This window comes from Roseitalea sp. MMSF_3546 (genome assembly GCF_030732865.1).
Classification (GTDB): domain Bacteria; phylum Pseudomonadota; class Alphaproteobacteria; order Rhizobiales; family Rhizobiaceae; genus Roseitalea.
In genome coordinates, this window is the sequence record NZ_JASHKB010000010.1 from 1 (window position 1) to 57,482 (window position 57,482).

Annotated in this window: 51 protein-coding genes (1 of these 51 running past the window's edge); 18 read left to right on the forward strand and 33 right to left on the reverse strand. The window is 67.8% G+C overall.

The features are described 5' to 3' along the window. Window positions 1-160: 160 nt before the first annotated feature. Both RBB34_RS09770 and RBB34_RS09775 read right to left on the reverse strand, forming a co-directional pair. A complete protein-coding gene (locus tag RBB34_RS09770) occupies window positions 161-1,408 on the reverse strand; it encodes a YeeE/YedE family protein (protein ID WP_306119031.1) in 1,248 nt (415 codons plus the stop codon). A 76-nt stretch (window positions 1,409-1,484) separates the two neighbouring features. Beyond that, complete coding sequence (locus RBB34_RS09775; protein ID WP_306119032.1) at window positions 1,485-2,405, reverse strand: sulfurtransferase; 921 nt, start codon at window positions 2,403-2,405, stop codon at window positions 1,485-1,487. Window positions 2,406-2,775: 370 nt separating this feature from the next. Here RBB34_RS09775 and RBB34_RS09780 point away from each other — a divergent pair, with 370 nt between their 5' ends. From RBB34_RS09780 to RBB34_RS09795, 4 genes are all read left to right on the forward strand, one after another. Further along, window positions 2,776-4,155: a cation:proton antiporter gene (locus RBB34_RS09780; protein WP_306119033.1), complete on the forward strand. Its 1,380-nt coding sequence runs from the start codon at window positions 2,776-2,778 to the stop codon at window positions 4,153-4,155. Continuing rightward, window positions 4,056-4,340 (forward strand): NAD-binding protein, encoded by a 285-nt coding sequence (locus tag RBB34_RS09785; protein ID WP_306119158.1) that lies wholly within the window; start codon window positions 4,056-4,058, stop codon window positions 4,338-4,340. Before RBB34_RS09780 ends, RBB34_RS09785 begins: the two co-directional genes overlap by 100 nt. A 188-nt stretch (window positions 4,341-4,528) precedes the next feature. Further along, window positions 4,529-5,707, forward strand: coding sequence for a galactonate dehydratase (gene dgoD, locus RBB34_RS09790; protein WP_306119034.1), 1,179 nt, complete (start codon window positions 4,529-4,531; stop codon window positions 5,705-5,707). 17 nt (window positions 5,708-5,724) lie between these two features. Next, the gene (locus RBB34_RS09795; RefSeq protein ID WP_306119035.1) at window positions 5,725-7,110 is read left to right on the forward strand and encodes a hypothetical protein; all 1,386 of its coding nucleotides are present in this window, start codon (window positions 5,725-5,727) and stop codon (window positions 7,108-7,110) included. 4 nt (window positions 7,111-7,114) lie between these two features. On the opposite strand, the gene RBB34_RS09800 is transcribed toward RBB34_RS09795, so the two are convergent. The 10 genes from RBB34_RS09800 to RBB34_RS09845 all read right to left on the reverse strand — a co-directional run bounded on the left by RBB34_RS09800 (window position 7,115) and on the right by RBB34_RS09845 (window position 17,635). Then, window positions 7,115-8,167: a succinylglutamate desuccinylase/aspartoacylase family protein gene (locus RBB34_RS09800; RefSeq protein WP_306119036.1), complete on the reverse strand. Its 1,053-nt coding sequence runs from the start codon at window positions 8,165-8,167 to the stop codon at window positions 7,115-7,117. Further along, entirely contained in the window at window positions 8,164-9,339 is a 1,176-nt protein-coding gene (locus tag RBB34_RS09805; RefSeq protein WP_306119037.1) for a mandelate racemase/muconate lactonizing enzyme family protein, read from the reverse strand. Before RBB34_RS09805 ends, RBB34_RS09800 begins: the two co-directional genes overlap by 4 nt. Next, window positions 9,326-10,363: an oligopeptide/dipeptide ABC transporter ATP-binding protein gene (locus RBB34_RS09810; protein ID WP_306119038.1), complete on the reverse strand. Its 1,038-nt coding sequence runs from the start codon at window positions 10,361-10,363 to the stop codon at window positions 9,326-9,328. Before RBB34_RS09810 ends, RBB34_RS09805 begins: the two co-directional genes overlap by 14 nt. Beyond that, window positions 10,360-11,352 (reverse strand): ABC transporter ATP-binding protein, encoded by a 993-nt coding sequence (locus tag RBB34_RS09815; RefSeq protein WP_306119039.1) that lies wholly within the window; start codon window positions 11,350-11,352, stop codon window positions 10,360-10,362. The genes RBB34_RS09810 and RBB34_RS09815 overlap by 4 nt, the downstream gene beginning before the upstream one ends. Continuing rightward, window positions 11,349-12,242 carry an ABC transporter permease gene (locus RBB34_RS09820; RefSeq protein WP_306119040.1) on the reverse strand — a complete coding sequence of 298 codons (894 nt, stop codon included), beginning with the start codon at window positions 12,240-12,242 and terminating at the stop codon, window positions 11,349-11,351. The genes RBB34_RS09815 and RBB34_RS09820 overlap by 4 nt, the downstream gene beginning before the upstream one ends. Before the next feature lies 1 nt (window position 12,243). Beyond that, a complete protein-coding gene (locus RBB34_RS09825) occupies window positions 12,244-13,197 on the reverse strand; it encodes an ABC transporter permease (RefSeq protein ID WP_306119041.1) in 954 nt (317 codons plus the stop codon). 57 nt (window positions 13,198-13,254) lie between these two features. Next, a complete protein-coding gene (locus RBB34_RS09830; RefSeq protein WP_306119042.1) occupies window positions 13,255-14,835 on the reverse strand; it encodes an ABC transporter substrate-binding protein in 1,581 nt (526 codons plus the stop codon). A 54-nt stretch (window positions 14,836-14,889) separates the two neighbouring features. Further along, window positions 14,890-15,750: an amidohydrolase family protein gene (locus tag RBB34_RS09835; protein ID WP_306119043.1), complete on the reverse strand. Its 861-nt coding sequence runs from the start codon at window positions 15,748-15,750 to the stop codon at window positions 14,890-14,892. Between the two features lie 22 nt (window positions 15,751-15,772). Then, complete coding sequence (locus RBB34_RS09840; RefSeq protein WP_306119044.1) at window positions 15,773-16,471, reverse strand: RraA family protein; 699 nt, start codon at window positions 16,469-16,471, stop codon at window positions 15,773-15,775. 120 nt (window positions 16,472-16,591) lie between these two features. Then, a complete protein-coding gene (locus RBB34_RS09845) occupies window positions 16,592-17,635 on the reverse strand; it encodes a LacI family DNA-binding transcriptional regulator (protein ID WP_306119045.1) in 1,044 nt (347 codons plus the stop codon). Window positions 17,636-17,964: 329 nt separating this feature from the next. Between RBB34_RS09845 and RBB34_RS09850 the strand changes: the two genes are divergently transcribed. After that, window positions 17,965-18,930 carry an FAD-dependent oxidoreductase gene (locus RBB34_RS09850; protein WP_306119046.1) on the forward strand — a complete coding sequence of 322 codons (966 nt, stop codon included), beginning with the start codon at window positions 17,965-17,967 and terminating at the stop codon, window positions 18,928-18,930. Between the two features lie 34 nt (window positions 18,931-18,964). On the opposite strand, the gene RBB34_RS09855 is transcribed toward RBB34_RS09850, so the two are convergent. The 21 genes from RBB34_RS09855 to RBB34_RS09955 all read right to left on the reverse strand — a co-directional run bounded on the left by RBB34_RS09855 (window position 18,965) and on the right by RBB34_RS09955 (window position 42,398). After that, entirely contained in the window at window positions 18,965-19,540 is a 576-nt protein-coding gene (locus tag RBB34_RS09855) for an NTP transferase domain-containing protein (RefSeq protein WP_306119047.1), read from the reverse strand. A gap of 112 nt (window positions 19,541-19,652) precedes the next feature. Further along, complete coding sequence (locus RBB34_RS09860) at window positions 19,653-21,224, reverse strand: isochorismatase family protein (protein ID WP_306119048.1); 1,572 nt, start codon at window positions 21,222-21,224, stop codon at window positions 19,653-19,655. Between the two features lie 36 nt (window positions 21,225-21,260). Next, window positions 21,261-22,112, reverse strand: a complete 852-nt coding sequence (locus tag RBB34_RS09865; RefSeq protein WP_306119049.1) for an N-acyl homoserine lactonase family protein — start codon at window positions 22,110-22,112, stop codon at window positions 21,261-21,263. An 18-nt stretch (window positions 22,113-22,130) separates the two neighbouring features. After that, window positions 22,131-23,015, reverse strand: coding sequence for an amidohydrolase family protein (locus tag RBB34_RS09870; RefSeq protein WP_306119050.1), 885 nt, complete (start codon window positions 23,013-23,015; stop codon window positions 22,131-22,133). Further along, window positions 23,012-24,121: a VWA domain-containing protein gene (locus RBB34_RS09875; protein WP_306119051.1), complete on the reverse strand. Its 1,110-nt coding sequence runs from the start codon at window positions 24,119-24,121 to the stop codon at window positions 23,012-23,014. Before RBB34_RS09875 ends, RBB34_RS09870 begins: the two co-directional genes overlap by 4 nt. Next, window positions 24,118-24,999: a MoxR family ATPase gene (locus RBB34_RS09880; protein WP_306119052.1), complete on the reverse strand. Its 882-nt coding sequence runs from the start codon at window positions 24,997-24,999 to the stop codon at window positions 24,118-24,120. The genes RBB34_RS09875 and RBB34_RS09880 overlap by 4 nt, the downstream gene beginning before the upstream one ends. Then, window positions 24,999-26,021: a molybdopterin cofactor-binding domain-containing protein gene (locus RBB34_RS09885; RefSeq protein WP_306119053.1), complete on the reverse strand. Its 1,023-nt coding sequence runs from the start codon at window positions 26,019-26,021 to the stop codon at window positions 24,999-25,001. Before RBB34_RS09885 ends, RBB34_RS09880 begins: the two co-directional genes overlap by 1 nt. Beyond that, a complete protein-coding gene (locus RBB34_RS09890; RefSeq protein ID WP_306119054.1) occupies window positions 26,021-27,733 on the reverse strand; it encodes a molybdopterin cofactor-binding domain-containing protein in 1,713 nt (570 codons plus the stop codon). The genes RBB34_RS09885 and RBB34_RS09890 overlap by 1 nt, the downstream gene beginning before the upstream one ends. Continuing rightward, window positions 27,730-28,206 carry a (2Fe-2S)-binding protein gene (locus tag RBB34_RS09895; RefSeq protein ID WP_306119055.1) on the reverse strand — a complete coding sequence of 159 codons (477 nt, stop codon included), beginning with the start codon at window positions 28,204-28,206 and terminating at the stop codon, window positions 27,730-27,732. The genes RBB34_RS09890 and RBB34_RS09895 overlap by 4 nt, the downstream gene beginning before the upstream one ends. After that, entirely contained in the window at window positions 28,206-29,006 is an 801-nt protein-coding gene (locus tag RBB34_RS09900; protein WP_306119056.1) for an FAD binding domain-containing protein, read from the reverse strand. Before RBB34_RS09900 ends, RBB34_RS09895 begins: the two co-directional genes overlap by 1 nt. Further along, entirely contained in the window at window positions 29,003-29,446 is a 444-nt protein-coding gene (locus tag RBB34_RS09905; protein WP_306119057.1) for an SRPBCC family protein, read from the reverse strand. The genes RBB34_RS09900 and RBB34_RS09905 overlap by 4 nt, the downstream gene beginning before the upstream one ends. A gap of 10 nt (window positions 29,447-29,456) precedes the next feature. After that, window positions 29,457-29,894, reverse strand: a complete 438-nt coding sequence (locus RBB34_RS09910) for an SRPBCC family protein (RefSeq protein WP_306119058.1) — start codon at window positions 29,892-29,894, stop codon at window positions 29,457-29,459. Continuing rightward, window positions 29,895-32,933 carry a flotillin family protein gene (locus tag RBB34_RS09915; protein WP_306119059.1) on the reverse strand — a complete coding sequence of 1,013 codons (3,039 nt, stop codon included), beginning with the start codon at window positions 32,931-32,933 and terminating at the stop codon, window positions 29,895-29,897. It abuts the gene before it with no gap. Window positions 32,934-32,954: 21 nt separating this feature from the next. After that, complete coding sequence (locus RBB34_RS09920; protein ID WP_306119060.1) at window positions 32,955-33,782, reverse strand: phosphoenolpyruvate hydrolase family protein; 828 nt, start codon at window positions 33,780-33,782, stop codon at window positions 32,955-32,957. Continuing rightward, complete coding sequence (locus RBB34_RS09925) at window positions 33,779-35,983, reverse strand: ABC transporter permease (protein WP_306119061.1); 2,205 nt, start codon at window positions 35,981-35,983, stop codon at window positions 33,779-33,781. The genes RBB34_RS09920 and RBB34_RS09925 overlap by 4 nt, the downstream gene beginning before the upstream one ends. After that, on the reverse strand, window positions 35,976-36,773 hold the full coding sequence (locus RBB34_RS09930; RefSeq protein WP_306119062.1) for an ABC transporter ATP-binding protein: 798 nt from the start codon (window positions 36,771-36,773) through the stop codon (window positions 35,976-35,978). Before RBB34_RS09930 ends, RBB34_RS09925 begins: the two co-directional genes overlap by 8 nt. After that, complete coding sequence (locus RBB34_RS09935) at window positions 36,770-37,837, reverse strand: branched-chain amino acid ABC transporter permease (protein ID WP_306119063.1); 1,068 nt, start codon at window positions 37,835-37,837, stop codon at window positions 36,770-36,772. Before RBB34_RS09935 ends, RBB34_RS09930 begins: the two co-directional genes overlap by 4 nt. A gap of 3 nt (window positions 37,838-37,840) precedes the next feature. Next, window positions 37,841-38,854: a branched-chain amino acid ABC transporter permease gene (locus RBB34_RS09940; protein WP_306119064.1), complete on the reverse strand. Its 1,014-nt coding sequence runs from the start codon at window positions 38,852-38,854 to the stop codon at window positions 37,841-37,843. Between the two features lie 153 nt (window positions 38,855-39,007). Continuing rightward, window positions 39,008-39,847 carry an AraC family transcriptional regulator gene (locus tag RBB34_RS09945; protein ID WP_306119065.1) on the reverse strand — a complete coding sequence of 280 codons (840 nt, stop codon included), beginning with the start codon at window positions 39,845-39,847 and terminating at the stop codon, window positions 39,008-39,010. 97 nt (window positions 39,848-39,944) lie between these two features. Next, window positions 39,945-41,006, reverse strand: a complete 1,062-nt coding sequence (locus tag RBB34_RS09950; RefSeq protein WP_306119066.1) for an iron-containing alcohol dehydrogenase — start codon at window positions 41,004-41,006, stop codon at window positions 39,945-39,947. Window positions 41,007-41,129: 123 nt separating this feature from the next. Then, complete coding sequence (locus RBB34_RS09955; protein ID WP_306119067.1) at window positions 41,130-42,398, reverse strand: ABC transporter substrate-binding protein; 1,269 nt, start codon at window positions 42,396-42,398, stop codon at window positions 41,130-41,132. 506 nt (window positions 42,399-42,904) lie between these two features. Between RBB34_RS09955 and RBB34_RS09960 the strand changes: the two genes are divergently transcribed. The 13 genes from RBB34_RS09960 to RBB34_RS10020 form a co-directional block, all read left to right on the forward strand. Beyond that, window positions 42,905-43,849, forward strand: a complete 945-nt coding sequence (locus tag RBB34_RS09960) for a tripartite tricarboxylate transporter substrate binding protein (RefSeq protein ID WP_306119068.1) — start codon at window positions 42,905-42,907, stop codon at window positions 43,847-43,849. A gap of 184 nt (window positions 43,850-44,033) precedes the next feature. Further along, window positions 44,034-45,506 carry a tripartite tricarboxylate transporter permease gene (locus RBB34_RS09965; protein ID WP_306119069.1) on the forward strand — a complete coding sequence of 491 codons (1,473 nt, stop codon included), beginning with the start codon at window positions 44,034-44,036 and terminating at the stop codon, window positions 45,504-45,506. Then, window positions 45,499-45,999, forward strand: a complete 501-nt coding sequence (locus tag RBB34_RS09970; RefSeq protein WP_306119070.1) for a tripartite tricarboxylate transporter TctB family protein — start codon at window positions 45,499-45,501, stop codon at window positions 45,997-45,999. Before RBB34_RS09965 ends, RBB34_RS09970 begins: the two co-directional genes overlap by 8 nt. A 112-nt stretch (window positions 46,000-46,111) precedes the next feature. Then, window positions 46,112-47,143, forward strand: coding sequence for a LacI family DNA-binding transcriptional regulator (locus RBB34_RS09975; RefSeq protein WP_306119071.1), 1,032 nt, complete (start codon window positions 46,112-46,114; stop codon window positions 47,141-47,143). A 135-nt stretch (window positions 47,144-47,278) separates the two neighbouring features. After that, entirely contained in the window at window positions 47,279-48,802 is a 1,524-nt protein-coding gene (locus RBB34_RS09980) for a sulfatase-like hydrolase/transferase (protein WP_306119072.1), read from the forward strand. Between the two features lie 34 nt (window positions 48,803-48,836). Then, entirely contained in the window at window positions 48,837-50,324 is a 1,488-nt protein-coding gene (locus RBB34_RS09985) for a sulfatase-like hydrolase/transferase (RefSeq protein WP_306119073.1), read from the forward strand. A gap of 141 nt (window positions 50,325-50,465) precedes the next feature. Further along, on the forward strand, window positions 50,466-51,650 hold the full coding sequence (locus RBB34_RS09990) for an extracellular solute-binding protein (RefSeq protein WP_306119074.1): 1,185 nt from the start codon (window positions 50,466-50,468) through the stop codon (window positions 51,648-51,650). Then, window positions 51,647-52,498 carry an IclR family transcriptional regulator gene (locus RBB34_RS09995; RefSeq protein WP_306119075.1) on the forward strand — a complete coding sequence of 284 codons (852 nt, stop codon included), beginning with the start codon at window positions 51,647-51,649 and terminating at the stop codon, window positions 52,496-52,498. The genes RBB34_RS09990 and RBB34_RS09995 overlap by 4 nt, the downstream gene beginning before the upstream one ends. Window positions 52,499-52,551: 53 nt before the next feature. Then, the gene (locus tag RBB34_RS10000; protein ID WP_306119076.1) at window positions 52,552-53,577 is read left to right on the forward strand and encodes a sugar ABC transporter substrate-binding protein; all 1,026 of its coding nucleotides are present in this window, start codon (window positions 52,552-52,554) and stop codon (window positions 53,575-53,577) included. A gap of 85 nt (window positions 53,578-53,662) precedes the next feature. After that, window positions 53,663-54,655 carry an ABC transporter permease gene (locus tag RBB34_RS10005; RefSeq protein WP_306119077.1) on the forward strand — a complete coding sequence of 331 codons (993 nt, stop codon included), beginning with the start codon at window positions 53,663-53,665 and terminating at the stop codon, window positions 54,653-54,655. Then, window positions 54,648-56,165: a sugar ABC transporter ATP-binding protein gene (locus RBB34_RS10010; RefSeq protein WP_306119078.1), complete on the forward strand. Its 1,518-nt coding sequence runs from the start codon at window positions 54,648-54,650 to the stop codon at window positions 56,163-56,165. Before RBB34_RS10005 ends, RBB34_RS10010 begins: the two co-directional genes overlap by 8 nt. Then, window positions 56,149-57,138, forward strand: coding sequence for an ABC transporter permease (locus RBB34_RS10015; RefSeq protein ID WP_306119079.1), 990 nt, complete (start codon window positions 56,149-56,151; stop codon window positions 57,136-57,138). Before RBB34_RS10010 ends, RBB34_RS10015 begins: the two co-directional genes overlap by 17 nt. 16 nt (window positions 57,139-57,154) lie before the next feature. Continuing rightward, window positions 57,155-57,482, forward strand: partial view of an SDR family NAD(P)-dependent oxidoreductase gene (locus tag RBB34_RS10020; protein ID WP_306119080.1) — the beginning only. The gene runs 473 nt beyond the window's last position; only the first 328 of its 801 coding nucleotides appear in the window; it begins with the start codon at window positions 57,155-57,157; its stop codon lies off the right edge, out of view.

Below are 57,482 nucleotides of genomic sequence, written 5' to 3' on the forward strand. Positions count from 1 at the left end.
GGCGCCCCGGCGGCGCAGGGTGCGCTTGCGGTGGGCGCCGGCGCTGCGTTCGCCGGGGCCGGCGGTGGTGCCGGCACGCCATGGGCGGCGTGGTCATAAGCGACGGCCGCCGTCGCCACCGCGAGCGCGGCGGCAAACAGCGTGGTGTTGCGCTGCTGGCTCATGCCGGCCGCTCCGGGTCGCGCCGGTAGCCATCAAGGCCGAAGAACGGCCGCGCGAACACGCCCGCGGCGGAGCCGGCGAAGGCGGCGGCGAACCACAGCCAGCCATGCAGGCTGCCCGAAGCAATGCCCGAGAACAGCGCGCCGATATTGCAGCCAAAGCTCAGCCGCGCGCCATAGCCCATCAGAAGCCCGCCCATGATCGCCGCGATCAGCGAGCCGAGCGGCAGGGCGGCCCGCGGTGCGAACCTGCCGGCCAGTGCCGCAGCGAGCGCTGCGCCCAGGATCAGGCCGAAATTCATCACCGACACGCTGTCGGCCAGAACCGAGCGGGACAGCGCCTCGCTCTGGGCCGGCCAGGTCCAGAACTCCCAGGTCTGCACCGGCACGCCGATGGCCAAGGCGGCCTTGGCGCCCCAAAGGCCAAAGCCATAGGTGATCGACCACGGATGGCCGGCGACCAGCAGCGTCGCGACGTTGAGCAGCGCCAGGACCAGCCCGGCGCCGACGAGCGGCCACGGGCCCGACACCAGCCATTGCCAGCCGGGTCCGGATGGGCCGGGGTCGGCCTCAAGGCCGCCATGCGCGCGCCGCTCGATGAACGCGGTCAGCAGCGCGACCGCCCCCAGCGCGGCGAGCGAAAGGGCGATGGCCGCCGGCAGGCCGAGCGCGGTACCGAGGCTGACCGGCGCCAGTGCGGGCTGGTCGAGCCAGAACGGCAGATGCGCCGTGCCGATCACCGCGCCGACGATGAAGAAGACCAGCGTGACCAGCATGCGCGCCGAACCGCCGCCAACGGTGAACAGCGTGCCCGAGCCGCAACCGCCGCCAAGCTGCATGCCGAAGCCGAAGATCGCCGCGCCCACGAGCACCGACACCCCGACCGGCGCGATGGCGCCGACGAGCGGCTGGTCACCGAGGCTGCCGGCGGCGAGCAGCGGCATCATGGCCAGGCCCGCAAGCGCGATCATCAGCATCTGCGCGCGCATGCCACGCCCGCGGCGTTCGACCACCATGCGCCGCCAGGCGCCGGTGAATCCGAACGCGCCGTGATAGAGCGCCGCGCCAAGGCCACCGCCGATCACGAACAGGCTCGCCTGGCGCAGATCGACGGCAAGCCAGATCGCGGCGAAGCCGGCGACGAGAAACGCACCCGCCACGGCGGCCGGGCTGCGGTCTGCGGGCACGCCGGGCACGATGCGATCGGCGCCGGCGGGCAAGGGAGCGGCTGCGAGGCGCCTGAGCATTGTCGGATCACCTTCGAATGAAAGGACCGGCGCCGGGCATCACCCTTGCGCCGGCCGGTCGTTGGGCTGCGGTCGGTTACTGGCTGGCGCGCGGCGGTTCGAGCGGGCGCGCCGGATCCTGCGTCCATTCGGCCATGGAGCCGTCATACATCGCCGTCTGCGGGTTGCCGAGCACCTCGCTGATGCCGAACCAGGCAACCGATGCCCAGTGGCCGGTGTTGCAGAAGGTGATGTTGGCCTCATCGGCGCCCAGATCGACGGCGGCGGCGAGCGCCCGGATCGTCTCGGGCTGTGCGAAGCGCGCATATTCGCCGCTGTAGAACTCGTGATGGGGCAGATTGACCGAGCCGGGAATGGTGCCGGGCGCGGCGGCGACGCCGCTCTTGGCCTCGCCCCGGAACTGCTCGACGGGACGGCCGTCGACCAGCGCGGTGCCATTGTCCAGCGCGGCCACCACCTCTTCGGTGGTTGCCAGCAGGTCTTCGTTCAGCGCGACCTCGAAGCGGGAGGTTTCGGCCTTGGCGGGCTCGGCGACATGGGCACCGCCGGCCGCCTGGTACTGGCGCCAGCCGCCGTCGAGAATGGACACATCGTCATGGCCGAGATAGCGGAACGTCCAGTAAACGCGCGTGGCGGAACCGAATTCGCTCGAATCGGTCCCCCAGGGAACGATCACGACATGATCGTCATTGTCGACGCCCAGGCTCTCGATCAGCGCGGCGATCTCGTCCACCGAGGGGATCTTGCCGGGCACGCCATCGATCTGGGTGCGCCAGCCGGCCGTGTTGTAGGGGGCGGAAACGGCGTGGGCGATATAGGGCGTCTCGCCGAGCTCGGTGTTCTCGACATTGGCGCGGATATCGATGACGACGACGTCGTCCTGGCCGGCATGATCGATGACCCACGCCGCATCGACGAGCGGGCCGGCGCCCTCATGGGCGAGCGCGGGCGCGGTGGCGGCGGCGACCGCCGCAAGGGCAAGCGAAAGACGTTTCACGGATCGGCTCCTTCGGGTTGCGGCCGTTGCGCGGCGGCAGCGCTGCCGGTGTGCGACGGCAGGCCGGACCGGGCTTGCGACCGTTGGCGTTGCCTCCGAAACTAGGGCCCGTCGAGCATCGCCGCGAAGCATCGACGCCTCGGCCATATCGGCAATGGAAAACAAATTTCCAACAAGGCCGGCCCGGACAGGATGAACCGCACCCGGACCGATACGGTGGAAATCGCCGCGCATGAGCCTATGGTGTGGGCCAGGGGCGCGTCGAACGGTCCTCGATCCCGGCCCGGGCCGCCGCCGGCCGCCCGGCGGTGCAGCACACCGCGGGGAAGAGCCGACATGCGCACGATGGAAAGATGGGGGTGCGCACGCCATGGTGTTCGAGGTCTTTGCGGTCGGCGCCGCGTTCGTTTTCGGCCTGGCCGTACGCCAGGTCGGGCTGCCGCCGCTGGTGGGTTTTCTTGCGGCTGGGTTCTTCATCCATGCCTTCGGCCCGCGCTTCGGCATGCCCGCCAATACCGGCCCGATCCTGGATTACCTGGCGCATCTGGGCGTGCTGCTGCTGCTGTTCACGGTCGGGCTCAAGCTCAGGCTCCGGCAGATCGGCGAAATCCATGTGGTCGGCGGCACGTTGCTGCATTTCGCCGCCTCGGTGGCGCTGTTCACCCCGGTCACGCGCCTGCTCTTCACCGATGACTGGACGGTGGCGCTGCTCGTGGGCATCGCGCTGGCCTTTTCCTCGACCGTTCTGGCGGCCAAGATGCTGGAGGCCAAGCGTGAACTGGGCAATTTTCACGGGCGAACCGCGATCGGGATCCTGATCGTTCAGGACATCATCGCCCTGGTCGTGCTGGCGGTGTTCTCGGGCGAGGTGCCCGGCCCGTGGGCGCTGCTGATCTTCGCCACGCCGCTGCTGCGGCCGGCCCTTTACAGGCTGCTCGACTATGCGGGCCATGACGAGGTGCTGGTGCTGACCGGCATGGCGCTGAGCCTGGTGATCGGCGGCTACGGGTTCGAACTGATCGGGCTGAAGGGCGAAATCGGCGCGCTGGTGATGGGGCTGCTGCTGTCCAATCATCCGCGCGCCAGCGAGTTGTCGGAGTCGCTGTGGTCGCTCAAGGAGGTGTTCCTGGTCGGCTTCTTCCTGTCGATCGGCATGTCGGGCCTGCCCGATGCCGAAGCGATCGTGTTCGCCCTCGCGCTGGGCGTGTTGCTGCCGGTCAAGGGCATCATCTTCTTCGCCCTGCTGGTCGCCTTTCGGCTGCGGTCGCGCACCGCGTTCCTGGCGGCGCTGTCGCTGACCGCCTATAGCGAGTTCGGCCTCATCGTGGCGGCGGGCATTCCGGCCGCCGAACCGTTTCTGGTGCCGCTGGCGATTGCGGTCTCGGTATCGTTCCTGGTCGCCGCGCCGATCAACCGCCTCGCCCACCCGCTCTATGAGCGCTACGAGGACCGGCTGATGCAATTCGAGCGCCAGACCCGCCATCCCGACGAGCAGCCGACCGATCTGGGCGATGCCGACATGCTCATCTTCGGCATGGGACGCACCGGCTCGGCCGCCTACGAGGCGCTGGCCGCGCAGGGCAGGCGCCCGGTGGGGCTGGATGCCGATACCTACAAGGCCGCCGCCATGCCAGGGCCGGTCGCAACGTCATCTTCGCCGATGCCGAGGACAGCAATTTCTGGAACGGGGTCGATCTTGGCGGGATCGAGGCGGCGGTGCTTGCCATGGACGATATCGAGGCCAAGCTGATCGCCGCGCGGACGCTGCGCATGCGCGGCTTCGATGGGCCCATCGTCAGCCACGCGCTGTATGAAGACCATGTCGAGCAGATCAAGCAGGCCGGCGCGGACGAGACCTACCTGACCATGCAGGAAGCCGGCCGCAGCCTGGCCGACCACGCACTGGAGGCGATCGGTCCCCGGACGGGAGCCTGATCGGCTCGGAGTACACACCCATAAGGTGCGAGGGGTGACTGCCCTGCCGTGGGCGCCGAGGTCAATAAAGCGGGCACTCCGGTCCGGCACTGCGCTTGACAATGCTACTTTAACGATATAGTCAATCACTATTGGCAACTCGCCGAGCCGCCAGGCACAGCGCGGCAAGCCCGATCGAGGATCGCGACTTGAAGATCACCGCCGTTCAGACTTTCGTTTGCAACGCAGTCATGCGCAATTGGGTCTTCGTGCGGGTTCAGACCGACCAGCCCGGCCTTTACGGTTGGGGCGAAGCCACTCTGGAATGGCACACCCGCTCCGTCGTCGGTGCGATCGACGATCTTGCCGACCTTGTGATCGGCGAGGATCCGCTGCGAATCGAACATTTGTGGCAGATGATGTTCCGCCAGCATTTCTGGCATGGCACCGGCATCGTGCGCTCGACAGCCATTTCCGGCATCGATATCGCGCTATGGGACATTGCCGGCAAGCATTTCGGCGTGCCCTGCCATCGCCTATGGGGCGGACCGGTGCGCGACCACATTCGCCTTTATTGCCATCTCGGTGGCGGCCGCATGCGTGATTTCTACGAAACGCCGGTCGACAATGCCGCCCGCTTCGCCGAGCTTGCGCGCGAGGCCGTCGAGAACGGCTATGGGGCGTTCAAGTCGATGGCGATTCCCCCGACCCAGGTGGCCGAGGGCAACCGCGCCGTAGCCGCTGCCGAGCGCGCCGTGGGCGCCATGCGCGAGGCGGTCGGCGATGACATCGACATCATGGTGGACGCCCATGCCCGTCAGTCGCCCTCGATGGGCCGTCGCTTTGCCGAAGCGCTCGAGCCGTTCGGCCTGTTCTTTCTCGAGGAGCCATGCTGGCCGGAAACACTGCAGGGTCTGGCAGACATCAGGGCGCGTGTGGCGACGCCGATCGCCACGGGCGAGCGACTGACGCATCTGAGCCAGTTCCACGCGCTGTTTCAGGCCGGCGGCTGCGACATCGTCCAACCCGACATCAGCCATTGCGGCGGGCTGTCGGCAGCTCGCAAGATCGCAGCGCTCGCCGAGGTGCACCGTATCGGCCTTGCTCCCCACAATCCCCAGGGGCCGGTCAGCACCGCCGCCTCCATCGAATTCGGCCTGTCCCAGCCCGATTACGTCATTTGCGAGACGGTGAGTGCCGACGTGCCCTGGCGGGACGAGGTTATCGCCGCTTCGCACAGCGTCGACAAGGTTCGCCGACTCGCGCTGCCGGGCGACGCACCGGGGCTGGGTATCGAGCTTGATCTCGATGCCATTGCGCGCCATCCGTTCGAACAGGAAGCGCCGCAGCGGGTCCTTTACGCCGACGGATCGGTCGGGGACTGGTGATAGCGGTGGGGGCCGAAATGGACGAGGGCGCGAGAATCCGGCCGCTGATCCAGAACGAGTTCGAAGGCCATATCGGTGTCGTGCGTGCTTGCATCGACCCGCCCGAAGGCATGTATGCCCGCACCTGGGGCAGCGCCACGCACGACATCGCCGAGGGCCGCCACCGGCACCTTTACGTCACCTGCCTCGCCGTCGCCGGCGCCCTATCCGAGCGACCCGCCTACTTGCTCGCCACCGACCTGATGGCCTGGATGTCGAAGGCCGACGAGGAAGGTATCCGGCTGCCGCTCGAGTCCGAGTTCGATCTCGCGCCGGGCGCGCTGATCGTCCACCTTTCCCACTCCCATGGCGCGCCCTTCACCGATCCGGCCCGCGCCGATGCGCCGGGCGGCACTCTGATCGCGCCCTATCGCGAGCAGATACTGACCACGTGCCGAGCAGTCATGACCGAGGCGCGCGATGCCATGCAACCCTCGGTCTTGAGCTGGACGGCCGGCCGGTGCGGGCTTGCCTACAACCGCGACCTGGTCGATTCGCGGACCGGCGAGATCCTGTGCGGGCTCAATCCTGACGGGCCCGCCGACGATACGGTGCTTGTCGGCCGCGTCACCGATGCGGCCGGAACGATTACGGCTAGCCTTGTCAACTATGCCTGTCACCCGACATCGCTTGGCGGCGGCAACCGCTTGATATCGCCTGATTATATCGGCGCGATGCGGGAGATCGTCGAACGCGAGACGGGTGGGGCGATCTGCGTGTTCCTGCACGGAGCCGATGGGGAGTTGACGCCGCGCCGCAGCTTCGAGGACGATACCGAGGCGGCCGACCAGAACGGACGCGAACTGGGGTACGCGGCGATGGCCGCGCTGTCCTCGCTGTTTCCGCCACGCCATCAGCTCAGCTTTGCCGAACGTCAGGAGTCGGGCACCGCGCTCGGTCGCTGGGCATTTGCGCCGCGCGCGCCGGGCAAAGACTTCGCCATTCGCTGCGAGACCGTTGGCCTTGCCGTGCGCGACCTGCCGTCCGTCGAGGAACTGCACAGAACGATCGCCGCGACGACCGGATATGCACGCGAACGGGCACAACGGCGGCTCGCCATGCGCAACAAGATCGGCGATGCCGACGAGGTCGAGGTGCCGCTGATTGCCTGGCGGCTCGGCGAATCGGTACTGATCGGCGCGCCCGTCGAGTTCTACAGCGCCTTCCAAACCGAATTGCGCGCACGCTTTCCCGGGCTCAGCATTGCGGTGATGAACATCTGCAACGGCTATCTGAGCTATCTGCCGCCGAGCGAGGACTTTGACAGGGACGTCTATCCGGTGCGCATTGCCGTGTTCGGGCGGGGCAGCCTCGAAATGGCGCTGGACAAGGCGACCGACATGATCGGTGCGATGACGGGCTGATGCGCTACGCGCCGACCCACGGCCTTTTTCGACCGACCACGACGACCTGCTGGCCCTGCCTGACATGCGCGCCCCAGGCCTGGGCGATGACAACCCCGTCCGTTCCGGCGAGGGCCGGCCATGGCGGCGTGTCGATCCGCTCGAAGTCGTGGACGAGCCCAATCGGGTCCCCTACTGCGACCGTCGCGCCGCATTCGAGCAGCGGCTCATAATGGCCCGAAACCGGCGCCAGCGTGAAACAGGCTGGATCGATCATGGCAACCATCTGCTGGGTTCCGTCGCGTTGGTGGCCGATGGGTTCGACCGTGCCGGACATCTGGCCAAGCGTGATCGCTGCTGCAAGGACACCGTGCTTGCCGTACCGCACGCCTTGAGCGCTCACCGCGCCACCCCAGCCCAGTTCGGTTCCGATCGTGATCTTGCCCAGCCGCTCGGCCTCGCTGGTCAGCAGGCCGGGCGTCTCGTTTTGATAGGCGATCACCAGTGGCGTACCGAACAGCCGGGCGACAGCCTGCATGGCGAGCGCCTGTTCGGTATCAGCGACGTCGTGAAAGCTCGTGCAAAGCGCAAAGCGTGCCACATCGCCGCCGGCATGCAGATCGATCACCGCATGCACATGTGGCCAGATCACGCGGCGCACGAAGTCGGCGACCCGGTAGGTGATGGTGCCCAGCGGCGGCTGACCGGCGGCCGGGACAAAGGCGCGGTTGAGGTTCGCCCCATCATCGCCGATCGAATCGCGTGTTCCGGAACGGAAGGCCGCCGGATTGAGCACGGGCACGAGGATGAGCCGGCCGCGCACCCTTGGCGCGTCGACTTCGGCCAGCAGGTGCCGAATGATGATCGGGCCTTCGTATTCATTGCCGTGATTGGCGCCGAACACGACGAGACCCTTACCGTCCTCGGCCTGCGGCCCGACGATGACCGTCAGCGGGATCAGATGGCTGCCCCAGATCGAATCGTGCTCGAGCGCAACGAAGTAGTCGCGCCGGCCGGGCGAGACGAGGTCGAGTTCGCCGACAGCGACGATGCGGCGGGCAGTCGCCGTTTCTGTCATGTCCTGACCCTGTGTGCCTCGATGAAGTCCCGGTCGACATCGACGCCCGCGCCGGGGCCGCCCGGAATGGCGATCATGCCGTCGTCGTCAAGCGAGAAACCGGCGGGCGCGATGCCGCCGGTGAGCGCGCTCTGGCTTACGTTGAACTCAACGAAGCGCGCCCGTTCCAGCGTGGCGATGAACTGCAGGCTGTAACCGGTCAGAAGATGGGTCAGCCACGAATGGGGCACACAGTCGATGTTGGCGCGTGTGCACATGTCGGCGATCCGGCGCGCCACGGTCAGACCGCCGCAGCGCGACAGGTCCGGCTGGATGACGTCCACACAGCCTGTCTCGATAAAGCGCTCGAACTCCCAGATCGTGGCGAGTTGCTCGCCGGCCGCCACCGGCACCGGGCTTTGCGCCCGCACTGTGGCATATTCGTCGAAGCGCTCGGGATGGATGAAGTCCTCGACCCAGCCCACATCGTAATCGGCCAACCATTGGCACAGCTCGATCGCTTCGCGCCGGCTGCGCGTTGGACCAGGCCGCGTCCAGCCGGCCGGATACCAGCCGGGATCGACGAGCAAGTGGTTGTCCGGCCCCAACGCTTCGCGCGCGGCGGCCACCAACTCGCGGTCGCGGCCTGGGTCTTCGCCGAATACGCCCCAGCCGAACTTGACCGCGCGAAATCCCTGGTCGAGATAGCCGCGCGCGGCGTCTGCCATCGCTTGCGGCGTTGGGCGGAAGAGCGTCGACGCATAGGCGAGCACCCGGTCGCGGCGGCGCCCCCCAAGCATCTGCGCCAGGTTCATGGCCGCCGCCTGTGCGCGGATCGACCACAGGCAGTTGTCGATCGCCGAAATCGCCTGCATGGCAAGGCCGCGCCGGCCGTAATAGGCGCTGCCGATATAGAGCTGGTCCCACAGCCGCTCGACATCGCGCGGATCCTCGCCGATCAGCAGTTCTGACAGCGTGCGAAAGCCGAGCGTGCTCATGCCGGTGCCGGCAATCACGGCGACGGCGGCCGGCGCCAACGTTTCGACATCGGCCCAACCCTCGAACCCCTCGTCGGTCGCAACGCGCACCAGCAATTGCCAGTCGCCATTGTCGGTCGATTCGCTTGCATCGGTACTCGCGCGATAGGTGCTGTCGCCACGCAGGAGTATCGGCTCGACGTCAGTGATGCGCATCGGTCGCCTCCCGCGATGCCGACGCTTCCGTGTTCCGGCCGGCCGCGGCGATCTCCTCGGCGAAATGGCAGGCGACTTCGTGGCCGGCAGCAAGCGTTCGCAGCAGCGGGCTCTCGGACCGGCATTTGTCCTGCGCGAAGGGGCAGCGCGGATGGAAGTGGCAGCCAGGCGGCGGCCTGAGCGGGCTCGGCAATTCGCCGCGCACGCGGCTGCGCTCGCGCCTGAGCCTTGGGTGATGGACCGGCACAGCCGCCATCAGTGCCTGTGTATAGGGGTGCAGCGGCGCGCCGAACAGGCTCTCGGTCCCGGCCATTTCGACGATCCGGCCCAGATACATGACCGCGATGCGGTCGGCGATGTGGCGGACGACGGCGAGATCGTGGCCGATGAACAAATAGCTGATGCCCATTTCGTCCTTGATGTCCTGCAGGAGATTGACAACCTGCGCCTGCACCGACACATCGAGCGCTGACACCGCCTCGTCACAAACGACAAATCGCGGATTGGAGGCAATGGCGCGCGCGATCCCGATCCGCTGGCGCTGGCCACCGGAGAACTGATGCGGGTGGCGATGGCGGTAGCGCGCCGGCAGGCCGACCTTGTCGAGCGTGTCGGCCGCATGTCGGCTCAATTCGGGCGACGGCCGCGCGCCTTGCGAGAGCAGCGGCTCGAGGATGATCTCCTCGACGGTCAGGCGCGGATTGAGCGAGGCATGCGGGTCCTGGAAGATGATCTGCATGTCTTTGCGCATGTGGCGCAGCGGTGCCGGCTTCATCGCCAGCACGTCCTCGCCCGCAAAGCGCACGGAGCCTGCCGTGGGTTCGATCAGGCGCAGGATCAGCCGCCCGACCGTGGATTTCCCACAGCCGCTCTCTCCGACCAGTCCGAGCGTCTCGCCGACGGCGATGTCGAAGGCGATCCCGTTGACGGCGCGAACGACCGGCTTTTGCCGGATGAGGTTATTGGAACTGGCCAGCTTGAAGTGCTTGACCAGCCCGTCGACGCGCAGCAACGGCTCTCTCATGGCTTGTCTCCCATTGCCATCTGCTCGGCGCGAAGGCAGGCCGATTGCTGGCCGCCGACAACCGATCTCAGCTCGGGTCGCTCCCTTGCGCACATGTCGAGCGCAAGCGGACAGCGCGGAGCGAACAGGCAGCCCGGCGGCGGGGCCGCCGGATTCGGCATGGAGCCGACTATTGTCGTCAGGCGTCGCTCGGTCGAGAACAGGTCCGGCGTGCTGGCAAGAAGTCCCTCGGTATAGGGATGGCGGGGCGCATCGAATATCGAAAAGACGTCGGCCTGCTCGGCAATGCGGCCCGAATACATCACGACCACGCGGTCGGCGACCTCGGCCACCACGCCCATATTGTGGGTGATGAGCAGGATCGCGGTGGCGAACGTCTCGCGCAGATCGTTGAGCAGGTCGAGCAACTGGCCCTGGATCGTCACGTCGAGCGCCGTGGTCGGTTCGTCGGCGATCAGCAGGCGCGGCGAGCACGAAAGCGCGATCGCGATCATCACGCGCTGGCGCATGCCGCCCGAAAGCTGGTGCGGGTAGTCGTCGAGCCGCTGACGCGGCGACGGAATGCCGACCTGGTCGAGCAGGTCGGCGGCGCGGTCGCGCGAAGCGCGCAGGCTCATCCGCTCATGGGCGCGAAGGGTCTCGACCAGTTGCCGGCCGATCGGAAAGACCGGGTTGAGCGAGGTCATCGGCTCCTGGAAGATCATGCCGATCTGCTGTCCGCGCACCGAGCGCCATTGTCGGCGGGTGAGCGCGCGCAGATCGCGGCCCTCAAAGCTGATTGCGCCGGAGACGGCGGCAGTCTCCGGCAACAGGCCCATCACCGCGAGCGCCGAAACACTCTTGCCCGAGCCGCTCTCACCGACGACGCACACCAGTTCGCGGGCACCGATGTCGAAGCTCACGCCATCGACGGCCGGCAGCCGGCCGCTGCCGGGCGCAAAGTCAACGACGAGGTCGCGGATGGAAAGCAGTGGCGCGTCAGCCTTCATCCCTGTTCCACCTTCATGCGCGGGTCGAGCACATCGCGCAGGCCGTCGCCCAAAAGGTTCAGTCCGAGCGCGGTGATTGCGATGGCAATGCCCGGCACGATTGTCAGCCAGGGCGCCTCGCGCAGATAGGCGCGGCCTTCCGAGATCAGGATGCCCCAGCTCGGCACGGTCGGCGGAGCGCCAAGGCCCAGAAAGCTGAGCACAGCCTCCGACAGCACCGCATAGGCGAAGACGAAGCTGAGCTGAACGATCAGAGGGGCCAGGCAATTGGGCAGAACGTGCCGGCGCAGGATCCGCAGGTCCGTCGCCCCGCCGGCGCGCGCGGCCTGCACGAAATCGAGTTCGCGGACGACCAGCACCGACGAACGCACGACGCGCGCGGTGCGCGGCACATAGACGACCGACAGCGCGACCACGGCCGTCACGGCAGAGGGGCCGAGCGCGGCGGCGATGCCGATCGCCAGCAGTACTGCGGGGAAGGCCATCAACGCATCGGCGATCCGCATCAGGATGTCGTCCAGCCGCGAGTAGTAGCCAGCGAGCGCACCCAACGCCACGCCGAGCAGCGCGTTGATCAGCACAACGCTCAAGCCGATGCCAAGGCTCAGTCGCGCGCCGTAGAGCACACGCGCCAGCATGTCGCGGCCGAGGTTGTCGGTGCCCAACAGGAACTGCAGCGATGGCGGCTGGAAGCGGTCGCGGATCGACAGTTCGTTCGGCGCCGCATCGGTCAGCAACGGCGTGGCCGCCGTCGCGAACACGATGAACCCGAACAGGACGGCGCCGGTGACGAAGGCGCGGTTGCGCAGGAAGGGCGCGGCGCCGGCGCGCACACGAGCCAGCGCACCGGGCCTTTCGCCAACGGTGTCGAGCATGTCGGGGGCAGCCATTTCAGTCGCCTCCCTTCACGCGGATGCGCGGATCGAGCCAGGTGTAGAGCACGTCGATGACGATATTGAGCAGCAGGAGTGCGGCGGTGATGAAGAACAGCCCGCCCTGCACCATCGGATAGTCGCGGCTCATGATCGCATTGCCCATGAGCGCGCCGATGCCCGGCACGCCGAAAATCGTCTCGATGATGATCGAACCCGACAGCAGCACCGACAGGATTAGGCCCATCACGGTGACAACGGGCATCATGACATTGGCAAGCGCGTGCTGGCCAATGACCTGCCACTCGCTCAACCCCTTGGCGCGCGCGGTGCGGATATAGTCCTGACCCAACACTTCGAGCATGGTCGATCGCGTGATGCGAGTCAGAAGGCCGGCCTGCAACAGGGCTAGCGCGACGGCCGGCATGGTCGTGGTGCGCAGCCAGCCCACCGGATCCTCCGTGAAGGGAACATAGCCACCCGTCGGCAGCCAGCCCAGATAGACCGAGAAGATGACGATCATCACCAGTGCGAGCCAGAAATTCGGCAGGGAAACCCCGACTAGCGCAAACAGCGTGGCCGCCTGGTCAAGCCATTTGTTGTGGTTGAGCGCGGCCACGATGCCGGTGATCAGCCCGAAGACGATGGTGATGGCAAGCGAATAGATGGCGATGCCGACGGTAATCGGCGAGCGCTGGATCAGCGCCTCGGTGACCGGAATGCCCAGCAGCAGCGAGCGGCCGAGATCGCCCTGGAATAGATTGGTGTAGAACGTCAGTATCTGAACGTGAAACGGCTGATCGAGTCCCAGATTTCTGCGGATCTGTTCGAGATCGGCGGCGGTTGCGGTGGGCCCGCCGATCACCGTCGCCGCATCGCCGGGGATCAGATAGATGATGCCGAACGCAAACAGGCTGACCAGAAACAGCACCGGAATGGCCTGCAACAGCCGGTTCAGCGTGTATCCTATCAAACCTGACCTCCCACGTCAGAGGATCGGGGCCGTCGTTCCGGCCCCGATCCGCCAAGTTTACTGTTCAAGCCACACGTTGGAAACGCGGGTGTTGTAGAATGGCTTGTAGTTCTCGACATTGCTGCGAATGCCCTGCGTGCTGGGCAGTATGCCGAAGGGGATGACCATAACCGTCTCCAGCGCTATGCGTTGCGCTTCGGCGAAAGCGGCCTGGCGTTCCTCGAGCGTCTGTCCATTCTCGACAATCTCGAACTGGGCGTTGAAGTCGGGATTGCCGGTATTGTCCTTGGGCTTGTGAACATTGTTGGGGTCGGCCAGATTGCGCAAAGTGGTGGGTCCGCCCTGCGCGACCACGGTGATCCAGCCGGTGTAGAAGAAGTTCCAACCCTCGGTTTCCTGTTCGCTGGTCGCCAGCGCGGTCGGCCAGTCCAGCACCCGCAACTCCGAGTTCATGCCGGCGGCCTTGAGCTGTTCGTTCATGACGACCGAAGTGTTGTACATGAACGGGAACTGCTGGTTGGTCAGAAGGATGATCGGCTCACCGTCATAGCCGCCCTCCTCGAGCAATTGCCGTGCCCGCTCCGGATCGGCCTGGTTGTACCATTCGGTCCCTGCTTCGGAAAAATAGGCCTGTCCCGGGAACTGCAGCGCCCCGTTGAGCTTGTAGGCGCCGTCGGTGGCCGCATCCATGATCTCTTCCATGTCCATGGCGGCAACCATGGCCTGGCGGACCTTCTCGTTGTCCGTGGGCGGGAAGGAGAAATTGGGGTAGCCGATGTTCAGGCCCCAGTTCTCGAGCCGGACGAGTTCGACCCCCTCGGTTTCGGCGAGCCGCTCCTGCGAGATGGTCGGCACGTCTTCGACGATGTGCGCTTCTCCCGTCTCAAGTGCCGCCATGCGCGCGCCGGACTCGGTCAGCATCCGAAAGCGCACCGTGTCGACACAGGCCTGCTTGCGGCCGGCAAAGCCACTCACGCCATCGAGCGTATTGTTGGGCTGATAGTCCTCATAGCGCTCCAGAAGCACGTGGCTGTCGGGCACGAACTCGACGAATGAGAACGGTCCCGTGCCGATGATGTCGACCTGATTGGCCGGCTTGCCGGCCTCCTCTTCGGGCATGATGACGATGGGCACCGTGTAGGATGACAGGTTCTCGATGAAGGTCGGCTGCGGCTCTGACAGGGTGATGACGAAGGTGGAGTCGTCCGGCGTCTCCCAGCCGGCGACGATGTCGAGCACCGAACGATTGAAGCCGATGTCCTTGTAGCGCTGATAGGAAGCGGCGACGTCCGCCGAGGTCATCGGCTCGCCGTTGTGGAATTTGACGCCGTCGCGCAGCCTGAATGTGTAACTCAGTCCGTCCTCGGAGACCTCGATGCTCTCGGCAAGGTCCGGCACCGGGTTCATGTTCTCGTCGCGGATGACCAGGGTCTCGTAGACGTTCATGGCGACATTGCGGGTCGCCGAGGACGTGTTGGTCTGCTGGTCGAGCGAGGGGACACCGGCCTGCAGCCCGACGATCAGTTCGCCGCCGACATTTGGGCATTCGAACGGTTCGGCTAGCGCGGAAGTGGCGACAAGCAGCGCCCCGGCGGCGATCGATGAAGTCAGAATGGTCTTGGTCCGGTCGACTTTCATGGTGTGATCCTCCTCTGGAAAGTCTCGGGTTTCAGGCGGCAGTCTCCTAGGCCGTCACGGCTGCAATCCGCCGTGCCACCAGTGTTCGAACGGGTTGGAGTGGATGATCGCATCGATCGTGGCTTTGCTGACGCGCGGCAATGCGGTGCCTTGAAGCTGATCGTTGATGTTGCGCAGGCCGTCGAGCGACTCCTGAACGCCGGCGAACGGGAAGTCGGTTCCCCAGAAGATCTTTTCGCGCTCGGTGATGCGGTATTCCTGCGCTATAATGAGCGCGTTCCAGTATTGCCAAGGCCGGTAGCACAGCGCCGAAATCTCGCAATAGACGTTCGTGCGCTTGCGCGCGATTACCACGCATTCCGCCATCCACGGATGCGCCATGTGCGCCATGATCATCTTCAGATCGGGATGGCGCGCTGCGATTGTGTCGACGTCGTCGGGGCGGCCGAGCGCGTTCGGCGCGTTCTCGGCGAAGGTCGTGCCCATATGCATGGTGAGCGGCAGGTTTTTGGCGACGCAATAGCGGTAGACCGGCTCCATGCGCTCATCGAGCAGCGACACGCCGCTGTAGATTGGGCCGAACTTGACGCCCTTCAGGCCCAGCCCTTCAATGGCGTGCGTGAGAAGCTCCATCGTGTCGGGCCGGCGCGGGTCGATGGCGGCGAATCCCACGAACTTGTCAGGATATCTGGCGACCGCGGCCGCGGTCACCTCGTCATTGCCGTCGATGCCGGCGCTGTCGGCGTAGCGCGGGCTGAACAGGATCGCCTTGTCGACGCCTTCCATGGCCGAATGGATCGTATCTGCATCGGCTGCGGGATTGACGCTGCCGGGCCGCGAATAGGCGGTACCGCTGGCGAACAGGTCATTGACCTGGTGGCGGTCGTAGACGTTGACGTGGCAGTCGACGATCATCGCGCTTGCTCCACCCTGCCCCTTAGAGCACGCCGAATTCGTCATAGACATCGGCGAGCAGGCGTCCGTCGAGCAGCGCCTTGCGCGTGGAGTTCTCGCGCGCCAGCTTGTCCCGGCCGGCCTCGAGTACCTCGTTCTCGATTTGCCTGGGGATCACCGCGCAGCCATCGGCATCGCCGAATATGATGTCGCCGGGATGGACCAACACGCCGCCGCATTCGACCGGAACGTCGATCTCGATCACCTTGCCCCGGCCGGCGCTGTCGAGCGGCGCTATCCCGGCGGCAAAGACCGGAAACCCCATCTGGCGAATGTCCTTGATGTCGCGGACCATGCCGTCCATCAGCGCGCCGGTTGCTCCGCGCATGGTGGCGGCCGTGCTCAAGAGGCCGCCCCAGGGCGCGATCCGGCCGGTCGCACCGCAGGAAGCCACCGCGACGTCGCCGGGCTTTAGATCGTCGACGAGCCTGATTTCCAGTTCGTAGTGGTTCTCGTCGGGGCGCGGTGGCGCATAGACATCGGCATAGAGCATGGTGCGCGCACGCCCGACCAATATGCGGGTGTCGTCGAGCGGACGAATATGCGGCGGCATGGTCTGCCTGGTCTGGCCGAGATCGTCGAGCACGTCCGAAATCAGGGCGCAAAAGAAGGTCTCGCCGATCTCCGCCACCAGCGGATCGTGTTTGCCGTCGGGGGAGCGCGCCGCCAGTGTTTCGCTCATCGAATCCCCATTTCCAATGACTTTAACCTTAAAGTAAGGTGGCACAGCCTTCCATGTCCGTCAACCGGCAATCCATCTGTATAGCGGAAAGCGTACCGCCGAGCCTCGATGGCCCTGCGATCAGGCCGATTGACCGGGCACGAAGGATACGGGCAAGACGATGTCACGCGTCGAAAAGGCGCCGGTCTCGATGGTCCGCAAAAGTTCAGCGCCGGCACGGTATCCCATCGCGTAGGCGTCCGAACGCACCGTTACCAGGCTAGGGACGGCATAGGCAGCGAAATCGAAGCTGTTGAAACCGGTCACGCGCAGATCGTCGGGCACCTTAATGCCGCGCTGCGCCAGCAGCTTGAGCGCGGCCATGGCCATGCGGTCATTGCCGCCGACAATGGCGTCGGGCAGGCCCTCGGCGTCGATGGCTTCGGCAACGGCGGCCTGGGTGGCGGCAAGGGACTCATCACCACAAGCGACGATCGTCAGGCTGGCGCCATGGCGATCGCAAACATTCTGCGTTCCGCGGATGCGTTCCGACATGGCAGGCCATCGCTCGGCCGGCCGCAGGAACATCATCCTGCGGGCGCCCTGCGCAACAAGGTACTCGGCGATCTGACTGGCACCGCGATGATCGTCTTGGCGGACGGTGCAAACGTCCGCATGGTCGTAGGCCTCCTGAACAAGGACGAGCGGCACGCGAAGATTGATCAGCCGCTCGATCAGTGCACGGCGCCGGTCCCGGGGGCCCGAGAGGATCGCGCACACGCCGTCGGTCCTGAGCTGCGCCAGAAGCGGGGCGTCGAGCATGTTGTCCGAACGCACGCCCTGCAGGACCACGCTGTAGTCGTTTTCGGTGGCGACGTTGGAAAGACCCGCCACGACCTGTGTGGTAAACGGGTCGTTGAGGAACTGTGGCACGTCGTCCAGAACCAACATGCCCAGCGCATTGGTCCGCTGCGACCGCAACTGCCGGGCCGCCGCGTGCGGGCGGTAGCCCAATTGCTCGATGGCGGCGCGCACACGCTCGCGCGTCTTGGCGCCGACCTGGCTGTCCCGGCCATTGAGCACGTTGGAGACGGTCATCGGTGTGACACCGGCGACAAGGGCGACGTCCTTTAGCGTCAACGTGCCGCGCCGTTGTGCTTTGTTAACGGTCTCGGACTTTGTCACGAAAACTCCCGGAGGCTGGGCGGACGGTCCTGCGAACGGCTCGGATTGCGTTCGAGAACCCTCGGGCGCGGTCGAGCCAGCCTGGCCGCGCCGCCAGGTTGAACGTGATTACACCGCGCGCGCGCGCGCAGGCAAGCGGCAACACCTGCGGCCGCGCCGACCGGCCGGCAAGTTGGCGCCCGATCGAGGCGCGGCACGTCCCGGAACTGCTGACGGACGGTGCGCGCGCCCTATGCTATGGCGCCAAGGCCGATGCAAAAAAGGCAAGGCAAGCCAAGGCGGTGAGGAAGGCGGGCGCGCCGCGCGCCAGCGGAAAGGACAGGGTCTTGATGGAGCAGGCAGATCGGCAGCCCCGCGTCGCGGTGATCGGGGCCGGCATGGCCGGGCTTGCCGCGGCCCGGCGGCTGCGCCAGGCGGGCGTGGCCTGCACGGTGTTCGAAAAGAGCCGCGGCGTGTCCGGGCGCATGGCAACGCGGCGCGCCGACGGTTCGACCTTCGATCACGGCGCCCAGTATTTCACCGTGCGCGGACCGCGCTTTGCCGCACTGGTGCGCGAACTGGAAGCTGCGGGCGCGGTCGCGCAATGGTTCGAGGGCGGCTTCGTCGGCCAGCCCACGATGAGCGCGGTCGGCAAGGCGCTCGCCGGGTCCACGCCGGTTGTCACGGAGCGAAGGGTAACGGGCCTGAACCGTCATCCTTCCGGCTGGTCGCTCCGGTTCGACAGCGGGCCGTCGCAACGGCCGGGCGGCGACAGCTTCGACGCGGTCGTGCTGGCGGTCCCGGCGCCGCAGGCAGGCGACCTGCTGCAAGGCGCCGGCATTGGCGTGGCCGGGCTGTCGGAGGTGACCTACGCGCCGTGCTGGGCGCTCATGCTCGCTTTTGACGAGCCGCCCGATCTCGGCGCGGACCGGTTGACATGCGATGACGGACCGATTGCCTGGGTGGCGCGCGAGGCCAGCAAGCCCGGCCGGCGGCCGGACGCTGGGACCTGCATCGTGCACGCCGCGCCGGACTGGTCGCGCGTTCATCTGGAATGGCGCGCCGAAGCGGTCGCCGAGGCGCTTCATGCCGCCTTCAGCGCGCGTTTCGGCGTGAGCAGGCAGCCACGGTTCATCGCCGCCCATCGCTGGCGCCACGCCCGGGTCGAGCGCCCGTTCGGCGCGCCCTGCCATTGGGATCGCGCGGCCGGTATCGGTCTTTGCGGCGACTGGTGCATCGGCGCGCGGGTGGAAGCGGCGTTCGACAGCGGCGAGGCGGTCGCAACCGCATTGATCGGGTCCATGGCGCCGGGGTGAACCTTGCCGGCGACCGCGGCCGCGCGGCAGGTGCTCAGCGGCGCAGGGCGGCCAGGGCACGCTCGAGATCCTGGCGCGTATCGATGTCGACGAGGATCTGCGGCGGCGCGGCGATGACGGCCTCGGCCGGCAGCGCGGCAAGCAGCGCGCGGGCGCCATGATCGCCGCGGAGCGCGGCAAGGGCCGGAAAGACCGGCTGCGGAAAGCAGGCCGGCGGACAGCGGCGCCTGCCGTCCGATGCGGCCGAGGGCCGGTCGGTGGTGCACCTGTCGAGCACCGCGGTCAGCAGATCCGTGGTGACCAGCGGCATGTCGGCGAGCGCGATCAGAAGCCGGTCCGCGCCGAGCGCCCGTGCGCGGTCGACACCCAGGGCGAGGCTCGACGCCTGATCGCGCGGCCCGCCGCGCGGCGACAGGACCTCGAATCCCCCGAACAGGGCCGCAACCGCCGGCTCGGCGGTGACCACCGCACGATGCGCCAGCCGGACACCGCCCATCGCCCGGGCGACATGCGCCGCCACGGGCGGCCCGTCCAGAGGCGCGAGCAGCTTGTTGGCGCCGCCGAAGCGGGTGGAGCGGCCGGCCGCCAGCACCAGGCCGAAGGCGGTCACCGAGCCGTCTTCCCGGGCAGCGCGCCTGGCGTCGCGCCCGGCGCGGGCGGACCGCGGTGGCGCGGCGGGTCCGGCATGGTGCCCGACCTGTCGCGATCGGCCCGGTGCGCCATCACCGAAGCGCGGCGATCACCGCGTCGGTGCCGGTGACCAGCGAGACGTTCTGCAGCGCGTAGTTGATCGAGGCGTTGTGCCAGTCCGCGTTCATGGTCGAACAGCCATCCTCGGGGATGACCATCACATAACCCTTGTCGGCGCCGGTGCGCGCGGTGTGCTCGATCGACATGTTGGTCCAGGCGCCGGTCTGGATGATCATGTCGCGCCCCTCCGCCTTCAGGATCGTCTCCAGCTCGGTGCCCTCCCAGGCCGACATGCGCATCTTCTCGACGACATGATCGCTCTCTCGCGGCTCGAGCCCGGCGACGGCGGCCGCGCCCCAGGAGCCGCGCCTGAGCGCGTTGTTGTCGATCACGCCCTCGAACAGCGGCGCGTTCAGCGTCAGGCCGCGCGCGTCGGGCGGGACGACGAAATGCACATGGATCACGGGTACGCCAAGTTGGCGGCAGCGTTCGGCCAGCCTTGCAATGTTGGCAATCGCGTTCTGCTCGCGGCAATGGACCGGCGAGCCCGAATCGGCGAATGCGCCCCCTTCCATGACGACATCGTTCTGCATGTCCTGGATGATCAGCGCGCAGCGCGATGCGTCGAGCCGCAGGGCCTCGTCCGCCCCGTTCGCGGACACGGTGGCCGGTTGCACGGCCGTTGCGCCGCGCGCGCGCATGAAAGGCTCGTTGCGCGGACCGACCTTGACCTTGACCGAATAGACGCTGGTCGATGCGCACACATAGAGCGTGCGCCAGTCCTCGCCGCCCCAGTGCAGGTTGGCCGGCAGTTCGGGAATGGAGACCTTGCCGATCAGCTTGCCGGACCGGTCGTAGACCCAAAGCCCGCCTGGCGCGGTGCACCAGACATTGCCCTGGGCGTCGCATTTCATCCCGTCGGGCACGCCCGGCAGCAGCGAATCCTTGATGCCCGAGGCGAAGATGCGGCCATTGGCAAGGCGGTCGCCCGCAACGTCGTAGACGCGGATATTCGCCTGCTCGGTGTCGTTGACGTAAAGAAGCGATTCGTCGGGCGAAAAGCATAGGCCGTTGGGCATGGTGAACAGGTAGCGGTCGACCACGAGCTGCGGCTCGTCGCCCGGCCGGTGCCCCGGCGGCAGGCGGAACACGCCCTGCCAGCCCAGTTCGCGCGGGCGCTCGATGCCGAACCCATCCATGCGCCCGTACCAGGGGTCGGTGAACCAGATCGAACCGTCCGACTTGACGCAGATGTCGTTGGGCGAGTTGAGTTCGCGCCCTTCATAGTGACTGGCCAGCACCTCGCGCCGCCCGTCCGGCGAAAAGCGGGTGACCGAAGAGGTCGAATGCTCGCAGACCAGCAGGTTGAGATCGGCGTCATAGGTCATGCCGTTGCCCTTGTGCGAGGGCCGCATCACCTCGCGCACGCCGGCGCGGTCGAGCCGGCGCCTGACATCGCCGGGCATGTCCGAGAACAGCAAGTATTGGTCGACCGGGTGCCAAATCGGCCCCTCGGTGAAGTCAAAGCCCGAGCCCGCCTGGATGACGGGCGCGTGCTCGTCGATCAGCCGGCGGAACGCCGGATCGAGCGCCTCATGCGCCATGGTGGCCTCCTCCCTGAGCTGCCCGCAAGCAATGGCCTATGCGGGGAACCAGTTGCGCCGCGGCACCGACTGGCTGACCGGGCCGGGGATGGCCATGTCGAGCCGGCCGACGACCTGCCCGTTCTCCACGAGCGCCGGCTTGTCGTGGATCGGCAGCAGATATTTCGCGCCCGAATACATCAGCTTGCGCACCGCCCCCTTTTCGGCGCGCTTGGAGCCGCCATGATTGCCCGTGACCTGATATTCCTCCGGGCCGAAGGAGCGTTGCGGCGCGATGATCTGGTCGTTGAAGTCATAGATGACATCGCCGCAGATCGTCGCGCGCCCGTCCGCGGTCTCGACATGGACGTTCATCGAGCCTTCGGTGTGGGCGCCGGCCGCTTCGAGATGCACGCCAGGCATCAGTTCGACCGGCCCGGAGATCTCCAGATCCTCGAGGCGCAGCGCACCGGGCGTGTGCAGCCGTTCGACCAGATGGATGATGTCGGGCTTGGGGTATTGCGGGTGCATCAGCCCGGAGACCGAATATTCGAGCTCGCGCCGATTGATGACCACCGTCGTGTTCATCGGAAAATGGTCGTCCTTGCCGGCATGGTCGATATGCAAATGGGTGTGCAGGACGTAACGCACATCCGAGAGCTTGACCCCGTGATTGGCAAGCTGCCGCTCGATCATGTTCTCGTGGAACTGCAGCCCGCGCATGCCCAGCGTTTCCATGATCGCGTTGTCGCGATAGCCGGTGTCGACGACGATCGGATATTGCCCGCCCAGGATCAGAAAGCCGTAGACGGGCACGCGCCGCGTGCGCCCGCAGTCGCGCCCGAGCACGAGAAAGCTCGATTCGAGCTCGATATCGCCATAATCGAGCAGCCTGATTTCCAGTGCCATGGGTTTCCTCCCTCCCTTTCAATCGAGCCGGTAGACCCGGCAAGCCGTGTCGTGAAAGATCGCATTGCGGGCCCCGGCGTCGAGCGCTTCGACCGCCTTGCGATGCGCGCCGAGCAAGGTCGCATAGTCGGTCCAGAGCTTTTCGATGGGAAAGTTCGAGCCCCACAGGCAGCGCTCGGGCCCGAACAGGGCGACCGTCTGGTCGGTCAGCCAGGCAATGTGCTCGCCATCGCAGCGATGAATGAAGGTGCCGAAGCCGGAGAGCTTGGCGACGACATTGCGCCGCGCGGCCAGGCTTGCCATCCGCGCGCGCCAATGGGCACGGCCGGCCTGGCTCCCATCCTCCAGCATGCCGGCGTGCTGGAGCACGAAAGTCACGTCTGGAACGGCATCGGCGAGTTCGCACGCCCCGTCCATCTGCCCGGCAAAAACCTGCAGGTCGAACGACCAGCCATGATCGGCGAGCGCGGCGATGTTGCGCCGAACCGTGCCGTCGCGGCACAGATCGGGCGATGATGCAAAGCGGTACAGTTCGTTCTCATGCCAGTGAAACTGCTGGCGAATGCCGCGCACCAGCGGCCATTGGGCGAGCGCATCGAGCGCCGGGCGCACATCGTCGACCGTCATGTCGGCATAGGCGACGATGGCGTGCGGCCAGCCCGTCTCCCCGGCCAGCGAACTGACCCAGGCGACCTCGTCCCCGGCGCGCTCGGGCGGCCAGTTGGCCTGCACATAGACGGCGCGGGAGACATCTGTGGCTTCGATGTCGCCCAGATATTCCGATATCGGATAGTCACGCCGGATCGGCTCGTAGGGCCCGAAGATGCGCGGCTGCATCGGCCCTTCAAGCCAGGGCAGATCGGACCGCCGCCAGACGTGGAAATGGGCGTCGACAACGCTCACGGCCGCGCTCCCTTGGAGAAGCTCAGCACTTCACGGGCGATCGCCTGCGCGGTCGAGCCGTCGCCGAGGCGGTCGATCATCGGTATGATGGCGGCCATGGCTTCCGTTTCGGGCCGGTAGTGCGGATCGGTGGCAAGCGGCGACAGCCACAGCACCGACCAGGCCAGCCCGCGCAGCCTGGCCATCGCGGACGCGAGCGCCTCGGGGCCGCCGCGCTCGAGCCCGTCGGAGACGATGACGACCAGCGCGCCGCGCGCGAACGCGGCAAAACGCGGCACCGACAGGAACACCGCGAGCGCCTCGCCGAGCCGTGTACCGCCGTCCCAGTCGGCGACCAGGCCCGAGGCGCGCGTGAGCGCCTGCTCGCGATTGCGGTGGCGCAGGGCGCGCGTCACCCGCGTCAGCCGGGTGCCGAGCGTGAAGGCCTCCACGCGCTCGCCGGCCTGCACCAGCGTATGGGCGAGGCGCAGGCTGCCGTCGGTGCCGGCCTTCATCGAGCCCGACACATCGATCAGGATGAGCACCCGGCGCTGCCGGTCGCGGCGCGTACGGGTGGGCAGGGCGATCACCTCGCCGTCGCGGCGGGCCATGTCGCGGAAGGCGCGGCGCGCGTCCGACAGCCGGCCCGGGCCGCTTTTCGTGCGGCGCGAGGTGCGGCGCGGCAGTGCCTTGGGCGCGGCGCGGGCCAGGGCACGCAGCGCTGCGTCCTCGTCGCCCGCCGCAAGGGTCCGCCGCATCAGCCGCTCGGTCGCCGTCGCCTCGGCGCCGGAGGGTTCGTCCTCGTCGGGCTGGGGCGTCAGGTCGAATTCGCCGGCGTCATAGGCGCCGGGCAGATCCTCCGGCTCGCCGATGGCGGGCGCGGCAAGGCTGCGGCCAAGGAAGACGGCGTCGAACACCGCGTCGAACTGATCGCGCCGCTCGGGGGACGGACCGAACACCGCATGGGCGGCGCGGCGCACATCGTGCAGCGAGCGCGGACCCAGCAGCCCGACCGAGGCCAGGAAGGTCTCGGTCTGCTCTGGCGCGGCGGCGAAGCCGGCCGCCCGCAGGGCGCCCGCGAAATCGAGAAAGGGCGTCGCGGCCCTTGGCAGCGCAGGCGCGCTCACGAGGCGATCCTTTCGAGCATGGCGTCGAGCTGCGGCGCCACATAGGACAGATCGTCCTGGTCCTTGAGCGCGACGCCGATGGCTCGGGCAAAGGCACGCGGCCACGGCACGCCCTGGTCGTGCAGGATCGTCGCGGCCTCGGCCCATTCGACGGTCTCGGCGACGCCCGGCGGCTTGGCGAGCGGCTCGGCCCGCAACTGACCGACCGCCGCGACCACCTTGCCGGCGGTGTCCTGGGCGACCGATGAGGCACGCATCATCACGATCTGGGCTTCCAGCGCTGGATCGGGATAGTCGATCCAGTGATAGACGCAGCGCCGGCGCAGCGCCTCGTGCAGCTCGCGCGTGCGGTTCGAGGTCAGGATGACGACCGGCGGCTCGGCGGCGCGGATCGTGCCGCGCTCGGGGATCGACAGGGTGAAGTCGGACAGGAACTCAAGCAGGAACGCCTCGAATTCGTGGTCGGCGCGGTCGATCTCGTCGATCAGCAGCACGCGCTCGCGCGGGCGCTCGAGCGCCAGCAGCACCGGCCGGGCGATCAGATATTCGTCCGCATAAAGATTGACGTATTCGTCGCCCGCCTGCCGGATGGCCAGCATCTGGCGCGGGAAGTTCCACTCATACATCGCCGCCGCGCTGTCGATGCCCTCATAGCATTGCAGGCGTACCAGTTCACGCCCCAGGATCGAGGCGATGGCCTTGGCCGCCTCGGTCTTGCCGACGCCGGGGGCGCCTTCAAGCAGCAGCGGCTTGCGCAGCGACAGCGCCAGGAAGGCCGCCGTCGCCAGCCCTTCGGAAGCGATGTATTGCGCGTCGCGCAGGGCGCGTGCGAGCGGGTCGGGCCCGTCAAGACCGGCTGGCAGTTGCCGGACGGCCATCAGAGCGCCTGCCGCGGCCTTGCGCCGCCATTGGCCCGGATGCCGCGCAACACCTTTTCGGGCGTGACCGGCAGTTCGTCGATGCGCACGCCGACCGCGTCATAGACCGCGTTGACCACGGCCGGCAGCACCGGATTGGCACACATCTCGCCCGGCCCCTTGCCGCCATAGGGGCCGTCCTCGGCCGGCCGTTCCAGCACCGAGATATGATGCGGGGCGAGATCGCCGGGTCCGGGCATGAGGTAATGATTGAAATCGACCGGACCGTGATCGCGGGCCGGATAGTAGGGCTCGGTCGTCTCCCAGGCGGCATGGCTCATGCCCATCCAGGCGCCGCCGCGCAATTGCTGCTCCACCAGCCCCGGATTGAGCGCGCGGCCGACCTCGTAGGCCGACTGCATGTCGGTGACGGCGACCTCGCCGGTCTCGTCGTCGACCTCGACCTCGACCAGCATGGCGGCATGGGCGAAGGTGGAGACCGGCGTCATCTCGCCGGTTTCAGGATCGACCTCGGACAGCGGAATGAGGAAGATCCCCCGCCCGGCGATGGTGCGCCCCTGCTTGAACTGGGCGGCCTGGGCGGCGGCCATCGTGGTGATCGAGCGCGAAGGCGCGCCGCGCACATGGATGTTGCCCCGACCGTCGGTGACCAGATCGCCCGGATCGACCTCCAGTTCCTCGGCGGCCGCCTCGAGCATCACCGAACGCGCTTCCTGCGCCGCCATGATGACGGCGTTGCCCATGCGATGCGTGCCGCGGCTGGCGAACGAGCCCATGTCGTGCGGACCGGTGTCGCTGTCGGCGGTGTCGACATAGACGTCGTCGATCGGAATGCCCAGGGTCTCGGCGGCGATCTGGCGGGTGACCGACTTCATGCCCTGGCCCAGATCGATGGCCGAAAGGGCGACGGTGAACTTGCCGTCGGGGTTGGAATGGACCAGCGCCTGGGAGGGATCGCCGCCCAGATTCATGCCGATCGGATAGTTGATCGCCGCAAAGCCGCGGCCCCTGTGCACGGCCATCACCGCCTCCTGAAGCCGGAAATGGAGGAAAAGCGCATGGCGCCCGAGCGCCGGGGCCGGTCCTTGCTGGCGGCCGGTCGCTCCGGTGCCGGTGGCGGGGCGCCCGATTGCGCGGGTTCGCGTGGCGGCGCCGGCGTGCCCTGCGATACGGGCGCGGGCTGGCTTGATCGCGATGGGGGCCGGGCCGGCTGCGGCGCCGTCGGCACGCCGGCCGGCGCCGGCGCGGGGGCTCCACCCTTTTGCGCGTAGGAGCCGGAGGAAAAGCCCTCGACGCGGCCATGTTCGTCGGTGGCGGTGCGGGCCGGCAGCCGCGCGCGTTCGCCGCCGCCGCCGGTGAGCGAGGAGGCCGCCCGCGATTCGGGCTTGATCGTCACGCCGGCCTTTTCGGCGACCACCTGGCAGCACTCGATGAAGGCGCAGTTCTTGGCAAGGCGCCGATGCGCCTTCATGTCGCCGTCGCGATAGGCATTGAGAATGCGCAGGTCGACCGGGTTCATCCGAACCGTTTCAGCGACCTTGTCCATATGCGCCTCGATGGCGAAGTCGACGCCCGTGATGCCGAAGCCGCGCATCGCCGTCGCCGGCGTGCGGTTGGTGTAGACGCAATGAACGTCCGCATGAACATTGGGGATCGTGTAGGGGCCGGGCAGATGTCCGACCGCCTTGATGATGGCGTAGGAGGACAGGCGCGTATAGGCGCCGGCGTCGAAATAGCCGGTGAACTTGCGCGCCACGATGCGCCCGTCATCCATCACGCCGTCGGTCAGGTACCAGCGCTCGGCGCCGCGTGGGGCGCCGACCTGCATCTCCTCCTCGCGGTCCCACATCGACTTGCACGGCCGGCCGGTGAGCATGGCGCCCAGGATCGCAAGCGGCTCATGGATCGAATCCACCTTGCCGCCGAAGCCGCCGCCCACCGTGCCGCCGACGAAATGCAGCCGCGAGGACGGCGTGGCGAGCACCTTGGCCGCCGTGCCCAGCGAGAAGAACAGGGCCTGCGTGGAGGTGTAGCAGACCCAGCGCCCGTTCTGCTCGGGCGCGGCGATCGCCCCGCAGGTCTCGATCGGCGCCTGCTCGATCGGCGACATCTGGTAGCGCCCCTCGACCACGTGATCGGCCGATGCGAGCGCCGCCTCGACATCGCCATAGCGCAGCTTCTGGTGATTGTACTTGCCGTGATAGACGAACAGATTGCCCGGATAGGTCTCGCAGACGGTCGGCGCGCCCGGCGCAAGCGCCTCCTCGACATCGAGCACATGGGCCAGCGGCTCCCAGTCGACGCGCACCGCCTTGACGGCCGCGCGCGCCTGCGCCTCGGTCTGCGCGATCACCGCCGCCACCGGCTCGCCGCGATAGGCGACCTTTGTGTCCGACAGGACGGGCTCGTCGTCGAGGCCGAAATCGAGCAGCGAGAGCAGCGTGTTCAGGTTCTGCGGCACGTCCTTGCCGGTGAGAATGCGCACCACGCCCGGCATGCGCTCGGCCTGGGACGTGTCGATCCGGCGGATGCGTGCGTGATGGTGCGGCGAGCGCACATAGCGCATGTGCAGCAGGCCGTCGAACAGATGGTCGTCGTAAAAGGGCGAGCGTCCGGTGACATGGCCCTCGATGTCCTGGCGCCTGGTGCGCTTGCCGATCTCGTTGAGGTTCTCCTCGCGCTCGTCGGCGAACAGTTCCTTGCGCAGTTCGAAACCGCCGGTCACGGCATTCATGGCCTGGTCCTTTCTTCGGCGACCGCCTCGATCGCGGCGATGATCGGCTCGTATCCGGTGCAGCGGCACAGATTGCCCGAGATCGCCTCGACGATCTCCGCCCGGGTCGGGCGCGGATTGCGGTCCAGAAGGGCGCGCGCCGACACCAGCATGCCCGGCGTGCAATAGCCGCACTGGGCGGCGAAATTCTCCATGAAGGCGTCCTGGAGCGGATCGAGACGCGCGCCGTCCGCAAGGCCGGCCGCCGTGCCGACGGCGCGGCCATCGGCGGCTTCGGCCAGCACCAGACAGGACAAATGCGTTTGGCCATCGATCGTCACCGTGCAGGCGCCGCAGGTGCCCTGGCCGCAGCCATATTTGGGCGACAGGTCGCCCAGCCCGCGGCGCAGGAAGTCCAGAAGGTTCTGGCCGGGCTCGGCGAAGCCGGCCCGCTCGGTCCCGTTGAGCGTGACGGTCACGGGCTTTTTCGCCATCACCGGCCCTCCATGGATTGCAACAGACGCTTCAGATGCACGCCGGCGACCGCGGTCCGGTACCAGGACGAGGCGAGCGGATCGGTCGGCGGTTCGAGCCCCTTGGCGGCGATCTGCGCGGCGCGGTCGATATCGCCATGATCGACAGACTGGCCCTCGAGCACGCGCTCGACGGCCGCCCCGCGCAGCGGGCGCGGCCCCATCGCGCCCCAGGCCAGACGCGCTCCGCGCACGCGCCCGCCCTCGCGCGGCAGATTCGCCGCGATCGACATGATCGAGGCGCCCTTGGGCCGGACGCGGCTGACCTTCCTGAAAGCAAAGGCGCCGGGGCGCGGGCGCGGCACCTCGACCGAAGCGATGAGTCCGGAAGGCCGGTCGCGCTCGCGCAGCACGTCCTCGATCGGCCGGGCGCTGCTGCCGTCGGCCATCGCCACGCGCGCGCCCAGTGCGAGCAGCGCGACGGCGAAATCGCCATAGGGGTGCGGGGCGAAGATGTTGCCGCCGACGGTGCCCATGTTGCGCACCTGCGGGCCGCCGATCTGGCGCGCGACGTCATGGAGGAAGTCGAGATCGCGTTCGGCCAGGATCTGCGCCATGGTCACGCCCGCGCCCAGCGTAAGGGTGTCGCCCATGGCGCGGATCTGCGTCAGGGCGGGGTCGGTCGTGCGCACCAGCCGCGCGGGGGCATCGCCCGCATTGACCGCACGCATCATCACCGTGCCGCCGCCCAGATAGGCCGCCCCGGCGCCCATTGCGCGCGCCGCTTCGGCCAGTGTCGGAAAGGTCTCCACTTCGATCATGCGGCCAGCCCCATATGCGCGCGGATCGCATCGAACCCGCCCTGATAGATCGTCTCGGCGACCATGTCGTGCAGTTCGCGCTGCCGGCCGGCCGGCGTGTCGAACCGGCTTTCCCAGTGCCAGAACGTCATGTCGCCATCGGTTACCGGCACCAGCCGGACATGGGCGACATAGTTCAGCAGCGGCACCGGCGTGTCGAGCAGGCAGTAGGAGAACGCCATGTCGACGTCGGACAGCGTCAGCAGCTGCTCGCGCAGTTCCGATCCGTCCTGAAGGTGAAAGCGGCGCACGCAGCCGACCTTGTCCGAAGGATGGCCGCGCTCGATCGCGCTGTCGCCGACGACCGGGTGCCACTGGTCGTGGCCGTTGAAATCGCGCAGCACCTCCCACACCGCTTCGACCGGCGCGTCCAGAACGGTGCTCTTGACAACCTTGACCACGGCGCGCCCCTCAGATCGCCAATTGCCGCTTGAGGGCCGAAAAGCCGGCCTGGAAGACATCGTTGCCGATGCCGGTCACCAGGCCCTCCTCCTCGGCCTCGTCGCATTCGAACTCGGCCGACCATTCGGCAAAGCAGCGGTCGCCGTCGGTGATGGGCGTCAGGCGCAGCGTGGCGATGTAGTCGGTCAGCGGCATCGGGCTTTCCAGGATCGAATAGGTGCAGAACATGTCGTAATCCGACAGGCCGAGCAGCTTCTCGCGGATGCGGTCGCCGTTCTGCAGATGAAAATCGCGCACGCAGCCGACCTTGTCGGCCGGCTCGCCATTCTCGATCCGGCTGTCGCGGATCGCCGGATGCCAGCGCGGCAGCCCGTTGAAGTCGCGCACGCGCTCCCACACGCGGGCCGCCGGCGCGTCGATCACCGAGGAGATGTAGACCCGCGCCATCTACTTCTTGCTCCCCGAGCCGGCCTTGCCGGTGCCCGACGCGCGAGCGCGCGAGGACCGGCCCGAACCGGCCGAACCCGAGCCCGAACCTGCGCCGGAACCGCCCGAACCCAAGCCCGAACCGCCCGAACCGGAATCCGAGCCGACGCGCTTGGTCGCCTCGTTGGCCACGCGCTGCATGTCGGAGGCCTCGCGCATCAGCCCGCCCTGCCGGGCCAGATTGCTGCCCTCGATGCCGATATCGGCGAGCAGGCTGTCGATCAGCGGCGCCTGGACCCGGTAACGCAGGGCCGAGTTGATCACCTCGTCGGTGGGCGAGCCGGAATGGCCGTCGCCGCCGACCCCGTTGCCGTTGCCGCCGGTGATCCCGTCGAGCTGCATGATCCGGATATCCTGGATCTTCTCGAGCGGCTTGACCGAGGCCGACACGATGCCTTCGACATGTTCGAGCAGCTTGCGCCGGAACAGCGAGGCACGCGCCGGATCGGTGAGCACGTTCTCGGCCTCGTTGATGAGCCGCTGGGCCTCGGCCTCGACCGCGGTGCGCAGCTTTTCGGCCTCGGCCATGTGCTTGGCCTCGGCGGCCGCCTTTTCGGCCATCAGAACGTCGATCGACTTGCGCCGGTTGGCGGCCTCGGTCTCGCGGACCGTGGCGACCTTCTCCTCGGCCTCGGCGGCACGGGCGCGGGCGGACTCGGCCTCGGCACGCGCGGCGCTTTCCTCGAGCGACTTCTGATAGAGCGCGATGGCCTTGTCCATCTGCACGGTCTCGACCGTCTTCTCGCGCTCGACCTCGAGCCGCCGCCGTTCGGTCTCGTGTCCGATGCGGATCTCGTCGAGGCCGCGTTCGGTGGCAACGCGCGCCCGCTCGATCTCCTCCTGACTTGCGATCTCGGCCTCGCGCAGCGCCTGCACGCGGGCGATCTCGAGCTGTTCGAGCGCCCGGCGGCGCTCCAGCCTGGCCGCTTCGAGCGCCTGCTCGCGGCCCACATCGGCGGTCTCGACGTCGCGCTGCGCGGCGATCTCGGCCTGGCGGACGCTGGCTTCGGCGGCGGCACGCTCGGTCTTCTTGCCGGCCAGCGCCACGATGCGTGCCTCGTCGGCCTCCTCGACCACGCGCTTGCGCTCGATGTCGCTGACCTCGCGCTTGCGCTGGCTGGCGATGCGCTCTGTCTCGAGCGCAAGCTCGGTGGCAACGCGCTTCTTCTCCACGCTCTCGCGGCGGGCGATATCGGCCGCTTCGAGCTCTTCCTCGCGCTCGATCTCGCGGGCGCGGACCGCCTGCTCGGCGGCGATGCGCTCGGCCTCGACGGTCCGCTTTTGCGCGATGCGGGCCTGTTCGATCGCCTCGTCGGCGGCGATGCGAGCGGCATCGACCGCCTGGTTGCGGGCGATCTCGCGGCCCTGGGTATCCTCGTCGGCAGCGATGCGCGTCGCCGCGATCTGCTTTTCGCGGGCGATGCGCGCCGCTTCCGTGGCCTCGGAGGCGGCGATCTCGGCAGCCTCGACCGCCTGCTGGCGCTCGATCTCCAGCTCCCGCACCCGCCGGTCCTCGGCGATGCGGGCCTCGGAGACTTCCGCCGCCTGCAGGATGCGCAGCCGTTCGACCGTCTCGCGCGCGGTGATCTCGGCCTCGTCCAGCGCCTTCTGGCGGGCGATCTCGCGCTGCCTGATGTCCTCTTCGCCCTTGATGCGGGTCTGGGCGAGGGCAAGGTCCTGGGCCATGCGGCGCTTCTCGCTGGCCTCGTTGGCCTCGATCTCGGCCTGGCGGATGGCCTTCTGGCGCTCGATTTCCAGCGCCTGGGTCTCGCGCTCCCTGGCGATCCGCTCGGCGTCGACCGCCTTGTCCTTGGCAATGCGCTCGGACTCGACGGCCTGCTCCTGGGCGATGCGGGCGCGCTCGGTGGCCTCGCGCGCGGCGATCTGGTCGGCCTCGATCTCGCGCTGGCGGGCGATCTCGAGCGCCTGGGTCTCCTTCTCGTTGGCGATGCGCGCGTCGTTGACGGCACGCTCCTGCTTGATGCGCGCGGTCTCGGTGGCCTGGCGCGCCGAAATCTCCTCGGCCTCGATCTCCTTCTGGCGGGCGATCTCGCGGGCGCGGATCTCGCGTTCGGAGGCGATGCGCGCCTCGGCGATGGCCCGTTCATTGGCGATGCGCGCCTTCTCGATCGCCTCGCGGGCGGTGATCTGCGCGCTCTCGGCCTCGGTGTCGCGCTCGGCGCGTTCGCGGGCCAGTTCGGCGCGCTGTTGCGCCCGGTGGAACTCGACCTCGCGCTCCTGGGCCAGCCGCGCCGACTCGCTTTCGCGCTCGATGTCGAGAGCCTGCTTTTCCGCCTCCAGATTGCGCGCGCGGATCTGGATCATCGAATCCTGCTCGATGTCGTTGCGCAGCTTGCGGCGCGTCTCGATGTCCTTGATCAGCGCGGTCAGACCCTCGGCGTCGAAGCGATTGGATGGGTTGAAGAATTCGAGCGCGGTCTGGTCGATGTCGATGATGGCGACCGATTCCAGCTCGAGCCCGTTCTTTTCAAGGTCCTCCTGGGCGAGCTGCTTGACCCGCTCGACATAGGCGTGCCGGTTCTCGTGGATCTCGCCCATCGCCATCTCGGCGGCGACCGCGCGCATGGCGCTTTCGAACTTGCCGGCGAGCAGGCCGTGCAGGTTCTCCGCTTCCAGCGTGCGCCGGCCGAGCGTGGCGGCGGCCATCGACACCGCCTGGCGCGTCTGACGCACCCGGACATAGAATTCGGCCTCCACATCGACGCGCATCCGGTCCTTGGTGATCAGCGCGGAGTCGCGGGTCCGGCTCACCGCCAGGGGAAGCGTGTTCATGTTGACCGGCGTTATGTCGTGGATGATCGGCCAGACGAAGGCGCCGCCATCGATCACCACCTTCTCGCCGAGGAAGCCGGTGCGCACGAACGCCACCTCCTTGGTCGAGCGGCGGTAGAGCCATTGCATCACCCAGTAGACGATCGCGATGACGATCACCGCCGCGATCAGCCACAGGATCAACTGCCCGATGATCTGTCCGGTCATTGTCTCCTCCCCTCGGCCCCTCTAGCGGCCCTTGATGCGCTTGAAGGCGCGTGTCTGTTCGGTCATCGCCACTTCGGTCGGCAGCCGCTCCATGGACGAAGCGCCGTAGAACCCGTGGCAGGTTTCGGTGTTCTTGAGGATGAACTCGGCATCGTCCGGCATGGCGACCGGGCCGCCATGGACCAGGACGATCGCGTCCGAGTTCACCTTCAGTGCCGCCTCGGCCCAGGCGTCCACCAGCGCCGGGCAGTCCTTGAGCGTGATCGCGGTCTCGGCGCCGATCGCCCCGCCCGTGGTCAGGCCCAGATGGCAAACGATGATGTCCGCGCCCGCTTCGGCCATGGCCGCGGCGCTGCCCTCATCGAAGACGTAGGGCGTGGTCAGCATGTCGCGGGCGCGCGCCTTGGCGATCATGTCGACCTCGTGACCGAAACCCATGCCGGTCTCTTCCAGATTGGCGCGGAACGTGCCGTCGATCAGCCCCACGGTGGGGAAGTTCTGCACGCCCGAAAAGCCGATCCGCTTGAGATCGTCCAGGAACACATCCATCAGCCGGAACGGGTCGGTGGCGCACACGCCGGCCAGCACCGGCGTGTTGCGTATCACGGGCAGCACCTCGCCGGCCATCTCCACCACGATGGCGTTGGCGTCGCCATAGGGCATCAGCCCGGCGAGGCTGCCGCGCCCGGCCATGCGGTAGCGGCCCGAATTGTAGATGACGATCAGGTCGATGCCGCCGGCCTCCTCGCATTTGGCCGAAAGGCCGGTGCCGGCGCCGCCGCCGACGATCGGCTCGCCGCGCGCGACCATGGCGCGGAACCTGTCCAGAATGTCCTTGCGGGCGATCATCGGCTGGCGCGCCTCCTGCGGATCGGCGCCCCGCCATGCAGCGACCGGAAGGCGGCGATGATGGCGGCGGCGAATTCGGGGTCGTTGATGTGCTGCGGCACGCGGATCAGCTGGCGCGTGGTGGTCTGGCGCACGGTCGCCTCGAGGGCCTCGAACAGGGCGGCGTCCGCGGCCTTGTCGTGGAAGGGCTGGCCCGGCGCGTCGAGTGCCGAGACCCCGCCCTCGGGCAGGAAGAAGCGCACCTGGCCTTCCATCTCGTTCAGGCGGTTGCCGATCCAGCGGCCGATCTCGGCGTTCTCCTGCGCCGTGGTTCGCATCAGCGTGATCTGCGGATTGTGCTCGTAGAAGGTGCGGCCGGCGAACGTCTCGGGCACCGTGTCGGGGGCGGCGAAGTTGACCATGTCGAGCGCGCCGACCGAGCCGATATAGGGCATGCGCGTGCGGATGATGGCGCCGAAGCGGTCCTCGGTCGCCGGAAAGACGCCGCCGACCAGCATGTCGCAGATCTCGGTGGTGGTCAGGTCGATGACACCGATCACCTTGCCCGAATCGACGAGCTTTTCCATCGACTGGCCGCCGATCCCGGTGGCGTGGAAGACAAGACAATCATAGTCGTTCTGCAATTGCGCGGTGATCTGTTGCACCGCGGGCGTGGTCACGCCGAACATGGTCAGCCCGACCGCCGGCTTGCCCTGGCGCCTTGGCGGAGCGTCGCGGCGCGCGGTGACCATGCCGATCATGGCGTTTGCGGCGTTGCCGAGCACTTCCTCGGTGATGGCGTTCAGCCCTTGGACGTCGGCGACCGAATGCATCATCATGATGTCGGCCGGCCCGACATATTTGGACACTTCGCCCGAGGCGACGGTGGAAACGATCAGCTTGGGCACGCCGACCGGCAGGGCGCGCATGGCCGGCGCGACGATCGCCGTGCCGCCCGAGCCGCCGGCCGAAACGATGCCGGCAATGCCCTGCTGGCGGGCGATCCAGCGCGCAAAGGCCAGCGTCATGCCGGCGACCGACTGGCCACGGTCGCCGGTGAACACGCCCGCCGCGCCGCGCGGGTGGAAGGCCGCGACCTGGTGGGCGGGCACCTCGGCGCCCGAGTGCCCGCCCGTGGTCGAAAGGTCGACCATGCGCACCGGCAGGCCGGCGGCGCGGATGACGTCGCGCATATGGCGCAGTTCGGCGCCCTTGGTGTCGAGCGTGCCGGCGACCAGCACCACGTTCTCGCCCGGCCGGGCCAGCGGGCGGATCTCGATCTGGGCACCGCTCGCCGTTGCCGGGCGGGCCGCGACGGTCGAAACCCGTGCCATGCGTTCGAGCTGGGCGACCGGCAGCGGCCTCGACCAGCGCGTCGGCGTCGACGGATTGGAGATATAGGTCTTTGCGGCCTGCGACGCGGCGCCCGCGTCGGGCGCGGTCCGCTCGCCCTGGTCCTCGGCGTGCCGGGCGGCGTCGTCGGGCGTTTCGTCATGGGCGTGACGGCCCACGCCCAGAAGGCGCTGCTGCAGATCGCGGTCGCCGGCCAGTTCGGCGGCCGGCACGCGGCGATTGATGCGCCCATTGACCATCACGGCGACGTTCTCGGCCACCGCGCATGCAACGCCGATGTTCTGCTCGATGACGAGGACTTCCACATCGCCCTCTTCGGCAAGGCGCAGCAGCATCTCCTCGATCTGGTCGACGATGACCGGCGCCAGCCCCTCGGTCGGCTCGTCCATCACCAGAAGACGCGGATTGGCGAGCAGGGCGCGCGAGATCGCCAGCATCTGCTGCTCGCCGCCCGAAAGCTGCCCGCCGCCATTGCTCTTGCGTTCGGCAAGACGCGGAAATGTCGAATAGACGCGCTCGACCGTCCAGGCGCCGCCCCTGGCCTCGGTCATCTTCAGGTGCTCGTCGACCGTCAGCGACGGCCACAGCCGCCGCCCCTGCGGCACGTAGCCGATCCCCATCCGGGCGATCTCGGTCGGCGGGCGGCCGACCAGCGGCTGGCCGGCGAAGGTGATCGAGCCGCTCGACACCGGCACCAGGCCCATGATCGCCTTGCACAGCGTGGTCTTGCCCATGCCATTGCGCCCGACCACGGACAGAACCCCGCCGTCGAGCCGCAGATCGACGCCCTGCAGCGCGTGGGAGGCGCCGTAGAAGACGTTCAACCCGCTGATCTCGAGCGCGGGGGCCTGGCCGCGACGCTCACTCATCGCCGCCTCCCAGATAGAGCGCCTGCACTTCCGGATCGTTCTCGATCTCCTCGGGCGTGCCCTCCTTGAAGACGCGGCCATTGTGCATCATCGTCACGCTTTCGGCGACGCGCAGCGCGACATCCATGTCGTGCTCGATGATGATGTAGCCGATATGGCCGGGCATGTCGGTCAGGATGCGGATCAGCTCGACGCGCTCGGTCGGCGAAAGGCCGGCGGCGGGCTCGTCGAACAGGATCAGGCGCGGCGCGCCGGCGAGCGCCAACGCGATCTCGAGCTGGCGCTGCTGGCCATAGCTGAGTTCGGAGACCGGCGTCGTCGTCACCTCGGTCAGGTTGACCGCCGCGATCAGTTCCTTGGCGCGTTGAACCAGCGCGTCGCCCCGGCGCGGGCGCAGCATCGAATAGCGCCCGCGCGAAACGCCCCGGCAGGCCAGATAGACGTTGTCGGCGACCGTCAGCCCGCCGAACAGCAGGCTGATCTGATAGGTCCGGCGCAGGCCCCTGCGCACCCGCTCATAGGCGGGAAAGCGCGTGACGTCCTCGCCGAACAGGCGGATGGTGCCGCTGGTCGGCAGGAAGTCGCCGGTCACGCAGTTGAACAGCGTCGTCTTTCCGGCCCCGTTCGAGCCCAGCACCGCGCGCCGCTCGCCCGAGCGCACGGTCATCGTGACATCGGATATGGCGGCGAGCGCGCCGAACAGTTTCGTCACCCCGCGCAGCTCGAGCGCGCTGTCGGTGGAGACCGAACCCAGCCGTTCGGGCGCCGATGCCATGGCGGGCGCGCTCATTGCCCGCCCTTCCCGGTCAGCGGATCGCCGGCCCGCGCCCGGCCGGCGCGCCAGCGGTCCCACATGCCCAGAACGCCGTCCGGCGACCAGAAGACCAGCGCCAGAAAGCCCAGCCCGACAAGCAGCTTGAAGCGCTCGCCCTCGAACCCGATGGCGGTCAGCACGTCCGGAGAGAAGGTGCGCAAGAGGACGTAGATCAGCGCGCCGATGAACGGGCCGATGGGCCGGCCGATGCCGCCGATCACGGCGATGACCAAGATGTCGATGACGGCCGGGATGCCCGCCGTGCCCGGAGCGATCTGCGCGTTCTGCCAGACCAGCAGGATGCCGCCCAGCGCGGCGATCACCGAGGCGAAGGTATAGGCGGCGATGCGATGCGCGGTGACGTTGTAGCCCAGCGCGGCCATGCGGCGCGGATTGTCGCGAATGCCCTGCAGCACCAGACCGAACGGGGCGCGCGAGACGTAGATCACGGCGAGATAGCACACAAGCGCCATCGCGCCCGTCAGGTAGTAGAACGGCACGGGCTGGCGCCAGTCGACGCCGAAGAGCTGTGGCGGCACGACCAGGTTGAAGCCCGAATAGCCGTTGAAGATCGCATAGTTCTGCCGGGTGAAGTAGAAGAAGGCCGAGGCGATCGCGAGCGTGATCATGATCGTGTAGATGCCCTCGGTGCGCACGGCGAGCGCGCCCACGATCGTGCCGAAAATGGCGGCGATGACGATGGCGACGGGAATGTAGACCCACCAGGGCAGGCCCATCGACAGTTCGGCCATGCCCGACGTGCCGAAGATCGCCACCATGTAGCCGGCGAGCGCGGCCACCGACATCTGGATCAGGCTGACCATGCCGCCATAACCGGCCAGGAACATCAGCGACAGCGCGATCATGCCCAGGATGAACGTCCAGCCCATCACCTGGAAGAGCACGAAATCGTTGGCGAAGGCCGGCAACACCACAAGCAGGGCGAGCAGCGCCCACCAGGCGGCGGGTATGCGCTCCCACCACGCCCGGTCGGCGCCGGCGCCGGCGGTCTGGGGCTCGGTGGTGTCGAAGACCGCCATCGTCTACCTCGCCCGGCCCAGAAGGCCCTGGGGGCGGAAGGCCAGCACCGCGGCCATGATCAGGAAGGTGAAGACGACCGAATAGGTCGGCGCGTAGACAAGGCCCAGTTGCTCGGAAAGGCCGATCACCAGCGCGCCGATCGCCGCGCCGGGGATCGAGCCCATGCCGCCGACGATGACGACGACCAGCGAGGCGAGCAGGAACCGCGTGTCCTCGCCCGGGCTGAGCGACTGGAAGGTGCCGCCGACGATGCCGGCGATACCGGCCAGCCCGGCGCCGAAGGCGAAGACGGCCAGGAACACGTACTGGATGCGCACGCCCGAGGCGGCCAGCATCTCGCGGTCGTCGACGCCGGCGCGGATCAGCATGCCCACCCGTGTCCGGTTGAGCAGCAGCCACATGCCCACACCGATGACGATCGCGGCAACGAGGATCGCCATGCGCACCGCCGGATAGCGCAGATAGACGATCTCGCCGCCTTCGCGGACAGACGAGATGATCGGCAGCGTGGTCGGCCCCGAAAGCCAGTCGGGCGCGAAAATGGTGTAGCTCTGCCCGCCCCACCACCACAGCATCAGATCGGCGAGGACCACCGAAAGGCCGATCGTGACCATGGTCTGGCGCAGCTCCTCGCCCTCCATGCGGCGGAAGACGAAATGCTGCAGCAGCAGGCCCAGAAGGCCGACGACGATGAACACCACCGGAAAGGCCAGCAGCCACGAGCCGGTGGCCTCGGAGATCTCGAAGCCCAGATAGCCGCCGAACAGATAGAGCGAGCCATGGGCGAGATTGACGTTGCGCATCAGCCCGAAGATGAGGGTGAAGCCGGAGGCGACCAGGAAATACAGCGCGCCCAGCGTGATCCCGCCGAACAGCGCGTTGAGAAACACGCGCTTGCGGCCCAGCATCTGCTCCAGACCGGGCGGCCAGGGCGCAAAGACGAGCCACAGCAGCAGCGCGGCCAGCACCGCGATGACCAGCGACCAGAACGGATGTCGTCCGACAAAGCCCGGCATTGGCGCGCTCAACTCCTCCCGCCGAAGACTAGCGTGCGCTCGCGGCAAGCGGCATACCCGACAGTCTGTTCATTGCGCGCAAGGTCGGGAAAACTCGGCCGGCCGGCGCGGCCCGGCGATCGCGCTTGGCGCGGCGGCGGCCGCAGCGCGCGCCTACTGGAGTTCGACCGACTGCACGCAGCGCCGATAGGCCGATGGCGGCACCACGCCGTTGGAGATGAAAAAGCGCGAGAAGCTGGCCTGGCTGGAAAAGCCCAGATCGTACCCGATATCGGCGACGGCCGACTGCGTGCCGGCCAGCCGGTCGATCGCCTGCTCCATGCGCAGCGCGTTGAGGAACAGATTGGGTGTCAGTCCGACCTGCTCGCGAAACAGCTTGTAGAAATGGGGGCGCGACAGGCCGACCTCGCGGGCGACGGCGTTCAGTTCGAAGTCCTCGCCGATACTGTTCTGCAGAAAGCGCACGGCCTTGCGTATCCGGTAGTCGCGTCCGGCGCGGTTCGGTCCGGTGAAGGCCGAGCCACGCTCGGTCCACTGCCAGGATTGGTCGAAGGCGGCCTGGGTGAGCGCGCACAGGCGGTCCTCGAGCAGCGGGTCGTCCATATCCGGATCGAGCATGACATGCGCCGTCTCGGTGACCAGTCGCATCAGATGATCGGTGACCTCTATGCCGACACGCCCGAAGCGCATGGATGCCGACGCCTGGCGGGCGGCTTCGACGAACCAGCCCGGCCGGATATAAAGCACCAGCGCCAGGGTCGGCACGTCGGTGGTGATCGGCGCGTAGAAGTGCCCCTGCCAGGGGCTGACGGCAACGCCCTGACCCGCCGAGATGGGCCAGGGCCGGTCATCGACGACCAATTGCCCCGGCGGACCGTCGACGTGGAAGATCAGATGCCCCTCGCGGTGCCCGTGCGGCGCCATGCGCCGATCCATCGAATAAAGGCACACGCGACCGAAGGCACCGTGAAACACGGCGATCGCAGTACTCATTCTCCTCCCCCCGGCATCGTGTGATGCCCTGGACGCGACACAATAGCGCAGCGTGGCGATCTGGCAATGGGCACGCCCGGCCCGTGTCGGTCGGCCATCAGAATGCTTCCTCGAGAAGGACCAGATAGTCATGCGGCGTGGCGTGCCGGGGGTTGGTCTGATTGGCCGGGTCGGCGGCGGCCTTGCGGGCGACGCTCGACAGGCGCCGGGTGCCGGTGCGCAGTGCCCCGATGCGATCGGGCAGGCCAAGGCGCGCCCCAAGCCGGGCCAGTTCCACCGTCACGTCGGCGTCGGGCGGCAAAACCATCGCTTCGGCGATGCGCCGGTACCGGTCGCCGACGGCCGGCGCGTTGAATGTCAGCACCGGCCGCATCAGGGCGGCATTGAGCGTGCCGTGGCGGCGTGCCAGGCCCCATTCGGCTTCCGCCGCGCGGGCGAGCGCGGCGACCCCGCCAAGCCCCTTTTGCGCGGCAAGGCCGGCATTGAGCGCCACGGCGAGCAGTTCGCGCTGCGCTTCAAGGTCGCCACGGTCGGCAACGGCGCGCTCGAGATGCAGCGTCGCCCGGCGAATGCCCTCAAGGGCGATGCCGTCGGCGGGCGGGTTGTAGGCGGTCGACAGGAAAGCCTCGATGCAATGGGTCAGCGCGTCGAAGCCGTGCGCCGCGGTGCGCTCCGGGCCGATCGCCATCGACAGCGTCGGATCGCAAAGGATGGCCGCGGGCACGGCGGCGCCGATCGCCTTGCCCGGCACGGGCGGATGCACCGGCCCCAGACCGACGCCGGCGACGGTTGCCGGCACGGCGATCAGCGGCAGCCCGGCGGCGCCGGCACCGGGCATGGCCGCAAGCATGCGGGCGAAGGTGAGCGCGGCCGTCCCGCCAAGGGCGACAATGACGTCGCAGCCGCCGTCTTGGTATGCCGCAAGGGCGGACTGCAGGAGCGCGCGATCGGGCTCGGCGGCAATCGTCGGCAGAAGCTGGGCGCGCGTGCCGGGCGGCAGGGCGTCCTCGAGGCGGGCGAACCCCTCGCCGCACAGTCCGTCCTCATCGGCAAGCAGCAGCGGACGCCTGGCCGAAAGCCGTCGCATCGCCTCGGGCAGAGCATCCTCGAGCACGCGCTCGGCGAAATGAATGCGCGTCAGATAGGTGATCAGCGACATCCGCGCCTCCCCCGACAGGTGGCGGGCGCAGCGCGGTATCGATCCCGTGCAGCGCACCGTCAGTTGCCGTCCAAGCGGATGCAGGCCCGGGTTCGCGACCCGGGCCTGCGCGGTGTCAGGGCGTCACCCGGCCGAGGCGGCCAGCGCCTCGCAGTCGGGCGTATCGCGCGAGGGCAGTCCCATGGCGCGGAACTCCTCGGGCGTCATGCCGAGCGTCTGGTTGACGCCTTCCTTCTTGCCGACCATGACGTTGACGAGATTGCCGTCCGGGCCTTCCTGCACCTCGTTGATGTAGACGGTGCCCGAGGCCTGCCGATTCTCGTTCAGTTCGACGGTGCCCAGCGGGGTTTCCAGCGACAGGTTGGCAAGCGCCTCCTGGAAGGCCTGCTGGCCGTTGCCGAGATCGCCGTCGACCTGGTTCAGCGCCTCGATGGCGGCGAGCGTTGCGATGTAGTAGCCGACGCCGAACAGCGAGGGCGTGGGGAAACGCTCGTCCTCGGGGAAGGCGTCCTGATAGGCCTGCACATAGTCCTGCCAGGCCGGATCGGGGTTGTCCTCGGCGAGCGCGCCGGAGGTCGGCGTGCCGATCAGTGCCTGCTTGGCCCGACCGCGCGAGGTCAGCACCGTCTGGTCGGCCATGATGGTGCCGCCGATCAGGTTCGTGTCGGCGCCGGCCTGGCGGTACTGGTTGAGGAAGTTGATCGCATCGGTGCCGCCCACACCCAGATAGATGGCGTCGATGTCATCGGGCATGGCCGCGATCACGCCGCCGAAGTCCGACGAGCCGAGCGGCACCCAGAAGCGCTCGACGATCTCGCCGCCGGCGCGGCAGAAGTCGACCGCAAAGCCGAGGAAGTTGGTGTAGCCGAACGAGTAGTCCGCCGCGACGGTCGCGACGCGGTCCCAGCCCTTTTCCTCGACCACATAGGTGCCAAGCCCGGCGCCCCATTGCGCGCCGTCGAGATTGAAGCGGAAGAAGTTGTCGGCCGGATCGACCCAGGTCGTCTCGAGCGCGCCGGAAATGCCGTTGATGACGGTCTTGTCGGGGATCGTCTTGGCATAGTCGCGCATGGCGATGCCTTCCGATCCTGAAAGCGGACCGATGATGATGTCGACGCCGTCCTGCTCGATCAGCTTGCGGGCCTGGCGGACGGCCGTGTCGGGCGTGGTGTCAGAGGGCGCGACGACATATTCGATCGTCTTGCCGCCGGCCATGAAGTCGTGTTGCTGCAGCGCCAGTTCGACGTTGCGCACCGAATCCTTGCCGCCTTCGGCGAACGCCCCTTCAAGCGCGACGAGGACGCCGAGCTTGATGGTGTCGTCTTGCGCCATGGCAGCCGTCGGCAGTGCAACCGCCGCGGCCATGGCCGTGGCGAGAAATGCCTTCCTCATAGGTCTCCTCCCAGTTTGAAGCGCAGGCCGGAGCTTGTCGCGGTCGCCGCCCCGCCGCCTGCGCACACGCAAATGGCGACATGACAGCACACTAGGCCGAAGCGCGCTGGCCGGACGATCACCGACGGTTGGGCGCCATACCCCTGCGTCTGTTTTTTCGCGATCGCACGCAGCGCGCCAAAGCGACGGGTCGCGCCATCTCCTTGCCATCGGGCTGCAGCGCGCGTGCCCCCGGTCCCCGATAATGGGGCGCCGAGGCGATGCCCGCGCGGGCAATGGCGGCGAACCGGCGCGCCGACGCCCGGTGCACATTGCCTGCGTCCGGGATGGGCAAATTCGCTATTGTACTCGAGTACATTGTCGGTTAGTGTACTCGAGAACATCGGCTTCGGGAGGGACATGTCCGCATGATCGCCGTTCCGCCGGGACGCTTCGGGCGGACGCGGCGGCTCGATACCACACCGATCGCGTCACCGCGGCGCGACAGACCAAAACGGGAGGAAACCATGAGAGCATTGAGACCGTATCTGGCCGCCGCATGCGGGGCCGTTATCGCAACCGGAGCCGCACTCGCCCAGGACTATCCGTCCGAGCCCATCGAGATCGTCGTGCCCGCCGCGGCCGGCGGCGGCACCGACGTTCTGGTGCGCACGCTCGAGCCGCATCTCGAAGAGGCGCTGGGCACTTCCGTCGTCGTCATCAACGTGCCCGGCAGCGGCTCGGTCGGCGGCAGCCGCCGCGTCGTCGAGGCCGAGCCGGACGGCTACACCGCGCTCGCCAACCACGTCACGCTGCTGTCGGCGATGGCGCTGGGCAAGGCCGACTTCACCATCGACGACTACGACATCGCCGCGCTTTCGGTCGAGATCCCGCTGGTGGTCGTCGTGCCGGCCAGTTCCGATGTCGAGACGCTCGACCAGCTCATGGACAAGGTGCGCGGTGACGAACCGGTGATCGCCGGGGTCAATCTGGGCGCGGTCAACCATTTCTCCATGCTGATGCTGCAGGCGCGCGCCGACGACGTGGCCTTCCGCTTCGTGCAGACCGGCGGCGGCGCGGCCACCACGGCGGCGCTTCTGGGCGAGCATATCGATGTCGGCGTGCTCGCCGGCTCGGAGGCGTTGCCGGTCGTCGAATCGGGCGATGTGCGCGTGATCGCCGCGCTGGGCGGCGACCGTATCCCCTATTTTCCGGACGTGCCGACCGCGACCGAGCAGGGCTACCCCACGAACATGGGCGTTGAGTATATGTGGCTGATGCCGGACGGCACGCCCGCCGACCGGGTCGAGGCGTTCGGCGCGGCCATCAGGGCGGCCATCGAGAACGAGGAGGTCGCCGCCACGCTGACCGAGCGCGGCATGATCCCGAGCTTTGCCACCGGCGAGCAGGCCGGCCCGGAGGTCGCCGAACTCTACCGGACCATCGAAGGCATCGCTGCAACGCTTGAATGAGCGATGCGGGGCGCGCCGCAACGGCGCGTCCCGTCCCGGCAGTGCGCCTCGCCCGCCTTGGGCGCCGCAACCGTTAGCGTAGCTGTTCGCCTCCGCCATCGGCCGTGCCATGATGGACATCGCGTGATGGCCATGGCCGCCATGGCAGCCCATCCTCTACAGACCCGAACCCGGCGAGACGATTTTGGACCTGATCACCCCGCTCCTTTCGGCGCTGACGCCGGCCATGCTGTTCTTCGTGCTGGTCGGCGTCGTGCTCGGCATCACGGTGGGCGCCATTCCGGGCCTGACCGGTTCGATGCTGATCGCGCTCTCCCTGCCGTTCACCTTCGGCATGGAGCCGGTCCACGCCATGGCGATGCTGATCGCCATGTATGTCGGCGGCGTCTCCGGCTCGCTGATCACCGCCGTGCTGATGCGCATGCCGGGCACCGCCGCCGCCGTCATGACCACATTCGACGGCTATCCCATGACCCAGCAGGGCAAGGCGGGGCGCGCCATCGGGCTTGCCATCGCGGCCAGCTTCGTGGGCGGCATCGTCTCCTGGGTCTTCCTGGTGCTGCTCGCCCGGCCGCTGTCGATCCTCGCCGTCCGCTTCAGCCAGTTCGACTTCTTCGCGATGATCGTCATGGCGCTGGTGCTGCTGGTCATCCTGAGCAAGGGCAACATGATCAAGGGGCTGATCGCCGGTCTGCTCGGCATGCTGATCTCGCTGCCCGGCATCGATCCGATCGGCGGCAATTACCGCTTCACCTTCGGCTTCGACGCGCTGCGCGACGGCTTTCAGCTGCTGCCGGTGCTGGTCGGCCTGTTCGCCGGCAATCAGGTTCTCGCCGAGATCGTCCGGCCGAGCGGGACCCGCGCCAGCGAGGGCATCAGCCAGAAGCTGACCGGCATGTACATGACGCTCGCCGACATGCGCATGCACGCCACCAATCTGGTCCGCTCCTCGGTGATCGGCACCTGGATCGGCATCCTGCCGGGCGTGGGCGCCAATATCGGCTCGGCCTTCGCCTATTCGGTGGCCAAGGCCTCCTCCCGGGCGCCCGAGCGCTTCGGCCACGGCTCGGAAGAAGGCGTGGTCGCCTCCGAGAGCGCCAACAACGCCACGGTCGGCGGCGCGCTCGTACCGCTGATCTCGCTGGGCATTCCGGGCTCGGTGATCGACGCGATCCTGATCGGCGGGCTGATCATCCACGGCCTGCAGCCCGGCCCCGGTCTTTACCGCTCCAACCCCGAATTCGTGGAGACCATCCTCGCCTCGGTCCTGGTCGCCAACGTCATCATGCTCGGCGTGATGTATCTGGCCACCGGCTGGATCGCGCGGATCGCCTCGATCCCCACCAAGATGCTGCTGCCCGGCGTGCTCGTGCTGTGCGTGATCGGCTCCTACGCGCTCGCCAACAGCTGGTACAATGTCTTCGTCATGCTGGCCTTTTCGGCGGTCGGCTTCTTCATGGAGCGGCGCAACTATCCGCTTGCACCCATGGTGATCGGGCTGGTGCTGGCGCCGATCGCGGAGACCTCGTTCCGCAAGGCGACCATGTATACCGGCGGCGACGTGCTGCCGCTGGTCTTCACGCCGATCCCGCTGATCTGCATGGCGCTGACCGCCATCATGGCCTATCTCATGTTCCGGGTGAACAAGAATGCCTGAGCAACCCTCTCCGACACGTCCCACCGCGCTCAAGCTGCTCGGCGAACTGCATGTCGAGATCGGCATTGTCGTGTTCTGCGCGGCGATCATCTCGGAGACCGGCAAGACCAAGGGACCGGTCTTCGACACGGTCGGCCCCGACCTGCTGCCGACCGCCGTCGCCACCATCGTCGCCGCGCTGACCGCGCTGCAGATCGTCGTCCATGTCGCAAGGCGGCGCTGGGAGCCCGACAGCGGACCGGGCGTCGACACGGTGGGGCTGCGCAACGGTGCGATCTTCGCGCTGGCGACCCTTGGCTATGTCGCCGCGCTGGCGAGCCGGCAGATCCCCTTCTTCGTGGCGACATGCGCCTTCATGGCGGTGGCCACCGCGCTCCTGTCGCAGCACAACCGCTGGCGCGATGCGGCGCTGGGCGCGGCGATCGGGCTTGGCCTGGGGCTGTTCCTGCAGTTCATCTTCACGCAGGTCCTGATCATCGACCTGCCCGGATGAGGACCGGTCGCGGCTGTGTGGACACGATGGCAAGGGCCGATATAAGCGATCGCGGATGCGGCAAGCTTGAAGAGGCGAGGATTTGGGCGAGCAACGGCTGAAAAGACCCCGCATGGCCGATGTGGCGCGCGAAGCCAGGGTCAACCGGATCACCGTCTCGCGCGCCCTGTCGCACCCCGAACTGGTCGCCGAGGACACGCTCGAGCGCATCCGCGCCGCCATCGCCAGGACCGGCTACGTACCCAACCAGATCGCGCGCGGGCTGAAGGCCGAGCACAGCCGCATCGTCTCGCTGATCACGCCGCCGCAGATGTCGGGCGTCTATGGCGCCGTGCTCGAACGGCTGTCGGCGGCGCTCTATGAGAGCGGGCTGATCGTCAACCTGTTTCCGGTGCTCGACATCGAGGCGCAGCGCGAGGCGGTTCTGCCCGAACTGATCGGCTGGAAGCCGGCGGCGATCGTCATCTTCGGCATCCAGCTCACCGAGACGGCCCGGCAATCGCTGCTCGACCGGCACACGCCGGTTGTCGAACTGCTCAACTATCGCGCTGACAGCCCGGACACCTGCGTGGGCTACGATCAGGCCGAGGCGACCGAGATCCTCACCGATCACCTTCTGGACCGCGGCTATCGCCGGATCGGCTATGTGCACTCGGCCAATCCTTTGAACATCATGAACGAGCGCCGCCTGAGCGGGTTCGAAAAGGCGATCACGGCGCGCAAGGGCACGGTGCGGATGCTCGGCGGGACGAGGCCCGCCGCGCCGGCCGCCGACACCTGGATCGCCGGCACCGAGATCAAGTGCTTTCCCGGCTTTCAGGCCGGCTACGAACTCATGCAGCACCTTCACGAGCACGACCGGATGCCCGACGCCCTGCTCTATGCCAGCGACATGGTCGCGGTCGGCGCGCTGCAATACTGCCTGTCGCATGGCCTGACGCCGGCGCGCGACATCGGTCTGTGCGCGGTCGACGGCACCGAACTGACCTCGGTGATCAAGCCCGGCCTGACCAGCCTCGACTTTCCCTATGAGCGCGTGGTCGAATACGGGGCCGAGCAGATCCTTCGCCATGTCAATGACCGCACGGCGGCGCCCGAGCGCATTCGGATCCCGGCGAAGGTGCTCCACCGCCAGACGACCTAAATGCCCGATATCAATATGTTTTCTGACGTTCATGGCCCGGTTTACACAGTAAATGTTCTCGAGTACATCTGACCGCGGCACCCCGCACGCTGCCCCTTGAGGCCGTTCATGGCCCACCGACCCGAAAGGCGATCCATGTCCGACAAGCCCAACCTGCTGTTCATCTTCTCCGATCAGCACAGCGCGGAAGTCGCCGGCTGCTATGGCGACCCGATCGCCGCAACCCCCAATCTGGACCGGCTGGCGAGCGCGGGCGTCACCTTCGACAACGCCTACTGCCCCTCGCCGATCTGCACGCCCTCGCGCATGGCGATGATGACCGCCCGTCACCCGCACCGAAACCGTGTGTGGGGCAACGAGGACATCCTGCATTCGGGCATTCCGACGATGGCGCATTCGCTCGGCGCGGCCGGCTGTCATCCGACGCTGATCGGCCGGCTGCACTCGGTCGGCCCCGACCAGCTCCTGGGCTACGCCCGGCGCGAGATCGGCGATCACCATCCCAACTGGCTGGGGGTGCCGCGCATCGACATGGGGCCGCTGCAGGGCACCGCGTCGCCCGACCGGCGCAGCCTGCGCCAGTCCGGGATCGGGCTGAGCGCCTATGACGTCAAGGACGAACAGGTCGCCGACAGGGCGGTCGCAACGCTGGAGGACTATGCCGACAGGCTCCGGTCGGGCACGATGGAGCGCTTTGCCATGACCGTCGGGCTGATGCTGCCGCACGCGCCCTTCGTTGCGCGCAAGGCCGATTACGAGCGCTTTGCCGGCAAGGTGGGGCTTGCGGCCAGGCGCGCACCGGCCCCCGAAGACGACCATCCCTGGATCGCCCGCTGGCGCGCCCATCGCGACATCGTCGATGTCACCGAGCAGGAGGAGTTGCGCGCGCGCACCGCCTATTACGGCCTGGTTCACGCCATGGACCGGATGATCGGGCGCATCCTCGACCGGCTCGACGCGCTCGGCCTGGCCGACAACACGCTCGTCGTCTACGCCTCCGACCATGGCGAGCAGATCGGCGAGCACGGCCTGTGGTGGAAGCACACCTTCTACGAGGCATCCGCCCGCGTGCCGGTCATCATGCGCTGGCCGGATCGCCTGCCCGCCGGCGAGCGGCGCACGCAGGTCGTCAACCTCATCGACCTGACCGCGACCATGCTCGAGGCCATGGGCGCGCCGCCGCTGCCCAATGCCGACGGCGTGAGCTTCCTTGGCGTCGCGCGCGATGCCGCCGCGCCCTGGGCGAACCGGACGTTCAGCGAATACTGCTACGGGTCCGAATTCGACTGGGGCATTCCCGGCACCGGGCAGATCCGCATGATCCGCACCGAGCGCTACAAGCTGGTTTACTATCACGGCTACCGGCCGCAGCTTTTCGACCTCACGGCCGACCCCGACGAAACGCGCGATCTCGCAGCCGACCCGGCCCATGCTGCCATTCGCCAACAGCTGACCCGTCAGGTGCTCGAGGGCTGGGACCCCGATGCGATCGAGCGCCATATCGAAGCGTCGATCCCCGACAAGCGGATCCTGGCGCGCTGGGCCGAGACCGTGCGGCCCGAAAGCCGGTTCATGTGGGAGATGAAGCCCGAGCACAACCGTCTCGACGACCAGCAGACCGCCCACGCCTCGGCGCCGGCGGCCGCCGCAAGCCGATGACGGCCAGAGCCCCCCTCCAGCGCGCCGGTGTCCCGTGACGCAACGCCCCAATATCCTGCTTCTTTATTCCGACCAGCACGCCGCGCTGGCCGGCTGCTATGGCGACCCGGTCGTGCGCACGCCCAATCTCGATGCGCTGGCCGCGCGCGGCGTCACCTTCGACAATTGCTACTGCCCCTCGCCGATCTGCCTGCCCTCGCGCATGTCATTCCTGACCGGCCAGGAACCGCACCGCCTGCAATGTTGGGTCAATCAGGACATCATGCATTCGGGCGTGCCGACATTTGCGCATGCGCTGGGCGCGGCCGGCTACGAGACGCGGCTGGTCGGCCGCATGCATTCGCTCGGCCCCGACCAGACCCGCGGTTATGCCACGCGCATGATCGGCGATCACAGCCCGAACTGGCCCGGCGGACCGGCGCACGATCTCGGCCCGCTCGACAAGGCCAACGATCCATGGCGCGAAAGCCTGACGGCGTCCGGGCCGGGGCGCTCGGCCTATGAGAGCTATGACCGCGCGGTCACCGACGCCGCCATCGGCTCGCTCGACGAACTGGGCCGGCGCAAGGCGGCGGGGGACGACACGCCCTTTGCCCTGACGGTCGGCTGGATCCTGCCGCACGCGCCCTATGTGTGCGATCCCGCCCTGTACGAGAGCTATCGCGGCATGGTGCCCCCGCCCGCGCTCGGCCCGCCTGGCAGGGAGCATCCGCACCATCGCTGGTGGCGGCACGATCGCGGCATTGCCGACGCGGCGCCCGAGGACGTCGAGCGCGCCCGCACCGCCTATTACGGGCTGGTGACGGCGATGGACGCGATGATCGGCGAGGTTCTCGCGGCGCTGTCGCGCGCCGGCCTCGGCGAGAACACGCTGGTGATCTACACCTCCGATCACGGCGAACATCTGGGCAATCGCGGCCTGTGGTGGAAGTCGACGCTTTTCGACGAGGCCGCGCGCGTGCCGCTGATCATGGCCTGGCCGGGCACCATCGAACCCGGTCGACGCCGCCGCACCGTCGTCAGCCAGATCGATCTGACCGCGACCATGCTCGACTGCGCCGGCGCGCCGGCCTTGCCGAACGCGCAGGGCCGGAGCTTTGCGCCGATGCTCGCCGACCCCTCGGCGCCCTGGGTCGACGCGGCCCTGTGCGAATACGTCAATGACGGCATTGCGGCATGGACCGGCGGCAAACGGGTCATCCAGCGAATGATCCGCACGGGCCGTTTCAAGTATGTCTACCATCACGGCGAGCCGGAGCAATTGTTCAACATGCGCGCCGATCCGGCCGAAACCGAGGATCTTGCCGGCGATCCCGGTCACGCGGCCGTCTGCGCGGCGCTGCGCGCCCGGGTTCTGAGCGACTGGGATCCCGATGCCATCGCCGGCGTGCTCGAAACCCGCGCGGCGGAGCAGGACCTGCTCAGGCAATGGACGCGGGCGGTCGCGCCCGCCGAGATCGTGCGCTGGCAAATGGCGGCAAGTGACAGCTGGCTGACCGATCCGAACGAAGGGCCGGCCTGAACCGGCCCTGGCGCGCTGGCGGGCCGATCGGGCCGCCGGCGATCGCCGGCCGCTCGCGCCAGCGAATTCTATATAGAAAAACTGTTTGCACTTATAAAAACGATATGAGACTATCGCTCCCGGAACACCGGGGAGGACGAGATGGTCGCCGACACGAGCGCGTTGCGTGGGGTTGCATGGGATCACAGGCGCTGCTGGGGCCCGCTCGATGCGAGCGTGCCGATCTATGCCGAAACCCACGGCCGCCAGGTGGTCTGGGAGCGGCGCTCGCTCTACAGCTTCGGCGAAGGCAATCTTGACGAATATGCGGCGCGCTACGACCTGGTCATCTTCGACCACCCCTTCGTCGGCGAGGCGGCGCAGCGCGGCTATCTGCTCGATCTGACCGATTTCGTGACCGCGGCCGACCGGGAGCGCTTTGCCGCCGATTCGGTCGGCGCGTCCTGGCAGTCCTACTGGGCCGATGACCGGCTGTGGGCGCTGCCCATCGATGCCGCCGGGCAGACGGCGGCGTGGCGCGCCGATCTGATGGATCGTCACGGATTCGACGTGCCGGCAACGATCGAGGGCGTGATCGCGCTTGGCGAGGCAGCGCGCGCCAGAGGCTGCTGGATGGCCTTCCCGGGAAAGCCGACCGACCTTTTCTGCTGCTTCCTGTCGCTTGCCGCGAGCACCGGCGAAACGCCGGGCGAACGGGCCGACCGCTTGGTTTCCGAGGAGACGGCGGGCCAGGTGATGGAGCTGTTGCGGCGGCTGATCGCCCAGGCCCATCCCGAGGCGCGGCACTGGAACCCGATCCAGTGCTTCGACCACATGGTCGCCAATGACGACATCGTCTATGTTCCCTATGCGTTCAACTACATCAACTACGCCACCCACCCGGCGCGCCCGCTGACCTTCGGCGGCCCTCCCAAGGTGTTTGCCGACAGGCCGGCGCGCGCGCTGCTCGGCGGGGCCGGCATCGGCATCAGCGCCGAAACCGCCGACCCCGAAGCCGCCTATGCCTATGCGGCGTGGCTGTGCGGGCAGGACTTCCAGACGGGCGAATATGTGCGCGCGGGCGGGCAGCCGGCCAGCCGGGCGGCCTGGCAGAGCGCGCAATGCAACGCGCTGACCGGCAATTTCCTGGCGAACACGCTCGCGGCGATGGACGATGCCTATCTGCGCCCGACCTTCGACGGCTTCGTGCCGCTGTTCCGCGAGGCGACGCACCGGATCACGGCGGTCATCCACGACGAAGCGCCCGAGGCGGCGTTCCTGTCGTGGCTGAACGACTCCTACGGCGCCCTGCGCGAGGGCACGGCGCGAACGGTTGCGGCACAATGAGGGACACGCGGTCCAAACCGGCCCCGGCGGCCGTACCGACCGAGCGCGGCAAGCGCACCTACAACGTGCCGGCCGCCGAAAAGGCGCTCGACCTGATCGAATACGCGGCCACCATGCCCGAGGGCCTGACCGCCACCGAGCTCGCCGCCGGCGTCGGGCGCAGCGTGCACGAGATCTATCGCGTCATCCAGGTGCTGGAGGCGCGCGGCTATCTGTACCGGCCGCCCGGCAGCGACCGCTACAAGCTCTCGCTCAAGCTGTTCGAACTCGCCCACCGCATTCCGACGACACGGCAACTGGCCGATGCGGCGCTGCCGATCATGCAGGCGCTGGCGCCGGCGACGATGCAGTCGTGCCATCTGGCCGTGCTCAGCGGCGCGGACGTGCTGATCATCATGCAGGCCGACCCGCCCCTGCCGATGCGCTATTCGGTGTCGCTGGGCGCGCGCTTTCCGTTCGAGGAGACCAGTTCGGGGCTTCTGCTCTACGCATTTTCGGACGCAGCGACCCGCGAGGGGCTCGACCGGGCGGTCGCCGCCCGCGAAACGGGCGCCGGACCGGTGGCCACTGTGCGGCGCCAGGCCGAGGAGATCGTCGCGCGCGGCCATGACCTGCGCGCCTCGCTCGCCGTCGACGGCGTCACCAACATCTCCGTGCCGATCTTCGACTATCTGGGCCATGTCGTCGCCGCGCTGACGGTCGCCCACCTCAAGCAGCGGGCGGCGACGGTGCCGCTCGAGACGGTTCTCGAACACACGATCGACGCCGGACGGGCGTTGTCGCGACAGCTCGGCGCAGGCAGCAGGCTGTCGGAAGACGAAAACGATCTGCCCGCAGGCGGGCGATGACGCTCGGCGCATCGCTCGCCAATCGCATCTGTCAGTCACGAAGGAGGAGCAAGATGCACAAATCGATGAAGACATTGCTGATCGCGGCGGCCTCGACCGTCGCCATGGTGGCCACCACGATGGCGCAGGAAACGCCCAAGACGGTCGGCTACATCGTCAACTACGCCACCCATGAATGGTACCAGAACGTGATCGGCGGCATGCAGGACCGCGCCGCCGAACTGGGCATCGAACTGGAGGTCATCGACGCCAATCTCGACATCGCCAAGCAGGTCTCGGCCGCCGAGGACTTCATGGCGCGCAATGTCGACGTGATGATCATCACGCCGGTCAACGAGGAAGGCGCGGTGCCGATCCTGCGCCGGGCCAAGGCGGCCGGCGTGCCGGTGGTGCTCGAAGGCAATCCGGTGGTCGGCATGGATACACTTGTCGCCATCTGCGACTACGACACCGGCTACAACGCCGGCGTGGAAGCGGGCAAATGGGCCAAGGAAAACCTCGAAGGTCCGGTGCGCGTGATGAATGTCGGCCTGCCGCTGCTGTCGGCGACGGTGCTGCGCTCGAACGGGTTCATGGACGGCATCCGCACCGAAATGCCCGACGCCGAACTGGTCCACGACCTCGACGGTGGCGGCAACCCCGACCGCGCCCAGGAAGTGTCCGCCGCCGCGCTTGCCGCCGACAGCGACATCAACGTCATCTACGGGATCAACGATTCCTCGGCGCTGGGCGGTCTTCAGGCCTGGCGCGCGGCCGGCCTGCCCGAGGACAATCTGCTCGTGGTCGGCACGGGCGGCGAGGGCCTGGCCTTCCTCAACGAGATGGCCAAGGACGGCCCGCTGCAACTGGAAGCGGCGATGTTCCCCGAAAAGGTCGGCTTCACCTCGATGGACGCGGCGGTCGCCATGTTCAATGGCGAGGACCTGCCCGAGCACATCGTCAGCCCGACACATACGCTGACGCCGGAGACGGCCCTGGAGTTCTACGATTTCGACGGCGAAAGCCGGCAGATCAACTGGGAGCGCGTCAACGAGCTCGAAGCGCCCGACCAGTGCATGAAATACGCCTCCGATCTTTGATCGAAAGCCGGTTGCGGGCGGGGCCTTGTCGCCCTGCCCGCCCAGCGGCGGAGCACGAGGCCAACCCGAACATGGACCTGGCGCGATGAGCGTGACCTCAGACCAATCGCCGACCCGGCAAGCGCGCGGGCTTTCGCTCGGCGGGCTGCTGCGCAACGAGCAGATCTTCCTGATCATCCTGCTCGCGGTGCTGATCGTCGGGCTGTCGCTGGCCGCGCCGCGCTTCATGACCGCCGAGAACGCGACCGCGATCCTGCATCAGAGCGCGATGGTTCTGATCGTCGCGGTCGGCATGACGATGCTGCTGATCACCGCCGAGGTCGACATTTCGGTGGGCGCCTCGCTCGCCTTTGCGTCCTGCGTGGTCATGGATGTCATCAACACCACCAGTTCGCTGACGCTGGGCATACTGGCGGGGCTTGCCTTCGGCGGCGGCGTGGGGCTGTTCAACGGCCTGGTCGTCACGCGGCTGAAGGTCAATTCGCTGATCGCGACCATCGCCACGATGATGATCCTGCAGGGCGGGGTGTTCCTTTATACGCGCGAAGCGGTGCAGAACCACCACCAGATCGAGGCGTTCTCGCTGATCGCGACGGGCTATGTCGGGCCGGTGCCGGTGCCGGTGATCATCGCCGCGCTGCTTGCCGTCGTCTTCTACGTGATGCTCAACTACACGCTGATCGGCAGGCGCGTCTTCGCCGTCGGCTCCAATCCCAAGGCGGCGCGGCTTTCGGGGCTGTCGCCGGAAACAATCAAGCTCGTCGCATTCGTCGTCACCGGCATCCTCGTCGGCGTGGCGGCGACGATTCTCGCCTCGCTGCTCAATGCCGGCCAGCCGACGGCCGGGCGCGGCTTCGAGCTGATCGTCATCGCCGCGGTGCTGCTGGGCGGCACCAGCCTGTTCGGCGGCAAGGGCACCATCGCCGGCACCATACTGGGCGTTCTGATCCTGAAGATCATCGACAACGGCATCATCATCCTGCGCTGGAACCAGGATCTGCAGATCATCGTGCCGGGCGTCGTGATCATCCTGGCGATGTTTCTCGACCAGCTCAGAAAGGGCCGCACCGATGGTTGAGGCGGTGCGCAAGCCGGCTGCCGACGCCGCAGGTCCGATCATCCGCATGGCCGGCGTCACCAAGACGTTTCCGGGCGTCAAGGCGCTCGACGACGTTTCGCTCGACGTGATGGCCGGCGAAGTGCACGCGCTTCTGGGCGAGAACGGCGCGGGCAAGTCCACGCTGATCAAGATCCTCGCCGGCGCCTACCGGATGGATGCGGGCACGATCGAGCTCGACGGCACGCCGGTCAGTTTCGAGGCGCCGGCCGATGCGCTCGCCGCCGGCGTCAAGGTGGTGTTCCAGGAGATCGCGCTGATCCCCGAATTCACCGTCGCCGAAAACATCTTCATGGAAAACCATCCGCGCAACCCGGCGGGCCTGGTCGACTGGCGCACCATGCGCCAGAAGGCGCAGGCGCTGTTCGACCGGGCCGGTTTCGCGCTCGATGTCGATGCGCCGGTCAAGGACCTGTCGCTTTCCGAGCAGCAGCTCGTGGAGATCTCGCGGGCGCTCGCCCATGACGCGCGCGTCGTCGTCATGGACGAGCCGACGTCCTCGCTGACGCCCGGCGAGGTCGAACACCTGTTCGGCGTCATCGGCCGGCTGCGCGACATGGGCATCGGCATCGTCTATGTCAGCCACAAGCTCGAGGAGATCTTCGCCATCTGCGACCGCGCCACGGTGCTGCGCGACGGGCGCTGGGTGTCGACGAAGCCGGTCGCCGAGCACGACCACCATTCGCTGATCGTCGACATGGTCGGCCGCGAGATCACCGATCTGTTTCCCAAGACGCGGCACCAGGGTGGCGAGACCGTCGTCTCGGTCAAGAACCTTTCGACCCGGAACAAGCTCGCGGACATTTCCTTCGATGTCAGGGCGGGCGAGGTGCTGGGCTTTTTCGGGCTGATGGGCGCCGGCCGCACCGAACTGGCCAAGGCGGTCGTCGGCTACGATCCGATCAGCGCCGGCGAGATCAGCATTGGCGGCGAGCGGCTGCGACCGCACAATACCGGCCGCGCCAAGGCGCTGGGCATCGGCCTTCTGTCCGAGGACCGCAAGGAAGAAGGGCTGATGCTGGAAGCGGACGTCACGCGCAACATGACGCTGCCCTCGCTGGCGCGCTTCGCCCGCGCGGGCTTCGTCGATGCCGGCGCCGAGCGCGCCAGGGCGCAGACCTTCGTCGACCGCTTCCGCATCCGCCTTGCCAGCCTCGACCAGCCGATCCGCACGCTGTCGGGCGGCAACCAGCAAAAGGTCCTGCTGTCGCGCTGGCTGATGTACGGGCTCAAGGCCATCGTCGTCGACGAGCCGACGCGCGGCATCGACGTCGGCGCCAAGGCCGAAATCTTCGCGGCGATCAACGAACTGGCCGCGGGCGGGCTGGCCGTCATCATGATGACGTCCGAAATGCCCGAACTGCTCAACCTGTCCGACCGGATCGCCGTCCTGGCCGAGGGACGCATGACGGCCCTTTTCGACCGGGACGAGGCGACACAGGAGAAGGTGCTCAATGCAGCAATCGGCTGACACCGCTGCCCCCGCGCCGGCCCGGAAGGCGGACCACCGCCTGTTTCGCGGCAATCTGGTCGCGCTCGTCGTCTCGCTGGCGCTCGTCATCGGCTTCTTTGCGCTGGCGACCGAGCATTTCTGGTCGCTGCGCAACATCACCAATGTGCTCGGCCAGGCCTCGATCCTGATGTGCCTGACGGCCGGCGTCGCCATCGTGTTCATTTCGGGCGAGGTCGACATCTCGGTCGGCTCGCTGGTCGCCGCCATCGCCATCCCGTTGATCGTGATCATGAACGCGACCGGATCGCTGGCGCTCGGGCTTGGCGGCGCGCTGGCGCTCGGCCTTCTGATCGGCGTCGTCAACGGGTACCTTTCTGTCTATCTGAAGATCAACTCGCTGATCGTCACGCTGGGCACGCTGTTCATCATTCGCGGGCTGGTCTACCTTTACACCGGCAAGCGGGCGATCGCCGACACGGTCTATCTGGAAAGCTTCTTCCAGCTCGGCAACGGCCGGCTGTGGGGTCTGATCCCCTACCCGGCGCTGGTCGCCTTCGCGCTGGTCGGCGGGCTTGCCGTGCTGATGACGCAGACGCGCTTTGGCCGGAAGGTCTATGCGGTGGGCGGCAACGCCGAAGTGGCGCGCCTTGCCGGCTACAATGTGCGGCGCATCAAGTTCACCTGTTTCGTCATCTCCTCGCTGGCGGCGACGGTCGGCGGCATCCTGCTGGCCTCGCGGCTTGGCTCGGCGGTGCATGTGGCCGGACTCAACTACGAGTTCCAGGCGGTGGCGGCGGCCGTACTCGGCGGGGTCAGCCTCGCCGGCGGCATCGGCGGGCTGATCGGGTCGGCGCTGGGCGTGCTGATCCTGGCCTTCGTGTCAAACGGGCTGGGCATGATGAGCGCGCCGACCGAGTGGCAGCTCGTCATCACCGGGGCGATCATCATCGCGGCCGTCGCGCTCGATTCGGCCAAGCGCGAACGCGCCTGAACAAAGGGAGGCACCCATGGCACGGCTCACGAACAAGGTTGCGGTGATCACCGGCGGGGCGAACGGCATCGGCCGGTCGATCGCCGAGGCGATGGCGGCCGAGGGCGCCAGCATCGCCATCGGGGACATCGCCGACGATGCGGGCGCCGAAACGGTCGCCGCCATCGAGGCAAGCGGCGCAAGGGCCGTTTACCGCCCATGCGACGTTGCGAACGGCGCGGACATCAAGGCGCTGATCGAGGCCGCCATCGCCGAATTCGGCCGGCTCGACATCCTGGTCAACAATGCCGCGGTCGCCATTGGCGGCATGCCGGTGCACGAGATGACCGACGCGCAATGGGACA

Bases quoted from the DNA above. Each gene is read 5' to 3' on its own strand.
- RBB34_RS09995 (WP_306119075.1), top strand. From the start codon at position 51,647: ATGAGGGACACGCGGTCCAAACCGGCCCCGGCGGCCGTACCGACCGAG.
- RBB34_RS09910 (WP_306119058.1), bottom strand. From the start codon at position 29,894: ATGGCGCGGGTCTACATCTCCTCGGTGATCGACGCGCCGGCGGCCCGC.
- RBB34_RS09770 (WP_306119031.1), bottom strand. From the start codon at position 1,408: ATGCTCAGGCGCCTCGCAGCCGCTCCCTTGCCCGCCGGCGCCGATCGC.
- RBB34_RS09805 (WP_306119037.1), bottom strand. From the start codon at position 9,339: ATGCGCATCACTGACGTCGAGCCGATACTCCTGCGTGGCGACAGCACC.
- RBB34_RS09840 (WP_306119044.1), bottom strand. From the start codon at position 16,471: ATGAGCGAAACACTGGCGGCGCGCTCCCCCGACGGCAAACACGATCCG.
- RBB34_RS09885 (WP_306119053.1), bottom strand. From the start codon at position 26,021: ATGGCCGTGCACAGGGGCCGCGGCTTTGCGGCGATCAACTATCCGATC.
- RBB34_RS09780 (WP_306119033.1), top strand. From the start codon at position 2,776: ATGGTGTTCGAGGTCTTTGCGGTCGGCGCCGCGTTCGTTTTCGGCCTG.
- RBB34_RS09990 (WP_306119074.1), top strand. From the start codon at position 50,466: ATGGTCGCCGACACGAGCGCGTTGCGTGGGGTTGCATGGGATCACAGG.
- RBB34_RS09860 (WP_306119048.1), bottom strand. From the start codon at position 21,224: ATGGCGCATGAGGCGCTCGATCCGGCGTTCCGCCGGCTGATCGACGAG.
- RBB34_RS09830 (WP_306119042.1), bottom strand. From the start codon at position 14,835: ATGAAAGTCGACCGGACCAAGACCATTCTGACTTCATCGATCGCCGCC.
- RBB34_RS09975 (WP_306119071.1), top strand. From the start codon at position 46,112: ATGGCCGATGTGGCGCGCGAAGCCAGGGTCAACCGGATCACCGTCTCG.
- RBB34_RS09955 (WP_306119067.1), bottom strand. From the start codon at position 42,398: ATGAGGAAGGCATTTCTCGCCACGGCCATGGCCGCGGCGGTTGCACTG.
- RBB34_RS09850 (WP_306119046.1), top strand. From the start codon at position 17,965: ATGGAGCAGGCAGATCGGCAGCCCCGCGTCGCGGTGATCGGGGCCGGC.
- RBB34_RS09920 (WP_306119060.1), bottom strand. From the start codon at position 33,782: ATGATCGCCCGCAAGGACATTCTGGACAGGTTCCGCGCCATGGTCGCG.
- RBB34_RS09950 (WP_306119066.1), bottom strand. From the start codon at position 41,006: ATGTCGCTGATCACCTATCTGACGCGCATTCATTTCGCCGAGCGCGTG.
- RBB34_RS09835 (WP_306119043.1), bottom strand. From the start codon at position 15,750: ATGATCGTCGACTGCCACGTCAACGTCTACGACCGCCACCAGGTCAAT.
- RBB34_RS09900 (WP_306119056.1), bottom strand. From the start codon at position 29,006: ATGATCGAAGTGGAGACCTTTCCGACACTGGCCGAAGCGGCGCGCGCA.
- RBB34_RS09795 (WP_306119035.1), top strand. From the start codon at position 5,725: ATGGACGAGGGCGCGAGAATCCGGCCGCTGATCCAGAACGAGTTCGAA.
- RBB34_RS09865 (WP_306119049.1), bottom strand. From the start codon at position 22,112: ATGGCACTGGAAATCAGGCTGCTCGATTATGGCGATATCGAGCTCGAA.
- RBB34_RS09895 (WP_306119055.1), bottom strand. From the start codon at position 28,206: ATGGCGAAAAAGCCCGTGACCGTCACGCTCAACGGGACCGAGCGGGCC.
- RBB34_RS09935 (WP_306119063.1), bottom strand. From the start codon at position 37,837: ATGGCGGTCTTCGACACCACCGAGCCCCAGACCGCCGGCGCCGGCGCC.
- RBB34_RS09970 (WP_306119070.1), top strand. From the start codon at position 45,499: ATGCCTGAGCAACCCTCTCCGACACGTCCCACCGCGCTCAAGCTGCTC.
- RBB34_RS09815 (WP_306119039.1), bottom strand. From the start codon at position 11,352: ATGAAGGCTGACGCGCCACTGCTTTCCATCCGCGACCTCGTCGTTGAC.
- RBB34_RS09945 (WP_306119065.1), bottom strand. From the start codon at position 39,847: ATGAGTACTGCGATCGCCGTGTTTCACGGTGCCTTCGGTCGCGTGTGC.
- RBB34_RS10015 (WP_306119079.1), top strand. From the start codon at position 56,149: ATGCAGCAATCGGCTGACACCGCTGCCCCCGCGCCGGCCCGGAAGGCG.
- RBB34_RS09810 (WP_306119038.1), bottom strand. From the start codon at position 10,363: ATGAGAGAGCCGTTGCTGCGCGTCGACGGGCTGGTCAAGCACTTCAAG.
- RBB34_RS09980 (WP_306119072.1), top strand. From the start codon at position 47,279: ATGTCCGACAAGCCCAACCTGCTGTTCATCTTCTCCGATCAGCACAGC.
- RBB34_RS09800 (WP_306119036.1), bottom strand. From the start codon at position 8,167: ATGACAGAAACGGCGACTGCCCGCCGCATCGTCGCTGTCGGCGAACTC.
- RBB34_RS10005 (WP_306119077.1), top strand. From the start codon at position 53,663: ATGAGCGTGACCTCAGACCAATCGCCGACCCGGCAAGCGCGCGGGCTT.
- RBB34_RS09930 (WP_306119062.1), bottom strand. From the start codon at position 36,773: ATGAGCGCGCCCGCCATGGCATCGGCGCCCGAACGGCTGGGTTCGGTC.
- RBB34_RS09880 (WP_306119052.1), bottom strand. From the start codon at position 24,999: ATGGCCGTCCGGCAACTGCCAGCCGGTCTTGACGGGCCCGACCCGCTC.
- RBB34_RS09960 (WP_306119068.1), top strand. From the start codon at position 42,905: ATGAGAGCATTGAGACCGTATCTGGCCGCCGCATGCGGGGCCGTTATC.
- RBB34_RS09890 (WP_306119054.1), bottom strand. From the start codon at position 27,733: ATGAATGCCGTGACCGGCGGTTTCGAACTGCGCAAGGAACTGTTCGCC.
- RBB34_RS09940 (WP_306119064.1), bottom strand. From the start codon at position 38,854: ATGCCGGGCTTTGTCGGACGACATCCGTTCTGGTCGCTGGTCATCGCG.
- RBB34_RS10010 (WP_306119078.1), top strand. From the start codon at position 54,648: ATGGTTGAGGCGGTGCGCAAGCCGGCTGCCGACGCCGCAGGTCCGATC.
- RBB34_RS09915 (WP_306119059.1), bottom strand. From the start codon at position 32,933: ATGACCGGACAGATCATCGGGCAGTTGATCCTGTGGCTGATCGCGGCG.
- RBB34_RS10000 (WP_306119076.1), top strand. From the start codon at position 52,552: ATGCACAAATCGATGAAGACATTGCTGATCGCGGCGGCCTCGACCGTC.
- RBB34_RS09925 (WP_306119061.1), bottom strand. From the start codon at position 35,983: ATGAGTGAGCGTCGCGGCCAGGCCCCCGCGCTCGAGATCAGCGGGTTG.
- RBB34_RS09820 (WP_306119040.1), bottom strand. From the start codon at position 12,242: ATGGCTGCCCCCGACATGCTCGACACCGTTGGCGAAAGGCCCGGTGCG.